The organism is Streptomyces afghaniensis (assembly GCF_044327915.1).
In the GTDB taxonomy this organism is placed as follows: domain Bacteria; phylum Actinomycetota; class Actinomycetes; order Streptomycetales; family Streptomycetaceae; genus Streptomyces; species Streptomyces afghaniensis.
Window position 1 is genome coordinate 1 of the sequence record NZ_JBIRGJ010000008.1, and the last position, 56951, is coordinate 56951.

Genomic DNA, 56951 nt, shown 5'->3' on the forward strand with positions numbered 1-56951 from the left:
GAACGGTCGCTTCCTTTGTACTCACCCTCTCGGGCTTTCCTCCGGGCGCTTCCCTTCGGTCTTGCGTTTCCGACTCTATCAGATCTTTTTCTCGACCCGATTTCCTCGGTGCTTTCCAGGTTCCCGCTTCCGCGTTTCCCTTTCCGGCGGTTCCGACTTTATCAGAAGTTTCGGACCGGACTGACCGGCCGCTCGTTTCCGATTTATCGGGAGGGGCTTCGATGAAATCAGCGTTTCATGAAGCAGACAGATGCTCACTGTCGCCGATCTGGGGTTGAACCCCATGTCCAGGCAACTGTTCGAATCTACCTCCCCGCAAGGGCCGTGTCAACGGCTCCCGTGGGGCGAAGAGGAGACTAGCAGTTGAACGGGCGTGGTCGCACATCAGGCGGTCGCAGGGCCGTTCAGGCAGCCGTCGGGACGGTGGCGCTGCGTTCCGCTGCCTCGACGTCACCGGTGTCACCGGCGCGGGCGGCGCGGCCGCCCAGGACGTAGACGTAGGCGAAGAAGGCCAGTTCGGCGACGACTCCGATGGTGATGCGGGCCCAGGTGGGGAGGCCGGACGGGGTGACGAAGCCTTCGATGGCGCCGGAGACGAAGAGGACCAGCGCCAGGCCGATGGCCATGCCGATGGCGGCGCGGCCCTCTTCCGCGAGAGCTGTGCGTCGTGTGCGGGGGCCTGGGTCGATGAGGGTCCAGCCGAGGCGCAGACCGGTGCCGGCGGCCACGAAAACGGCGGTCAGTTCGAGCAGGCCGTGCGGGAGGACGAGGCCGAGGAACGTGTCGAGGCGGCCGGCCGAGGACATCAGGCCGAAGCCGATGCCCAGGTTGAGCATGTTCTGCAAGAGGATCCAGATGACCGGGAGCCCCAGGAAAACGCCCAGGATCAGGCACAGGGCTGCGGCCCAGGCGTTGTTCGTCCAGACCTGGGCGGCGAAGCTGGCGGCCGGGTGGCTGGAGTAGTACGTCTCGTACTGGCCGCCGGGGCGGGTGAGCTCGCGCAGTTCGCTGGGGGCCGCGATGGAGGCCTGTACCTCGGGGTGGGTGCCGATCCACCAGCCCAGGAGGGCCGCGACTGCCGTGGACAGCAGCGCGGTGGGTACCCACCAGTGGCGTGACTTGTAGACGGCGGCCGGGAAGCCGTGGGCGAGGAAGCGGGTGACGTCGCGCCAGGTGGCGCGTCGGGTGCCTGTCACGGCACTACGCGCGCGTGCCACGAGTTGACTGAGCCTGCCGGTCAGCTGGGGGTCGGGAGCACTGGACTGGATCAGGGAGAGGTGCGTGGCGGCGCGTTGGTAGAGGGTGACGAGTTCGTCGGCTTCGGCACCGCTGAGGCGGCGCTGGCGGCGGAGCAGGGCTTCGAGGCGGTCCCACTCCGCTCGGTGGGCGGAGACGAAGACGTCGAGGTCCATCGGTCTGCCTGCTCCTCGGCTGTTCGTCGGCGGCTCGTCGTGGATCAGCTTGTCGTACTGCGGCGCGATGCGCCCTCAGCTTGGCAGACTGGCCCTGTCGGGGGCAGGGCAGGGGAAGGACGGCGGGCGTGAGTGAGCTGGTGACGGGCGAGGCGGTGGCGTTGGAGCTGCGCCCCGCGAGGTTGCCCAGCAGGGCGCTGGCCGTATTGCTGGATCTTGTGGCGGCCGTGGCCGTCTACGTCGCGGTGACCATCGCGGTCGTGGTCTCCACTGCCTCGCTGGACGATGCTGCGCAGACCGCGCTGTCGATCGCGACGTTCGTTCTCGTACTGGTGGGCGGGCCGATCGCGGTGGAGACGCTCAGCCACGGGCGCTCGCTCGGGAAGATGGCGTGCGGGCTGCGTGTGGTGCGGGACGACGGTGGGCCGATCCGGTTCCGGCATGCCCTGGTGAGGGGCTTGATCGGGGTGATCGAGATCCTCATGACCTTCGGTGTCGTCGCCTGTATCGCCTCGTTCGTGTCTGCGCGTGGGCGGCGACTGGGGGATGTGTTCGCGGGGACCCTCGTCGTTCGGGAGCGGATTCCGGTCGCGCGGACCGGGTTCGTGCCGCCTCCCCCGCCCTGGCTGGCTGGGCGGTTCTCGGAGCTCGACCTGTCCGCGGTGCCCGACGGGCTGTGGCTCGCCGTGCGGCAGTACCTGACGCGGATGCAGCAGTTGGACCCGCAGGTGGGGTGGTCCATGGCTGAGCGGCTGGCGTCGGATCTCGCGGAACGTACGGGGGCTCCGGTGCCGCAGGGTGTCCCGCCGGCGGCGTATCTGGCGGCGGTCGTGCAGGAACGGCAGGCGCGGGAGGCTCGGCGGGCTTTCGGGAGCGGGTCGTCCTCGTCGTCCGGTCCGGTTGCTGGTGCCGATGCGGCGCCGGCTGCTGGGACCGCTTCGGCTGCGGGCGCGGCGTCCGATGCGTACGGACGACCGCCGACTGTGCCGCCCAGTGACCCGTCTCAGCCGTCCGGCGCAGCTGTCGAGTCGTCGGGTGGGGCTCGGCCCGCGGCGCCGCATGAGGTGCCCGCGGGCGAGCGTCCTGGGACCGGGTTCGTGCCGCCGGCGTAGGCCGGCGTAGGGGAGAACGGGCTGCCCGTTCAGCGGGTACCGGCCTCAGGTGAACACCGACGGCGGTGATTCGAGGTCTTCGAGCTCGATGCCGGGGGCCGCGAGCACCACGTCACCGGCGATGTGCACGGAGTGCTGTTCTCCCGTGTCCAGGGCTGTGACCTGGTATTCGTCCACGGTCAGGGGGCCGTTGTCAGTGGCGTGTGCTTCTCTTTTCAGCAAGGTCCACGACTGGTCCACGGTGCGCGGGGCGAGGACCGGATCCGTGAAGGCGACGAGGCGTACGCGGGTGCCTGCTGTGGAGGGGGTGAGGCGCAGGAGACGGGTGGTGGCGATGAGGAACGCCGGGGAGGTGCCGGTGAAGGCGTGGGCGCGCACATTGCCTTCGGTGGCGTCGGTTCCGGTGGGGTCGGTGCGGACCCAGGTGACGCCGTCGAGGGCGGCGCCGCGGACCTGCCAGGCGGCGGCGTGCAGTTCCAGGCGGATGGGGCGGCCGAGTTCGTCGAGGGTGAGGTCGACGGAGCCGTGGTGATCGCCCGAGGGGGTGGTCAGCTGGGATACGTAGCGCCAGCCGGAGGGGCCGGGGGCGCACTGGAAGTGTTCTTCCGCGAGGGGGGTGTGATCGTGCGGATCGTGGAGCGAATAGCGGCCGCGGGGCATGGGGGTCCTGGGTCTTGACGGGCTGGCCAGGTCGCTGGTCCGGCAAACGGGGCAGGCCCCCGGCACGGGGGTGCGGGGGCCTGCCTCGGAGATCTGACCGGCAGCGAACTGACCGGCAGCGGTGCTGCTGGCTCAGTAGCGGTAGTGGTCCGGCTTGTACGGGCCCTCGACCTGCACGCCGATGTACTCGGCCTGCTCGGGGCGGAGCGTGGTCAGCTTCACGCCGAGCGCGTCCAGGTGGAGCCGGGCGACCTTCTCGTCGAGGTGCTTGGGCAGCACGTAGACGCCGGTCGGGTACTCGTCGGGCTTGGTGAACAGCTCGATCTGGGCCAGGGTCTGGTCCGCGAAGGAGTTGGACATCACGAACGACGGGTGACCGGTGGCGTTGCCCAGGTTCAGCAGGCGGCCCTCGGACAGAACGATGATCACCTTGCCGTCGGGGAAGGTCCAGGTGTGGACCTGCGGCTTGATCTCGTCCTTGACGATGCCGGGGATCTTCGCGAGGCCGGCCATGTCGATCTCGTTGTCGAAGTGACCGATGTTGCCCACGATCGCCTGGTGCTTCATCTTGGCCATGTCCGAGGCCATGATGATGTTCTTGTTGCCGGTCGTGGTGATGAAGATGTCGGCCTTGTCGACGACCTCGTCCAGGGTCGTGACCTGGTAGCCGTCCATCGCCGCCTGGAGGGCGCAGATCGGGTCGATCTCGGTGACGATCACGCGGGCGCCCTGTCCGCGCAGGGACTCCGCGCAGCCCTTGCCCACGTCGCCGTAGCCGCAGATGACCGCGGTCTTGCCGCCGATCAGGGTGTCGGTGGCACGGTTGATGCCGTCGACGAGCGAGTGGCGGCAGCCGTACTTGTTGTCGAACTTCGACTTGGTGACGGCGTCGTTGACGTTGATCGCCGGGAACAGCAGGACGCCGTCACGCTGCATCTCGTACAGGCGGTGGACACCGGTCGTGGTCTCCTCGGTCACACCGCGGATCTCGGAGGCCAGCTGGGTCCACTTCTGCGAGCCGTCCGTGATGGTGCGGTGCAGGAGTTCGAGGATGACGCGGTGCTCGTCGGACTCGGCGGTGTCGACGGACGGGACCTTGCCGTCCTTCTCGTACTCGACGCCCTTGTGGACGAGGAGGGTGGCGTCACCGCCGTCGTCGAGGATCATGTTCGGGCCGCCGGTGGGGCTGTCCGGCCAGGTCAGCGCCTGCTCCGTGCACCACCAGTACTCCTCCAGGGTCTCGCCCTTCCAGGCGAAGACCGGGACGCCCTGCGGGTTGTCGGGCGTGCCGTTCGGGCCCACGGCGATGGCCGCGGCAGCGTGGTCCTGGGTGGAGAAGATGTTGCAGGACGCCCAGCGGACCCGCGCGCCGAGGGCGACCAGGGTCTCGATGAGCACTGCGGTCTGAACGGTCATGTGCAGGGAGCCGGTGACGCGGGCGCCGGCCAGGGGCTGCGCTTCGGCGTACTCCTTGCGGATCGCCATCAGGCCGGGCATCTCGTGCTCGGCGAGGGTGATCTCCTTGCGGCCGAACTCGGCCAGGGAGAGGTCGGCGACCTTGAAGTCCTGTCGGTTTTCGACAGTCGTCATTGCGAGCTGCTCCTCGGGGTTGGGTCGAGGTGGGTACGGCTGGTCTGCGCGGCGGCGGACACAGGGGTGCCCGAAAGAGGACACAGGCATGCCCGCGTGTGCGCAGCGCAGTCCGTCGGAGGCCCTCTCTCCCTCGGCCGGTCCGCGGTGGGACCGCCCGACCGCCATCAGCAGCGACGTCTGGCTCCGTCCCAAGCTACACCGGGGGCGCCTGCGATCCCCAGTCCGCAGGCAAACACATCAAGCCGATCCCGTGACGGGCGGGGGGGTGCGGGGGTGGGAAGGCGACGGGGCCCGCCGAGTGGTTCGGCGGGCCCCGTTGCCGGAGGAGTCGTGGGAGGGGGTGTCAGTGGTCGGCGGGGTGCGGGGTCGGGCCGCCGGGGCTTGCCTCGGCGTCAGGGCCCTTGGCGGCTTCGGCCTCGCTGTAGATGTCCGGCTCGAGGTAGATCACGCGGGCGATCGGGACGGCTTCGCGGATGCGGGACTCGGCGGCGTCGATGGCGGCGGCGATCTCGGTGGCCGTCTCCTCGTGGCGGACGGCGATCTTGGCGGCGACGAGGAGTTCCTCGGGGCCGAGGTGGAGCGTGCGCATGTGGATGATGCGGGTGACCGTGTCGCCGTCGACGACGGCGGCCTCGATCTTCTGCGTCTCCTCGACGCCGGCGGACTCGCCGAGCAGCAGCGACTTGGTCTCGGCGGCGAGGACCAGGGCGATCAGGATGAGCAGGACGCCGATGCAGAGGGTGCCGATGCCGTCCCAGACGGCGTCGCCGGTGAGCAGGGCGAGGCCGACGCCGCCGAGGGCGAGGATGAGGCCGACGAGGGCGCCGAGGTCCTCCAGGAGGACGACCGGGAGCTCGGGGGCCTTGGCGTGGCGGACGAACTCCTTCCAGGAGCGCTTGCCGCGCAGGAGGTTGGACTCCTTGATGGCCGTGCGGAAGGAGAAGGTCTCGGCGATGATCGCGAAGACCAGGACGCCGACCGGCCAGTACCAGTGCGTCAGCTCGTGCGGGTGCTTGATCTTCTCGTAGCCCTCGTAGAGGGCGAACATGCCGCCGACCGAGAAGAGGACGATGGACACGAGGAAGGCGTAGATGTAGCGCTCGCGGCCGTAGCCGAAGGGGTGTTGCGGGGTGGCCTCGCGCTTGGCCTTCTTGCCGCCGACCAGGAGCAGTGCCTGGTTGCCGGAGTCGGCGAGCGAGTGGACGGACTCGGCGAGCATCGACGACGAGTTACTGAAGATGAACGCCACGAACTTCGCTACCGCGATCGCGAGGTTGGCGGCCAGTGCCGCCACGATCGCCTTGGTGCCGCCTGACGCGCTCATGTGTTCGCGTTGTCCCTTCGTACGCCGTTCCAGGGCCCGGACGCTCGCCTTGCTGCGCCGCCCGCGACTTTGCCCGTGCTTGACGGTGGGCCATTGTTGCAGCCCGCTCGGGCCGCGGTGCTTCAGGTCACCAGCAAGGGGGTCGTCGAAACGGTCAGGCGATGACGGTGGCCCGGAAGAGCGTGCCCTTTCCGGACACTTCGGCCGTTTCACCGGCCGGGACGAAGACGGATCGGCCCGGGGTCAGGTCGTGCTCGCCCACCCTGACGGTGCCGGCGGTGCAGAGGAGGATCTGCGGGGTGGCGCGGGTGAGGTCATGGGCGCTGCCGGCCTCGGGGAGGACGTAGCGGGAGAGGCGGAACTCGTCGATGGGGGTCTCGTAGAGTTCCTCGCCGTCCGGGGATGCCTCGGGGCGCAGGACGCCGGGGTCGCTGGGCCGGAAGCGGACGATGCGCAGGAGCTCGGGGACGTCGACGTGCTTGGGGGTCAGGCCGCAGCGCAGGACGTTGTCGGAGTTGGCCATGATCTCGACGCCGAGGCCGTTCAGGTAGGCGTGCGGGACGCCGGCGCCGAGGTAGAGGGCCTCGCCGGGCTGGAGCCGGACGTGGTTCAGCAGCATCGCGGCGATGACGCCGGGGTCGCCCGGGTAGTGGTGGGCGATGTCGGCGTAGGGGGCGTAGGCGCCGCCGAGGCGGGTGCACGCGGTGGCGGCCTCCGCGACCGTGCGGGACATCTCCTCGGGGTCGGCGGTGAGGATCGCCGTGAGGACCTCGCGCAGGGCGGCGTCCTCGGGGTGGGCGTGCAGCAGGTCGACGTACGGCTTGAGGGAGTCGATGCCGAGGTCGTCGAGCAGGCCGGCGGCGGCGAGCGGGTCGCGGAAGCCGCACAGGCCGTCGAACTCGGTGAGGGCGCAGATCAGTTCGGGCTTGTGGTTGGCGTCCTTGTAGTTGCGGTGCGGGGCGTCCACGGGGATGCCGCGGCGCTCCTCGTCCGCGTAGCCCTCCTTGGCCTGTTCCAGATCGGGGTGGACCTGGAGGGAGAGCGGGGCGCCGGCGGCGAGGATCTTGAGGAGGAAGGGCAGGCGGGGGCCGAACCTGGCGACCGCGGCCGGTCCGAGTTCCTTCTCCGGGTCGGCGTCGATGACCTCGACGAGCGTGCCCCGGCCGGTGCGTGAGGGGGCGCCCGGGTGGGCGCCCATCCACATCTCCGCCTGCGGCTCGCCGGTGGGTTCGGTGCCGAGCAGGTGCGGGATGGCGGTGGGCGAACCCCAGGCGTAGGGGCGGATGGTGTTGTCGAGGCGGTCCATGGGGGTCTCTCTGCGTGTTCGGGCGTGCGGGCGCGTCAGGGTGTCCCGGGCAAGATCAGGCCCTCGAAGCGAGCGCCAGGTAAACCGCGGCGAAATCCGTGATGGCGATCAGTTCCGCGAGGGTCTCCAGTTCGCCGCCCTCCTCCGGTTCCAGTTCGCTGATCGGTGTGTCGTGGCTGAGGGCCAGGTCGCGGGCGCCGGGGGCGGCGGTGAGGCCGCCGATGGGGCGGTCGCGGAGGAGCACCACGCGCGCGTGCAGGGCGGGTGGTTCCTCGACGCGGTCGCGGAAGAAGTCGTCGGGGTCGGCGCTGGCGGCCAGGGGGCCGGCGAGCAGGGCGCTGTGTGCGGCGAGCGCCTCGGGGAGTTCGGCGACGACCGCGGGGGTGCCGGACAGTTCGGCGAGCGCGGCGGCGAAACGGCGGCCCGCCGGTCCGGCCGAGGTGCCCTCGGTCCAGACGATCGGGAGGGCGTCCGCCAGTTCGGCGGCGAGGGTCTTGGCGGGGTTGCTGTAGGTGGCGATGGCGGGGCCGCAGCGTTCGGCGACGCGGTCGAGGCGGTCGGCGACCTTGCCGAGGGCGTCCGGCGGGGCGACGAGCACTCCCGTACGGTCCAGCAGCGCGAGCAGTGGGGTGAGCAGTGCCCACAGGACGCCGGGTGCGGAGGCGGCGAGGGGCTCCTCCTGGTCGTACGGGGCGGTCGCCATGGGGACGAACAGGCCGTGCGAGCCGTTCACCGCGTCGGCGAGCGGGGAGCGGCTGGGGGCCACGGCGACGACGTTGCAGCCGCGGCGGTAGGCCTGCTCGGCGAGGAGGGACAGGCCCGGTTCGCTGCCGTCCGGGGTGGTGATCAGGAGGAGGTCGACGGAGCCGACCCAGCCGGGCAGTTCCCAGCGCAGGGCGCCCGCGGCGGGGGCGACGCCGCTGGGGGCCAGCCGCGTGACCGGGCTGCCGGCGCCGGCGAGGGTGCCGATGAGGTCCGCGGCGTGCGTGGCGGCGGCGCCCGGGCCGGCGATGAGGACGGCGCGGGGGCGGCCGTCGGGCTTGAGGTCGTTGATACCGGCCTCGGCGGAGTGGCGGGCGGCCGTGCGGACGCGGGCGCCGGCTTCTGCGGCGCCGCGGAGCAGCCCGCGGTGGTCGGCCTGGGAGAGGCCCTCCGGGGAGTCGAGCAGCGATTCGTCGAGCATGGGCGGCAGCCTCCGATGGCCGGGGTCCGTTCCGAGCCCCGTTTTTGGGGTGTCCTACGTCGGTTCCCGTCGTGCCGGGGGGCTATGTGCACCGGGGGTTCACGCGGGTGTGTCTGCCCGGGCGGGGCCTACGCGGGGCGGCGGGCCTCGTCGACCAGGAGGACGGGGATGCCGTCGCGGACGGGGTAGGCCAGGCCGCAGCTCTGGTCGGTGCAGAGCAGTTCAGTGTCCTGCTCCTTGAGGGGGGCGTGGCAGGCCGGGCAGGCGAGGATTTCGAGGAGGCCGGCTTCGAGGGCCATGCGGGGTCCCTTCGGGGATGGGGCGGGGTGGGGCGTTGGTGTTCGGGGTGATGCGGATGTGCCTGGTCAGGGTACCGCCGGTGGGGGTGGGGCGGGGGTGGTAGCACCGGCCCCTTATCCCCTGATGATCGCCAGTGCCTCGTCCCTCACCCTGGCCATCGTCTCCTGGTCCCTCGCCTCCGCGTTCAGGCGGAGCAGTGGCTCGGTGTTGGAGGGGCGGACGTTGAACCACCAGTCGGTGGCGGAGACGGTCAGGCCGTCGAGGTCGTCGAGGGTGACGCCCTCGCGGTTCTCGTACGCGGAGCGGATCGCGGCGAGGCGGGCCGCCTGGTCGGTGACCGTGGAGTTGATCTCGCCGGAGCCGGCGTAGCGGTCGTACTCGGCGACGAGGGCGGAGAGCGGGCCCGACTGGCCGCCGAGGGCGGCCAGGACGTGCAGGGCGGCCAGCATGCCCGTGTCGGCGTTCCAGAAGTCGCGGAAGTAGTAGTGCGCGGAGTGTTCGCCGCCGAAGATCGCGCCCGAACGCGCCATTTCCGCCTTGATGAAGGAGTGGCCGACGCGGGTGCGGACCGGGGTGCCGCCGTTCTCCGCGACCACCTCGGGGACCGACCAGGACGTGATCAGGTTGTGGATGATCGTGCCCTTGCCGCCGTGCCTGGCCAGTTCGCGGGAGGCCACCAGGGCCGTGATCGCCGACGGGGAGACCGGCTCGCCGCGCTCGTCGACGACGAAACAGCGGTCGGCGTCCCCGTCGAAGGCGAGGCCGAGGTCGGCGCCCTCTTCGCGGACCCGTTTCTGGAGGTCGACGAGGTTGGCCGGGTCGAGGGGGTTGGCCTCGTGGTTGGGGAAGGTGCCGTCGAGCTCGAAGTACATCGGGACCAGCGTCAGGGGCAGGCCGGCGAAAACCTCGGGGACCGTGTGGCCGCCCATGCCGTTGCCCGCGTCGACGACGACCTTCAGGGGGCGGATGGAGGTCAGGTCGACCAGGGAGCGCAGGTGCGCCGCGTAGTCCGACAACGTGTCGCGGCCGGTGATGGTTCCCGGCGTCGCGGCGGGCTCGGGGGCGCCCGACTCGCTCCAGCGCTCCACCAGTTCGCGGATCTCGGCGAGGCCGGTGTCCTGGCCGACCGGGGCGGCGCCCATGCGGCACATCTTGATGCCGTTGTACTGGGCCGGGTTGTGGGAGGCGGTGAACATGGCGCCCGGCAGGTTCAGCGCGCCCGAGGCGTAGTACAGCTGGTCCGTCGAGCACAGGCCGATCTCGGTCACGTCGGCGCCCAGGGCCGCCGCCCCGCGCGCGAAGGCCCGCGACAGGCCCGGTGAGGAGGGCCGCATGTCGTGCCCGGTCGCGATGGCGCTCGCGCCGGTGACCTGCACGAAGGCCGCTCCGAAGAGCTCGGCCAGGGACTCGTCCCACTGGTCGGGGACGACCCCGCGTACGTCGTACGCCTTCACGACCTGCGACAGATCAGCAGCCACGGCCAACCTTCCTGAAAAAGTGCTGTCGGTCCGCACAAACTACCCCCGGCCGCTGACAGCGCGCTGGGCGGACGCCAAGAGGACTCCCAGCCGTAACCTCAGGTCAGGGCAGCATCCAGCCCAGCACGGGCGTGCTCTGGCCGACCACGATCAGGCACATCACCAGCAGCAGGCCCAGGCTCCACGGCAGTACCTTGCGCAGCAAGTCGCCCTCACGGCCCGCGAGTCCTACGGCCGCGCAGGCGATGGTGAGGTTCTGCGGGGAGATCATCTTGCCGAGGACGCCGCCGGAGCTGTTGGCGGCGGCCAGGAGGTCGGGCGACAGTCCGGACTCCCGGGCGGCGGTCACCTGGAGGGCGCCGAAGAGGGCGTTGGCCGAGGTGTCCGAGCCGGACACGGCGACTCCGAACCAGCCGAGGACGGGCGAGAGGAAGGCGAGCCCGGCTCCGGCCGCCGCCACGAAGTGGCCGATGGTCGCCGCCTGGCCGGAGAGGTTCATGACGTACGCGAGCGCCAGTACGGACGTCACCGTCAGGATCGCGAAGCGCAGCTCGTGGACGGTCGCGAGCCATTCCCGCACCGCCACGCGCGCGTGGACGCCGATGACGGCGGCCGTGCAGATCCCGGCGAGCAGGACGAGCGTGCCGCCGGTCGACACGATCGGCCAGGTGAAGACGTTGCCGCCGACCGGTTCGCCGTCGGAGCCGAGCACGTTCAGCAAGGGCCAGTCGTAGGTCTGTGTGGCCTGGTCCAGCCGGTCCTTGACGGCCGGGACCTGGGCGACGGAGAAGATCAGGACGATCAGTGCGTAGGGGGCGTAGGCGCGCAGGACCTCGCGGGGCGGGTCCTCTTCGTCCAGTTCCTCGCTGCGCACGCCGGTCAGTACGGAGGCGCGGACGGACTCGGCGGCGGGCACGCGCGCGTGCGGCACGGCGACCAGGGCGCCCGCGCCCGCCAGGGCGGCGCCGATGTCGGCCAGTTGGGCGGAGACGTAGTTGGAGGCGGCGAACTGGGCTACGGCGAAGGCGACTCCGCAGGCGAGGGCGGGCACCCAGGTCTCGCGCAGCCCGCGCCGGCCGTCCACGAGCCAGACCAGTACGAGGGGCACCACGAGGGCCAGCAGCGGCGTCTGACGGCCCACCAGGGACGCCACGGAGTCCAGCGGCAGCCCGGTGACCTGGGCGAGCGTGACGACCGGTGTCCCCATCGCGCCGAAGGCCACGGGCGCGGTGTTGGCGACCAGGGCGACGACGGCGGCGCGCACCGGTTCGAACCCGAGGGCGACCAGCATGACCGCGCTGATCGCGACGGGCGCGCCGAAGCCGGCGAGCGCTTCCAGCAGCGCCCCGAAGCAGAAGGCGATGACGAGCGCCTGGATGCGGGGGTCGTCGGAGAGCCGGCCGAAGGAGCGGCGCAGGATGTCGAAGTGCCGGGTGCGGACGGTCATCCGGTACACCCACAGGGCGTTGACGACGATCCACAGGATGGGGAAGAGGCCGAAGGCGGCACCCTGGGCGGCGCTGGAGAGTGTCTGCCCCAGGGGCATGCCATAGGCGAGCCGGGCGACGAGAACGGCGGCGAGGAGGCCGGTCAGGCCCGCCAGGTGCGCCTTCATGCGGGCGCCGCCGAGCAGGACCAGGACGATCACGAGGGGCAGGGCCGCCACCAGGGCGGACAGGCCCAGTGAGCCGGCGACGGGTTCCAGTTCCTGGACGTACACGGGCGCCTCCCCGGTTTCCGTCATGCGAAAGCGATTTCTCGCGGCCTCAAAACGGAATGGTCATGTCCGCGCCAAGCCCGCGTCAATGGGTCTGCGCGGGGAGGAACCGTGGGGTGCGGTCAGTTGTCGGGCGACCGGAGGACGCGCAGGTGGCCCCGCCGGGCGACCTCCATCGGGTCGGCCGCGCGCCCGCCGCCACCGGCTCCGGCCGCCCGCTCCTGGGGGCGGGCCGCCTCGCGCACGGCGTTCGCAAGCGCTTCCAGGTCGTCGCCGCTGGGGCGCGCCGGGGCCGAGCCGTCGAGGAGCCGGACGACCTCCCAGCCGCGCGGGGCGGTGAGGCGCTCGGAGTGCTCGGCGCACAGGTCGTAGCAGTGGGGTTCGGCGTAGGTGGCGAGCGGGCCGAGGACCGCGGTCGAGTCGGCGTAGACGTACGTCAGCGTCGCGACGGCGGGACGGCCGCAGGCGGTGCGCGAACAGCGACGTACAGGGCTCACGACGTTGGACGGTACCGCACTCTTGAGCGGGCCGCGACGACTCTCCACCAGGTCACTCCCCCGTGTCGTGCTGTGAAACGCCCCACACCCCCCTTTGGGCGCAAGCTGCTGACCTGCCCGGACAGCGTCGTCCGAGGTGTCGAACAGCGCTCCAAGCGGTCAAGAGTCGCCATAAAACCCTCAATTGCCGTGAGGTCGCCGGTCTCGGCGAGATACGGAATCGAGCCCAACCTTGGCTGGAATGGTCATGTAACGACATGCCGTACCGGTCGGCCGGAAGCCGTCCGTACCGCCGTGCGGTGCCGGGCACGGGGACGCGGCGGGGACTACCCTTCAGCAGTGATGGACAAGCCCGTAACGCCCCGAGCCGCCGCCCCCGGGCCCCGCCGCCGTGATCGCCACGGCCGGGGCATGCGCGGCCCCATCGCACCGCCGCAGGTGCCCCTCGCCGCCAGCCGCGCGGAGGCGTTCGCCGATCTGGTGCAGGACTCCGTGGAACGCCTGGAGCGGCGCTGGCCGCAGCTCGCCGACATCGATTTCCTGGTGCTGGAGGTGCCGCGGCTCGACGGGCCCGGCCAGGCCTGGAACGACGAGGCGGTCCCGCTGGGCGGCACGATCAGCGCCCGCGAGGGCCGCCCCGCGCGCGTGGTGGTCTACCGGCGGCCGGTCGAGATCCGCACCAAGGGCCGCGACGAGCGGGCGGCGCTGGTGCACGAGGTCGTCGTCGAGCAGGTCGCCGAGCTGCTGGGGCTGACACCGGAGACGGTGGATCCGCGGTACGGCGAGGACCAGGGCTGAGACGGCCGTCAGCGGTCGGAGCTGCTTCCGCAGCGCCGACCGCAGTGGTCAGGGCTGCTTCCGCAACATCGACCGCAGTGGTCAGGGCCTACTTCTGCAGCACCGACAGGTCCTCGTCCGCCTCCGGCACGGCCACCGTCCCCCGGTCGTCGGGGAGTGTCTGCACGGTGAAGCCGGGGACGCCGCCCTCCGTCGCCGCCAGGGTGCGGGCGCCGTAGACCGGGCCGCCGGACTTCGGCTCGACCGTGAGCGCGTACGTGCCCTTCAGGCCGCTGGGGACCGGGGGCTCGATGTCCTGGGTGGTGCCGGCCTTGATCGTGTACGTCTTCGACACCGGCGTGCCGCCCTCGCTGCCCGCCGAGGCGGTGACCTGGACCGTGGCCGTGCGGCCGGGGGCCGTCAGGGAGAGCGTGCTGCCCTTGGCGCTGTTGTCCGCGGACGTCGCGCGCGTGCCGACGGGGCGGGTGGCCGGGATGAAGGCCGTCTCCTGCTTGTCGCCCTTGCCGCGCACGACCCGCAGGGCCGCCACGAGGGGCACGGACTGGTCCGTCGGCGTCAGCACCAGGGAGCCCGCCTCGCCGCGCGTCACGTCGCCCAGGTCGACGGCCGTGGTCATGCCGCCCTTGACGTGCACCGTCTCGTGTCCGGCCGGGGTGATCAGCCCGGAGGGGGAGGCGAGGCGCACCTTGAGGTCCGCGTCGGCGTCGCCCGGGGTGAAGGCGACCAGGCGCACGGAGGTGGCGTCCTTGGGGATGCCGGGCAGGACCAGGCTGCCCGACGGGTCCGTGGACGCGGCCAGCCAGTCGCCGCCGAGCTTGTCGTCCAGGGCCTGCACGGCGGCGCCGACCCGCCCGCTGCGGACGTTGACGTGCACGGTGAGGTTGGCCTGCTGCTCGTCGGTGAGGGTGGACAGCAGGACCGGGTCGCTGGAGTGCGGCTGGACCGTGATGCCCTCCCCCACCGTGGACTTGAGGGTGCCGTCCTTGCCGTAGAGCTCGATGTCGACGACGGCGGCCGAGTCGTCGGGGTTCGTCAGATGGACGTAGTCGGTGCGGTCGGCCGCGGTGCTGGCGCCGGGGAACCAGAAACTCGTGTCCGGGGCCGTGCAGTTGACGCCCTGAAGGCCCCGTCCGGTCCCCACGGCGACCTCCGTCGTCTCCTGGACCGTCCAGCCGGGCGCGAACCTGCCGTCCGCCGTCCCGACCAGCGCGGGCGATTCGGCGCCCGAGCTGTCCCCGGTGACCGGCTTGCCGGGCTCCTTGGGGGTCAGCACGGGCTTCTCGGTCTTCCGCTCGCCGGACTTCCCGCCGTCCTTGCCCTTGTCGCCACCCGCGTTCGAGTCGTCTTTCGACTCCTGGGCGGCCGCCTGGAGTTCGGCCTTGCCGCCGCTCCCGGTGCCCTTCGTGACGGGCGTGAAGGAGGTGTACGACGTCTCCGCGATGTCGGAGAGGCTGGGCGCGGGGCACAGCAGGCTCGTGCGCTCCACGGGCAGTTGGGCCGCCGCCTTGGCGGTGGTGCCGGCGCCCGGGGTGTCCGGGGCGGACAGCACGGCGAAGCCGGTGACGGCGGCGAGCGCGGTCGCGCCGGCGATCAGGGACAGGGTGGTGCGGTTCACTGCTGGCTCCCGTCGGGACGCTCACTGCCCGTGCCGTGGGGGTGGTGGTGCTGCGCCGGGTCGTACGACGCGCCGTAGCCCTGGGGATAGGCCTGGTCGTAGCCCGTATGGTCGTAGCCCTGTGGGTCGTACGACGGGTTCTGGGGCTGACCGCCGTACGCGTACGGGTCGTACTGGCCGCCCTGGTAGGGATCCGCCGGGTACTGCTGTCCGTAGGCGTCGGCCGGGTACTGGGCGCCCTGGTACTGGTCGCCGTAGTTCGCGTACTCGCCGCTCTGGTGGGCGGCGGGGTCCCACTGGCCATGGTGCTGCTGCGGCACGGGGGCCGGCGGCTGCTCGGGCTGCGGGGGCGGGAACTCCTCGGGCTGCGCCGCCCCTTCGGCCTCGGCCTCCGCCTGGGCGCGCAGGCGGCGGGCCCGTCGGCCCTCGCCCGCGACCGCCTGGGCCGGGACGGCCGGCTCCTCGGGCAGGTCGTCGTCGATGTCGCGGCGCCGGCCGGGCAGGGCGAGCACGACGAGGACGACGGCGAGGAGGCCCTGCGCCCACAGCCACGCGGTGTGGCCGACGGGGTTGTCGTAGGTGACGTCCAGCTTGCCGCCGGTGGCGGGGAGTTCGAAGCCCTGGGCCCAGCCGTCGACCGTGGTGGGGGTCAGTGGCTTGCCGTCGAGCGTGGCGGTCCAGCCGTCGGAGGCGGTGTCGGCCAGGCGCAGCACGCGCCCGTCGGAGCCGGTCGGGATCGTGGTGTGGATGTCGACGGGCCCGGCTGCGACGGTCTGCGGAGTGCCAGAGCCGGAGGCGGGGACGATGGTGGCGCGCGCGACCTCCTGGTCGATCTGCCACAGCGCGCCGCCGTTCTGCTGGCTGAGCCGGGTCAGGCCGGGCGTGGCATCCAGGACGCGGGTGACATCGCGGGGAGCGCCCTGGTGGACGAGGACGTAGCGCACGGCGAAGGCGCCGAGCTGGTCGGACTGGTCGGCGCCGGAGCCGGCGACGAGGTTGGCGACGACCTTGTCGAGCCTGCTGTTCTCGCCGTCGGCCGCGGCGATCTCGCCGTCGCCGAGGCGGGCGCCGGAGCCGCGGACCAGCATGTATCCGACGTGGGAGGCGGAGTCGCTGTCGAGGACGAGGGTGCGGGCCTGGTCGCTGCTGCCGCTCTCCTCGGCGACGAACGCGGGGACCTGTGTCGGGTCGCGCCGCTCCACAGGGCCGTCCGCGCCGCGGATCATCCAGCCCGCGGCGATGAGCAGCGGGCCCGCGGCCGAGGCGAAGGCGATCAGCACGGCGACCGGCTGACGCCAGCCGAAACTCTGCTCGGCCACGCGCGAGCGGGCCCCGTCGGCGCCGAGCGCGGCGGCGGCCAGGAGGGCGATGCCGTAGACGAGGGTCGCGGGGCCCGACCAGGTGGAGCTGTTGGACAGGACCGCGAAGACGAAGCCGGTCAGGGCGGCCGTCCAGGCCGTCCAGATGCCCAGCCGGCGTTCGGAACGGAGCAGGGCGGCGAGCGCTGCCAGCACGATGCCGATCAGCATGAGGCCGCTGACCGTTCCGGGGCCGCCCGGGCTGGCGCCGAGCAGGTCGAGGGGGGAGGCGGCCGACGGGCCGTACTCCAGACCGGCCTCCTGGAAGAAGCCGAACGGCAGCAGCGACAGCGACCAGGGCGCTAGGACCAGCAGGGGCGTGCCGAGCTGGGCGAGGAACCGCAGCCCGTACGCCGTGACGTCGGTCCGGCGCAGGACCAGCAGCCCGGCGCCGAGGAGCAGCGCGATGGGCCACACGATCGGGGTGAACGCGGTGGTGATGGTCAGCAGCAGGGCGTACGCCCAGGTGGCGCGCCAACTGCCACGCGCTCCGGAGGGGTTCGCCAGGCCGCTGGCGGCGATGCCCGCGCGGGCGATGAGCGGCAGCAGCACGGCCAGGACGGCCGTGCCGATCCGGCCTCCGGCGAGGGCGCCGGTGGCGGCGGGCAGGAAGGCGTAGACGACGGCCGCCCACGCGCGCAGCAGCCGGGACTCGACCAGCGGGCGGGAGGCGAAGTAGGCGGTGACACCGGCCAGCGGCACCGAGCAGACGAGCAGCAGCGTGACCGCGAGGCCGGTCGAGCCGAACAGCAGGGACGCCAGCATCGCCACGAGCGCGAGGTACGGCGGCGCGGAGGAGGTGCCGCCGGCGGCGACCGGGTGCCAGGCGTCCAGGTAGCGCGCCCACAGGTCGGAGGAGTCGGCCGGGGCCGGCAGCAGGGCACCGCCCGCTAGTGCGCCGCCGCCGAGGAGTTCGCGGCAGGCGACCAGGGAGACGAGCAGCAGCACGAGGAAGAGCACCGGTCCGGGCTTGCGCGCGATGCGCTTGAGCCGGGCGAACTGCTCGATCTCCAGGAAGTCGGCGTCGTCGCCGCCGGGGCCCGACTCGACGGCACCGCCGTGCCGTCCGGCGCCGGAGGCGACCTCGGGGTCGGAGCTGCCCACGAGGTTGCCCGCGAGTTGCTCGACGGTCATGCGGACGGTCGCGCCGGGCGGCGGGAACAGTGGCCGCAGCTCGTCCTTGTCGATCCGGGGGGCGCCTCTGCCGCGCCGCCCGGCGAGGATCCGCTCGGGCCTGAGCAGCGTGCCCATGAGACCGCGGATCTCGTCGACGGCCTGGCCGGGGACCTTGCCGACGAGGTAGGCGACGGTCCGCAGCAGCGTACCGAGCACGATCCGCAGCAGTACCCAGGGCAGCACGGCCGTACGCGCGTTGACGAGGAGGGTGTAGACGGCGCCGGCCTTGTCGACCTTGTGCGGGGAGGCGGCCGTTCGGCCCACGCAGTCGACCGTGCGGCGCTCGCGGGAGGCCGCCTCGGCGTGCCGGACGACCGCCTCGGGGGCGACCAGGACGCGGTAACCCGCCGCGTGCGCGCGCCAGCACAGGTCGACGTCGTCGCGCATGAGGGGCAGGTGCCGGTCGAAGCCGCCGAGCTGTTCGAAGACGTCGCGGCGGATCAGCATGCCGGCCGTGGACACCGACAGCACGGGCCGGACGTGGTCGTGCTGTCCCTGGTCCTGCTCGCGGCGGTCCAGGCCGGTCCAGCGGCGGCCGGAGTTGGCGATGCTGACGCCGACCTCCAGCAGCTGCCGCCGGTCGTACCAGCCGCGGAGCTTGGGGCCGACGACGGCCACGTCCTCGCGGCCCAGCTCGTATTCGTTGTCCACGACGCGCAGCAGCTGGGCCAGGGCGTCGGGCTCCGGGGCGCAGTCGTCGTGCAGCAGCCACAGCCACTGGACCGGCTCTCCGTGCGGGAGCTCGGGCAGGTCGTAGGCGTCGTCGCGCCAGGAGCGGGTGACCGGGTCCCAGCCGCTGGGCCGCTTCAGGTACGGGAGGTGCTCGGGAGTGAGGACCGGAGCCGTGCGGCCGCACTCCTCGACGGCCTGGCCGAAGCCGGTGCGGCGGGCGAGGTGCAGCACGCGGTCGGCGCCGAGGGCGTCGGTGACCAGCTGGGCGGAGTCGTCCGCGCTGCCGGTGTCGGCGCCCATCGCGTACTGGACGGGTCGCTCCTGGCCGAGCAGCCCGGCGAGCGCGTCCGGCAGCCAGCGGGCGCCGTCGTGGGAGACGAGGACCGCGGTCACCACATGACGCGGGAACTCAGGTGTGGCAGCGCTGTCGTGATGAGCTGCCGGGTGGCTGTGCACGGACATCGAGGTACGGGCCCCGGTTCGGTGGACTGCGGTGGACGCCTGCGACCGGTGGGGGCAGCGGGGCGTCTCGGACGAGCGACCACACTATCGGCTGCGCAACAAGGGGGCCCGCCGCCTGTGGATAACCCACGTGCGACGGGCCGTCAGAGCCGTGCGTACGGATCCGGGATGCCGGTCAGACCGCTGCCTTCTTCAGCCGGCGGCGCTCCCGCTCGGACAGGCCGCCCCAGATGCCGAATCGCTCGTCGTTGGCGAGGGCGTACTCGAGGCACTCGGAGCGGACCTCACAGGCGAGGCAGACCTTCTTGGCCTCCCGGGTCGAGCCGCCCTTCTCGGGAAAGAAGGACTCGGGGTCGGTCTGGGCGCACAGTGCGCGCTCCTGCCAGCCGAGTTCCTCGTCCGCGTCGTCGACCAGCAGTTGCTGCACCGTCTCGGTCATGTGCGCCCCTCGTCTGTCTTTCGCGTCCCCGTGATCTAGCCGTTACCGATTCCGGCTGAACGACACGAGTGAAATTACAAGTGTGCTGCTCCGGGCGAGTCAAGCCGAGATCTGCTATTGAGCCCCTTATTCACTCTGCGGAACCAAGCCCAAGCGGAAAGTGTTCAAATCACCATAAAACCTGACACACCGACGGAGCCCGCAAGGGCTCACGCCGTCCGCCGGACCCCTCGCAGACCTGTACGGAGAAGGACGCCCAGAGGTTCGATCTCGTTCCGACACGCACCTCGAAGCGAAACGGATCACATTCGGATCACGAGTACGCAACGGGGTTTGGTGCGCCCGGTTGGACGCCATGTGTCCCGGGCGGGCAATGAACAAACCTTTCATCTGAGTGAACGACCGGATGAGGTGAACCACGTCGCACACGGCGGGTGCCGAGTTGACAGTGCGGGTGTGAACCGGTGTCCTTGTGGGCATGCTCGCGAACTCGGTCCTCACCTCGACCCGCACCGCCGGGTCCCACGGTGCTGCCCGCGCTCGCTGTCGCTGTTGCTGTTCCAGCTGTTGAGCCACACCTGCTCCAGCTGAAGGCCGAGCCACCCGTCTCTCGGCTTCTGTTCCCTCTGACCTTCTTTCACTGAGGAACCACCGCACCCATGAACAGCGACAGCGACCTCCAGATCGCCGGCGACATCCTCGAAGTCCCGCATCTGCTCCAGACCCCGCGCGAGCACCCGGCCACCGTCGCCGAGTTCGTCGGACTCGCCCGCTCCATCGCCGCCGACCGCTCCCAGTGGGAGCACCTCGTCCGGTACGACGCGACCAGCCGCTGGTACCACCGGCTGCGCACCGGCCCGGGCTACGAGGTGTGGCTGCTGTCCTGGGTGCCCGGGCAGGGCAGCGGGCTGCACGACCACGGCCGCTCCTCCGGTGTGCTGACCGTGCTGGCCGGCACGCTGACCGAGCGCACGGAGCGGGGCTCGCGCGCCTTGCGGGCAGGCGCGCAGCGCGTTTTCGCGCCGGGGTACGCGCACGAAGTCATGAACGACGCCCTGGAGCCGGCGGTCAGCCTGCACGTCTACTACCCGGGCCTGACGGAGATGCCGATGCACACGGCCCAGCACTGCGAGGCCCGGACCCTGCCGGATGCCGTGACCGCCTGACCGGTTGCCGTGCCGTGCCCGACCGGTCGGCGTGACCGCCTGACCGGTTGCCGAAGCCGCCGACCGGTTGTCACAGGCGCCTGCAAGACTGGCTCCCATGCGCATTGTGGTTCTGGCAGGCGGCATCGGTGGTGCCCGGTTCCTGCGTGGTCTGAAGCGGGCCGTTCCGGACGCGGACATCACGGTCATCGGCAACACCGGGGACGACATCCACCTCTTCGGGCTGAAGGTCTGCCCGGACCTCGACACGGTGATGTACACGCTCGGCGGCGGCATCAACGAGGAGCAGGGCTGGGGGCGCGCCGAGGAGACCTTCCACCTCAAGGAGGAGCTCGCGGCGTACGGCGTCGGGCCCGAGTGGTTCGGCCTCGGCGACCGGGACTTCGCCACGCACATCGTGCGGACGCAGATGATCGGCGCCGGGTACCCGCTGAGCGCGGTGACCCAGGCGCTGTGCGACCGCTGGCAGCCGGGCGTGCGGCTGATCCCGATGTCCGACGACCGCGTCGAGACCCACGTGGCCGTCGAGCTCGACGGCGAGCGCAAGGCGATCCACTTCCAGGAGTACTGGGTGCGGCTGCGCGCCTCCGTGCCCGCGGAGGCGATCGTGCCGGTGGGCGCCGACCAGGCGAAGCCCGCGCCGGGTGTGCTGGAGGCGATCGCCGAGGCGGACGTGATCCTCTTCCCGCCGTCCAACCCGGTGGTGTCGATCGGCACGATCCTCGCCGTGCCCGGCATCCGGGAGGCCATCGCCGACGCCGGAGTGCCGGTGGTCGGCCTGTCCCCCATCGTCGGTGACGCGCCCGTGCGGGGCATGGCCGACAAGGTGCTCGCCGCCGTGGGCGTCGAGTCGACCGCGCCGGCGGTGGCCGAGCACTACGGCTCGGGCCTGCTGGACGGCTGGCTCGTCGACACGGTGGACGCCGGCGCGGTGGAGCGGGTCGAAGCGGCCGGGATCCGCTGCCGGGCCGTGCCGCTGATGATGACCGACGCCGACGCGACCGCACGGATGGCGCGGGAGGCCCTGACCCTGGCGGAGGAGGTGCGGGGAGCTTGAGCGCCGAGGTCCCGGAGAACCGGCAGGGTGCCGACGGGTACCGGGTGTGGGCCCTGGGCGGGATGCCCGAGGTCGCGGCCGGGGACGATCTGGCCAAGCTGATCGCGGCCGCCGAGCCCGGTCTGGCCGACGGGGACGTACTGCTGGTCACGTCGAAGATCGTGTCCAAGGCGGAGGGCCGGGCGGTCCAGGCGGCCGACCGGGAGGCCGCCATCGACGCCGAGACGGTACGGGTGGTCGCCCGGCGCGGCAGCCTCCGGATCGTCGAGAACCGTCAGGGCCTTGTCATGGCCGCGGCCGGGGTGGACGCGTCCAACATCCCTTCGGGGACGGTCCTGTTGCTGCCCGAGGACCCGGACGCGTCCGCCCGCGCGATCCGCGACGGACTGCGGGAGGTCCTCGGCGTCGACGTCGGTGTCGTCGTCACCGACACGTTCGGGCGGCCCTGGCGCGCGGGGCTCACGGACGTCGCGATCGGCGCGGCCGGAGTGCGCGTACTGGACGACCTGCGCGGCGGCACGGACGCGCACGGCAACCCGCTCAGCGCCACCGTCGTCGCCACGGCCGACGAACTCGCCGCGGCCGGCGACCTGGTCAAGGGCAAGGCGGCCGGACTCCCCGTCGCCGTGGTGCGCGGCCTGCCGCACGTGCTGGCTCCGGACGACGCAGAGGGAGCGCGGGCCATGGTGCGCGGCGCGCGCGACGACATGTTCCGGCTCGGCACATCGGAGGCGGTACGGCTGGCGGTGACCCAGCGGCGCACGGTCCGGGCCTTCACGGACGAGCCCGTCGACCCCGGCGCGGTACGGCGGGCGGTGGCCGCGGCGGTGACGGCTCCGGCGCCGCACCACACCACCCCCTGGCGCTTCGTGCTGCTGGAGTCCGAGGAGTCGCGGACGCGGCTGCTCGACGCCATGCGTGACGCGTGGATCGCCGATCTGCGGAGGGACGGCAAGACGGAGGAGTCCATCGCCAAGCGGGTGCGGCGCGGGGACGTCCTGCGGAACGCGCCGTACCTCGTCGTCCCCTGTCTGGTCATGGACGGCTCGCACACCTACGGCGACGCGCGGCGCGACGGGGCCGAGCGGGAGATGTTCGTGGTCGCCACCGGCGCCGGCGTGCAGAACTTCCTGGTCGCACTGGCCGGGGAGCGGCTGGGTTCGGCGTGGGTGTCCTCGACGATGTTCTGCCGGGACGTGGTGCGCGAGGTGCTGGGGCTGCCGGCGGACTGGGACCCGATGGGCGCGGTGGCGGTCGGGCATCCGGCGGAGGAACCGCGTCCGCGGCCGGAGCGGGATGCGGGGGCCTTCATCGAGGTGCGGTGACCGGCGCCGGCCGGCGCCTACGCTCGTAGGGCTCCTCTCGCTTCGCATCGTTTCCCAGGGACTTCACTCATGGCAGGACGCTTCGCTCCCCGGCCCACGCGCACCACTGTGCGCGGCGGGCACGTCGGCGTCGCCGGGGGCGTGCCGCGGCAGGCGGCGGGGCCGGGGCGAGTGCGCGACTGGGTGCCGGACGGGCCGTTGGATCTCGGTCTGGTGCTGGGGCCGCTGCGGCGCGGGCCGGGTGATCCGACGTTCCGGGCGACGCCGGACGGGTCCGTGTGGCGGGCCTGTCGTACGCCCGCCGGGCCCGGCACGCTACGGGTCTGCGCGTACGGCGGTGGGGTGCGCGGCCAGGCCTGGGGGCCCGGGGCGGAGTGGCTGCTGGACCGGTTGCCGGAGCTGCTCGGGGCCGCCGACGACCCGTCCGTGTTCGTGCCCCGGCACCGGCTGGTGGCGCTGGCCCGGCATCGGCGGCCCGGGCTCAGGCTGACGCGGAGCGGGCTGGTGATGGAGTCGCTGATTCCGTCGATTCTGGAGCAGAAGGTCACCACCGATGAGGCGTATCGGGCGTGGCGGCTGCTGGTGCGGAAGTTCGGGGAGCCGGCGCCGGGGCCCGCGCCCGGGCGGATGTGTGTGATGCCGGCGCCCCGGGAGTGGGCGTTGATCCCGTCGTGGGAGTGGCATCGGGCCGGGGTGGACAACAAGCGGGCGTCGACGATTCTGCGTGCGGTCCGGGTGGCCGGGCGGTTGGAGGAGGCTGCCGGGATGGAGCCGGGGGCGGCTCGGGCGCGTTTGGAGGTTGTGCCGGGGGTGGGGCCGTGGACGTCGGCGGAGACGGTGCAGCGCAGTCATGGGGCGCCGGACGAGGTGACCGTGGGGGATCTGCATCTGCCCCGGATCGTGGGGTGGGCGCTGGCCGGGGACCGGGATGCCGATGACTCCGTGATGCTGGAGTTGCTGGAGCCGTATGCGGGGCAGCGGCATCGGGCGGCTCGGTTGATCCTGTTGAGTGGGGTGGTGCCGGGGCGGAGGGCACCGAAGATGCCGCGGTGGGATATCGGGGCGTTGTGAGCTGCCCCGGTTTCCAGTGCGGCGGCGTTGTGGCTGAGGCAGGGTGGGTCCGCAGCCCGGCGGAGCGGGGTGCCTCCCCCGAGCTCTCGGCTTCGCTCGAGCAGGGGGGACCCCCATCGCCCTCCCGTGCCGCCCTTGGCGGCACGACTGCCCGCAGCTCAGCCCCGCTCGCGCGTAGGTCTACTGGTCCGACGAGAAGCGGACCGCTCCCGCTGGGATTTGGGCGTCGCACCAGATGCGGGCGCCGTCGCGGAGTTCGTTGTCGGGGCCGATGACCGCGCCGTCGCCTATCACCGTGCCGGTGAGGACGGAGCGTTCGCCGACGCGGGCCCGGGTGCCTATGAGGGAGTCGGTGATGACCGCTCCGGGTTCGATCACGGCGCCCGGGAGGATCGTGCTGCCGAAGACGCGGGCGCCCTCCGCGACGAAGGCGCCCTCGCCGACCACCGTGCCGCCGGACAGCTTCGCGTCGGCCGCGACCGTCGCCGTCGGCAGGACCAGGCGGTCGCCGCAGCGGCCGGGAACCGCCGGGGACGGGGCCCGGCCCAGGACCAGGTCCGCCGAGCCCCGGACGAACGCCGCCGGTGTGCCGAGGTCCAGCCAGTACGTCGAGTCGACCATGCCCTGGAGGTGGGCTCCGGCGGAGAGGAGGTCGGGGAAGGTCTCCCGCTCCACCGACACCGGCCGGCCCTGCGGGATCGTGTCGATGACCGAGCGGCGGAAGACGTACGCCCCCGCGTTGATCTGGTCGGTGACGATCTCCTCGGGCGTCTGCGGTTTTTCCAGGAACGCCAGGACCCTGCCCGTGTCGTCCGTGGGGACGAGACCGTAGGCGCGCGGGTCCGTGACCTTGGTGAGGTGCAGGGAGATGTCCGCACCCGTCGACTCGTGGGTGTCGACCAGGGCCCTGATGTCGAGGCCCGTGAGGATGTCGCCGTTGAAGATCAGCACCGGGTCGTCGGGGCCGGAGTGCAGCCGGGAGGCCACGTTGCGGATGGCGCCGCCCGTGCCCAGGGGCTCCTCCTCCGTCACGTACTCCAGGTGGAGCCCCAGCGCGGAACCGTCACCGAAGTACGGCTCGAAGACCTCGGCCAGATAGGACGTGGCCAGGACGATGTGCTCGACGCCCGCCGCTCTCGCTCTCGCCAGCTGGTGCGTGAGGAAGGGCACCCCGGCCGCCGGCACCATGGGCTTGGGCGTGTGCACCGTGAGCGGGCGCAGCCGGGTGCCCTTGCCGCCGACCAGGAGGATCGCTTCTGTCACGTGTCGTCTCTGCTTCCTGCCGGGACCGGCCGAACTGTCTTTCGGCCGGTCAGTGTATGCAGACCGTTCCGTGGCGCCTTCGCTGGCCGTGCGGCATTCCGCCCCGCTGCCCCCCGACGGCGGTGAACGTGTGTCTCAGCGGCCCTGGTACCGGGCCGCCTTGGAGCGGGCCGAGCCGAGCTTGCCGTAGAGCTTGCGTCCCGGGCAGGACGTCTGGAATCCGTCCCGGTGACCGGAGATCACGTTCAGTCGTACCTTCTTACCTTTTCGGTGGAGATTGCTACCAGCCGACTTCAGGTATGTCTTTCCCCGCGGATTCACCCGGTACAGGCCCAGCTTCCACGCCGTGAGCCGGGCGATGGCCTTGACTGCGGCGGACGACGGCTTCTTGGCGCCGTACGACCCGAGGACGGCGATCCCCATGCTGTTGCTGTTGAAACCAAGGGTGTGGGCGCCGAGGACCGGCCTTGCCACGCCCCCGGCTCGGCCCTCGTAGATCTTTCCGCATTTGTCGATGAGGAAGTTGTAGCCGACGTCCCGCCAGCCCATGCTCCTGACGTGGTAGCGGTAGATACTGCGGATGACTGACGGGGACTGCGAGCAGCGGTAGTTGTTGCCGCTGGCCGTGTGGTGCACGAAGGCCGCTTTGACCTTCTTCGTGTACCGGAAGCCCCGCTCCCGCAGCCCCTCGTTCGCGCCCCAGCCGCGTCGCGTGACGATGCGCGGGCGCGGGCCGACGAACGGCCTCACCCGCTGCTGCTCCGTCAGCTCACCGGCGTTGAGAGTGAAGAACTCCTGCTCGGTCTCCGCCCGGTTCAGTGCCGGGATCTCGGTGGCGCCCAGGGGAACCAGGTCGGTGTTGACCGCGGAGGCTTCGGTGGCGGCGGCTTCGGTGGCGGCGGTGATCTCTTCGGCGACGGAGGTCTCGTCGGCGGCGGCGATCTCCTCGGCGAGACCGGTGGCGCCGGAGTCGTCCTCAGGGGCGTCGGGCGGTGGGGCGTCATCACCCGGGTCGACGAGTTCGAGTCGGAGACCGGAGGGGAGCGGGGGCGCGGCGGGCAGGTTGCGGGCGTGCGTGCCGTGGTGCGCGGAGTCGGCTTGCGCGCTCCCGGGTTCGGAGCGGACGCGGAGTTCCACGCCGTCGGAGTCGCCGACCCACAGCGGCGCCGTGGCGCCGCGGACGCGGCCCGAGGCCCTCTCGGGGGTGTCCGGGTCGGCCGCGTGGTCGCCGTTGTGCGCCTCGACGTCCTGCCAGCCCGACCAGGTGCCGGTGCCGGCGGCCCGGGTGCGGACCTGGACGCGGCCGTGCAGTTCGGCCGCCGGGTTGTCCCAGACAACGCCGACGAGCGAGAAGTGGCGTACGGAGCGGCGGGTCAGGCCCTGTTCGGGGGTGTCGGGACCGGTGGGGGTGGCGCGGTTGCGGGTGAGGGGTTCGAGGGGGAGGGACTGGGTGCTGCCGAGGGCGTACGGCTCGGCCGCGCGCCGGCTGGTCATGGTCGTGTCCGGTGTCCCCGCGTGGGGCGCGGGTCTCGCTGCCGTGGCGGCTTCCGTGGTCGGCACCGGTCTCGCCGTCGCCGCGACGGCGGGCGGAGTGAGCGGGAGGGCCAGAGCGGCCGCACAGGTGACACCGATCGAAGAAGCAAGAAATCCACGCATGCTCCCGATCTTGGACATAGTCCTATAAGTCTGTCCATTTGGGAGTTGACGGGCCGTCGGTCGGGGTTCGGCCGAACCGGTGGCGGATTCACGCCGGGACGGTGGCCGGGCCGTTGGGCGGCGGCTTGGGTGCCGCGTACGCTTGCCCGGGTGAACGCCACCGATCGCACCCCTGCCGACCTGCTGAATTCCGCGCTCGCCGCGGATCCGGGACGCCCCCTGGTGACCTTCTACGACGACGCCACGGGCGAACGTGTCGAACTGTCCGTTGCCACCTTCGCCAATTGGGTGGCAAAGACCGCCAACCTCCTCCAGGACGAGCTGTCCGTCGAGCCCGGGGACCGGGTGGCGCTGTTGCTGCCCGCGCACTGGCAGACGGCGGTGTGGCTGCTGGCGTGTTCGTCGGTGGGAGTCGTCGCGGACGTGTCGGGGGACGCGCGGGCGGCCGATGTCGTGGTGAGCGGTCCGGACGGGCTGGAGGCGGCGCGGGCGTGTTCCGGGGCCCGGATCGCGATGGCGCTGCGGCCGCTCGGGGGGCGGTTTCCGCAGGCGCCCGAGGGGTTTGTCGACTACGCGGTGGAGGTGCCGGGGCAGGGGGACCGGTTCGTGCCGTACGCGCCGGTGGATCCGGACGGGCCTGCGCTGATCGTGGCGGGGCGGGAGTTCAGTGGGGCGGAGGTCGTCGAGCGGGCTCGGGCGGAGGCGTCGGGGCTGGGGCTGACCGGGCCGGGGTCACGGATCCTGTCGGGCTTGCCGTATGACACGTGGGAGGGGTTGAACGCGGGGTTGTACGGGCCGGTGGCCACGGGGGGTTCTGTGGTGCTGTGCCGGCATCTGGAGCGGGCCGGGGAGGGCGTGCTGGACAAGCGGGTCGAGAGTGAGCGGGTCACGGCTATTGCCCGGTAGGGCCTGTCAGCTATCGCCCGGTAGGGCCTGTCAGCTATCGCCCGGTAGGGCCTGTCAGCCGACTGCCTCTCCCCCGTTCAGCCCATCCCCACCCCACCCCCGCCCCCCATCCACGCCACAGTCGTAGGAGCAGTGCGCGCTACGTTCGTACGACGTGAGGGGTGGTCTCTGTCGTGGGCGACACCGGGAGGCTTGGGCCGGGCACGGGGGCGGGGGCCTCCGCCAGTGGGCCTGGGCTGGTGCGACGGCGTCGGCGGCGGTGGGTGCGGATCGGCGCGTTCGGGGTCGCCGGTGTCGTCGTCGCGGCCGCCGGGGCCGGATGGGCCGTGTACGCCAAGCTCAGCGGGAACATCACGCCCGACGAGGCCGCCGCCGCGGAGCTCGCGCGGTACGAGAAGGAGCGGCCCACCTCGCTGGTCAAGGACGCGCGGAACATCCTGCTGATCGGGTCCGACTCGCGCGAGGGTGACGACAACGCACGCTACGGGCGGGACTCCGGGACCGAGCGGTCGGACACCACGATCCTGCTGCACCTGTCCGCGGGCCGGGGCAGCGCCACCGCCGTCTCCCTGCCCCGGGACCTGATGGTGAACCTGCCGGGCTGCCGGCGTCCGGACGGGTCGCGCAGCGCGCCGCGGTTCGCCGCGTTCAACCAGGCCTTCCAGGTGGGCGGTTCGGCCTGCACCATCCGGACCGTCGAGAAGCTCACCGACATCCGCATCGACAACCACGTCGTCGTCGACTTCCACGGCTTCAAGAAGATGGTCGACGCGGTCGACGGCGTTCAGGTGTGCCTGCGGGAGCCGATCGACGACCGGGCTGCCAAGCTGCGGCTGCCGGCCGGACGCGTCACCCTCGACGGCGAGCAGGCGCTCGGCTACGTCCGCGCCCGCAAGACGCTCGGTGACGGCAGTGACACCGAACGGATGGAGCGGCAGCAACGGTTCCTCGGGGCACTCGTCAACAAGGTGCGCAGCAACGACGTCCTGCTGAATCCGGCGAAGCTGTATCCCGTGCTGGACGCCGCCACGTCCTCTCTCACAACCGACCCGGATCTGGCCAGCCTTCGCGGTCTGTACGAACTTGTGCGCGGGCTGCGCGACATCCCCATGGAACGTGTGCAATTCCTGACCGTTCCACGGGAGTCGTACGCGTACGACGCCAATCGCGACCAACTCGTGGAGCCCGAGGCGGAGAGACTGTTCGAGCGGCTGCGTACGGACACACCCGTGGTGGTGGCCGGTGACGTTCCGCGTGGTTCCGCCCCGCTGAGGCCTACCGATTCGCGTGACGGGTCGTACGGGAATTCGTATCCGGGGTCGTTTTCCGAGCCCGCCGTCACCGCTTCTCCTCCACCGACGTTCCGGGGGAACACGGCCGCCGAGGACACCTGTGAGTAAAGCGGGCACCAAGGTCACTCCAAGGCAATGAACTCTTCACCCGGGAAATGGGCGAATTGCCCAGGTGTAGGGACGTGGAATTTGTCACCGTCGTCGTTCGGCACTGAACTGGGCGGTTAGTGTGAGCGATCCGGTGCGCCCGGCTCTGAGGACGGTCCTGAGGTCGCGCACTGTGTGACCGAGACCCGGGTGCCTTGGAGGGGGAGGCGCCGCGTGCCCCGACGGAGGAAACAGACAACCGTGGACGCGCAAGGCCGTGGGCGGGCGGACGATATCGATCCCGCAGACCAGTGGGTGCTCAATCCGAACACCGGTGAATACGAACTGCGACTGCCCACTTCCCCACCGCAGTCGGGCGTCCCCAGCCCTCGCAGGCCACCGGCCTCCGACGGGGTCCCGCCGGCGCGCGGCCGCAGGGATGCCGGCAGCCGCACGGATGCGCCAAGCCGCGCGCGGCCCGAGACGCCCGGCCGTGCGGCCCCGCCGCGCAGGCGCCGCGGGGCGCCGGAGGAGCCGCTGCCGGGACGGCGCGGACGGCGGCCGGCCAAGAAGGCCGCGAAGGGGAAGAAGGTCCTGCTGTGGACCGGCGGCGCGATGGCGTTCGTGCTGGTCGCCGGGGCGGGCGGCGCGTACTTCTACATCGAGCACCTGAACGACAACATCGCGTCGGTCTCCGACGACGGCGCGAGCACCGGTGGCTTCCAGAAGGACAAGGCCATCAACATCCTGCTGATCGGCACCGACAAGCGCACCGGCAAGGGCAACGAGGACTACGGCGACGCGGGCAGTGTCGGGCACGCCGACACCACCATCCTGCTGCACGTCTCCAAGGACCGTTCGAACGCGACCGCGCTCAGCATCCCGCGTGACCTGATCGTCGACGTGCCGGACTGCCCGACCACGCAGGAGGACGGGACGCAGAAGGTCATCCCGGGCACGCAGAAGGTCCGCTTCAACACCAGCCTCGGCCAGGACGGCCGCACCCCCAGCTGCACCATGCGGACCGTGACCGAGCTGACCGGGGTCAAGCCGGACAATTTCATGGTGGCCGACTTCAACGCCGTCAAGACGCTGACCAGCGCGGTCGGCGGGGTCGAGGTCTGTCTGGGCAAGGACATCGACGACCCGGACTCGCACCTGAAGCTGTCGAAGGGCACCCACACCATCGAGGGCGAGCAGGCGCTGGCGTTCGTGCGGACCCGGCACGCCGTCGGCTTCGGCGGCGACCTGAGCCGGATCGGGCTCCAGCAGCAGTTCCTGAGCGCGCTGATGCGCAAGCTGAAGTCCAACGACACGCTCACCAGCCCCTCCAAGATGCTCGACCTGGCCGAGGCGGGCACCAAGGCCCTGACCGTCGACTCGCAGCTGGACAGCATCGGCAAGCTGAAGGACCTCGGCCTGGAGCTGGGCAAGCTCAACACCAAGAACCTGACGTTCACCACGACCCCGGTGATCGACAACCCGACGGAGAAGGTCAAGAGCACGGTCGTGCTGAACGAGTCGACGGCCCCGCAGGTCTTCGACATGATCAAGAACGACGTCTCCTTCACCGCGGTCAAGGAAAAGAAGAAGCAGGAGGCGGCCGCGGTGGCCGCCCGGCTGAAGGGCACCAAGGCCCCGGCCTCCGATGTCCGGGTGCGGATCCTCAACGGCGGTGCCGACCCCGGCAGCGCCCAGGAGACGCTCAGCTGGCTCCAGGTCGAGGAGGGCGTGACCAAGTCGGAGAACGCCGGCAACGCGCCGGCCGAACTGGCGAAGACCACGCTCGAGTACGCCCCCGACCAGGCAGATCAGGCCCGCCGCCTCGCCGACATCATGGGGCTGTCCGGGTCGGCGATGAAGCCGGGCGAGAGCGTGCAGAACGCCCAGGGGCTGCCGACGATGACGCTGACCCTGGGCAAGGACTTCAAGGGTGCGGGCGCTTCCCTCACCGCTCCGTCGAAGGCGCCGGAGGGTGTGCAGAAGTCCACGGCGGACAAGGTCGAGTGCGCCGAGTGACCTGACGGGCCTGGCGTACGTCTCACAGGGCGTACCGCAGGCCTTGTCCGGTGACACGGGGGTGGGGAAGAGCAGATGGCACAGAGCAGCAGTGTGTACGGGGAGGGGACGAAGCCGGGGGCCGTCCCGGGCGATCCGGTCCCGGGCGGCCCCGGCACTCCGGGCAGCCCGGCCGGGCCGGGCGACGGGCACCGCCGGGGCGGCCGTCGGCCCGGCCGTGGTCCCGGCCCCGGTCGCGGTCGCCGCGTCCTGCGCTGGTCGGCGGCGTCCCTCTCCGTGCTGATCCTCGCGACCGCCGGTGCCGGCTACCTCTACTACGAGCACCTCAACGGCAACATCGAGAAGGGCCGGCGCAGCAGCGGCGACTCCAAGGCGAGGAAGGCCGCTCCGAACGCGGCCGGGCAGACACCCCTGAACATCCTGCTGATCGGCTCCGACAGCCGTGCCTCCGACGAGAACGTGAAGCTGGGCGGCGCGCGGAAGGACCGCGGCAATCCGCCGCTGGGCGACGTGCAGATGCTCATCCACCTGGCCGCGGACCGCAAGAGCGCGGCCGTGGTGAGCATTCCGCGCGACACCCGGGTCGACATACCCAAGTGCACCGACCCGAAGACCGGGCGGACGTACCCGCCGGTCAACACGATCATCAACACCTCGCTGGCCCGGGGCGGAGCGGGCTGCACGCTGGCGACCTGGGAGAACCTCACCGGGGTCTACGTCGACCACTGGATGACGATCGACTTCGCGGGCGTGGTGAAGATGGCCGACGCCATCGGCGGGGTCGAGGTGTGCGTGCGGCAGAACGTGTGGGACCGGCCGTTGCCCGGCGTGCCAGGCGGCTCGGGTCTGAAGCTGACGGCCGGCCGGAAGAAGGTCCAGGGCGAGCAGGCCCTCCAGTGGCTGCGCACCCGACACGCCTGGGGCAGCGACCCGCTGCGGGCCAGGGCGCAGCACATGTACATGAACTCGATGATCCGCACGCTCAAGGCGCAGAACGTCTTCACCGACACCGGCCGGCTGACGGACCTGGCCGAGGCGGCCACCAAGTCGCTGCACGTGTCCGAGGAGCTCGGCACGGTGAAGAAGCTGTACGACCTGGGGATGCAGCTGAAGACGGTCCCGACGGACCGGATCACCATGACGACGCTGCCCACGGCCGAGGACCCGCAGGACCGCAACCACCTGGTCCCGGCCGGCGCCGACGCCGACCGGGTGTGGGACATGATCCGCGACGACGTGCCCTTCGACGGCAAAGGCGCGAAGAAGACCTCCGAGGCGTCCAGGACCTCCAAGGCGCCCGAGACGTCCAAGGACCCCGCCGCCGCGGACGACGCGATCGGTGTCCTGGTGCAGAACGCCACGCGCTCGACCACCCTCGGCCCGGTGACCGGCCGCGCGGGCGCCGTCACGCGGGCGCTCGTGGAGAAGGGCTTCACGAAAGCCGCCGCGGACACCTCGGGCGCATTGTCCGAGGAGCGGACCGTGGTGCGCTATCCGAGCGCCGAACTGGCGGGCGACGCGCAGCGGGTAGCCAAGTCACTGGGGATTCCGACGAGTTCGGTGCGGCGTTCCACCGACGTCTCCGGCGTCACGGTCGTCGTGGGCGCCGACTGGCGTACGGGGACGGCCTATCCGAAGCAGCCGGCTCCGAAGGCAGGGGACCTGCCCGGCGACGCGGACGCCCTCAACGGCTCGGACACCGGCAAGTGCATGGACGTGTACGCGCCCTACCGCTGGTAGCGACCGCAGAAGCAACTCGCACACCGGTCGACGACTTCCTTCCGCTCCCTCACATGGAATTGGGCGGAATTGCCCACATGCATGGACCTTGAATTTGTCATTCAGTGCCCATCGACGTTCAACTGGGCGGATAGTGTGAGCGATCCAGTGCTTCTGTGATGACCAGTACCCGTGCGCCTTCCGGGGGGAGAAGGCGCCGCGTGCCCCGACGGAGGAAACAGACAACCGTGGACGCGCAACGCCGTGGGCGGGGGGACCAGATCGACCCCGCAGACCAGTGGGTACTCAATCCGAACACCGGCGAATACGAACTGCGACTGACTCCATCCGGTGCGCAGTCGCCGGTGTCCGGGACACGTGGATCCACTCCCCCGACGCGGGCGGGCGGCGCCCGCACGGACGTTCCGCCCCAGCGCCGGCGGCGCGGTGCGCCCGAGGAGCCGCCGCCCGGGCGGCGCGGTGGCCGCCGGCCGGTGCAGCGGAAGCCGAAGAAGGCGAAGAAGGTGCTGGTGTGGACCGGCGGCACCATGGCGTTCGTGCTGGTCGGGGTCGGCGCGGCCGGCTACTTCTACCTCCGGCACCTGGAGGGCAACGTCACAACCACCGACGTCGGCAGCGCGGGCGCCAGCAACTTCAGCAAGGACGAGGCGTTCAGCATCCTCATCATCGGCACGGACAAACGCACCGGTGAGGGCAACGAGGGCTACGGCGACAAGGGCAGCAGCGGGCACGCCGACACGACGATCCTGCTGCACGTCGCCAAGGACCGCTCCAACGCGACCGCGCTCAGCATCCCCCGGGACCTGATCGTGAACATCCCCGACTGCCCGACGAAGCTGGAGGACGGCTCGGAGAAGGTCGTCCCGGGCCTGCAGGGCGTCCGCTTCAACCGCAGCCTCGGGGAGGGCGGCCGGGACCCGGGCTGCACGATGCGCACGGTGAAGGAGAACACCGGCATCCAGGTCGACCACTTCATGATGGCCGACTTCAACGCGGTGAAGACGCTGACGACGGCGGTGGACGGGGTCGACGTCTGCGTGGAGAAGCCGGTCAACGACAAGGAGTCCAAACTCGTCCTGCCCGCGGGCCCGTCGAAGGTCGAGGGCGAGCAGGCCCTCGCGTTCGTCCGGACCCGCAAGAGCTTCGGCAACAGCGGCGACCTCGACCGCATCAAGGTGCAGCAGCAGTTCCTGGGCTCGCTCATGCGCAAGATGTCCTCCGGTGACACCCTCACCAGCCCCTCGAAGCTGCTGAAGCTGGCCGAGGCCGCCACCAAGGCGCTGACCGTCGACCAGGCCATCGGCAGTGTCGGCACGCTCAAGGACGTCGCCCTGGAGCTGAAGAAGGTGCCGACGAAGAACATCAGCTTCGCGACGGTGCCGGTGGTGGACAACCCGGCGGAGAAGGTGAAGGCGACAGTCGTCCTCGACGAGTCGAAGGCCCCGCAGGTGTTCGACATGATCAAGAACGACGTCTCGTTCACCGAGGTCAAGCAGCAGAAGAAGAAGGAGAAGGACGCCGAGGCCGCGCGGCTGAAGGGCACCAAGGCCCCGGCCTCCGAGGTCCGGGTGCGGATCCTCAACGGCGGTGCCGTCGCCGGCAGTGCGCAGAAGACCCTCCAGTACCTCCAGGTCGAGGAGGGCGTGACCAAGTCCGAGAACGGCGGGAACGCGCCCGCCGAGCTGGCGAGGACCACGCTCGAGTACGCCCCCGACCAGGCCGACCAGGCCCGCCGCCTCGCCGACATCATGGGCCTGTCCGGGTCGGCGCTGAAGCCCGGCGAGAGCGTGACCAACTCCCAGGGCGTGCCCGCCATGACCCTGACCCTCGGCAAGGACTTCAAGGGCGCCGGCGTGAAGCTCGACGCCCCGGTCGAGGCGGCGGATGTGGAGAAGTCCACCGCCGACAAGGTGAAGTGCGCGAGTTGACCCGCTGAGGGCAACTGACAGGCCCGTCAAGCGTCTAACAGGAGGCAGGGCGGGCCTGTCGCGTGCGCGGGGGGCGGGAAGGACCGGGAAGTGACGCAGAGCGGTGTGCGGGAGAACGAATCGCGGCAGGGCGTCCGCCGGGAACCGGGCCCGGGTGAGACCAAGTCGGCACCGGGCGGCCAGGAGCCGCCCCGGCGTCCGCGGCGGCTGCTGAAGTGGTCCGCGGCCGTGCTCGCCCTGCTCATACTCGGGACGGCCGGGGCCGGATACCTCTACTACCGGCACCTCAACGGCAACATCAAGAAGGACGCGCTGAACCTCGGCGACCACAAGGTCGCCGCCCCGACGCCGAACGCCGCGGGGCAGACCCCGCTGAACATCCTGCTGATCGGCTCGGACGCGCGGGACAGCAAGGAGAACCAGAAACTCGGCGGCGCCCGTGAGACGTTCGGCGCCGCGCCCCTGGCGGACGTGCAGATGCTGCTGCACCTGTCCGCCGACCGCACCAACATGTCGGTCGTCAGCATGCCCCGGGACACGCTCGTGAAGATCCCGAAGTGCACCGACCCGGACGACGGGAAGGTGTACCCGGAGACCCAGGGGCGCAGGATGACCAACCAGAGCCTCGGGCACGGCGGTCCGGGCTGCACGGTGGCCACCTGGCAGGAGCTCACCGGCATCCACATCGACCACTTCATCATGGTCGACTTCGCCGGTGTGGTGTCGATGGCCGACGCCGTCGGCGGCGTCCCCGTGTGCGTCGACGCCAACATCCACTCCCGCACCTCCGACGGCAAGGGCTCGGGCCTGAAGCTGGAAAAGGGCACCTCGTACATCCAGGGCGAGCAGGCCCTGCAGTGGCTGCGCACCCGCTACGGCTTCGAGGACGGCAGCGACCTCGCCCGCGCCAAGGCCCAGCACATGTACATGAACGCGATGGTCCGCCAGCTGCGCGAGAACGCCACCCTCAGCAGCCCCAACAAGCTGCGCCGACTGGCCGAGGAGGCCACCCGGGCCCTGACGGTCGACCCCGGTCTCGACACCGTCAAGAAGCTCTACGACCTCAGCGACGAGCTGCGCAAGGTCGAGCCGGCGCGCATCACCATGACCACGATGCCCAACCGGTACGTCGGCGCCCGCGTGGAGCCCACCGAGGACGCCGAGCAGCTGTTCCGCCTGGTGCGGGAGGACATCGCGCTGGACGGCAAGGACAAGGACGGGAAGAAGGCCGCGGAGAAGGACTCCGCCGACCCGGCCGCGGCCGACGACGAGATCGCCGTCCAGGTCCGCAACGGCACCCGCACCGACACCCTGGCCGCGGCACGCGGGCGCGCGAGCACGGTGGCCGGGCTGCTGACCGAGCAGGGGTTCGCCCAGGCCGTCGCCGACACCACCGGCTCGTGGCGCGAGGAGCGGACCGTCGTCCGCTACCCGAGCGCCGACCTGGAGGGCGACGCCCAGCGGGTCGCCAAAGCCCTGGGGATTCCACTGAGCTCGGTGAAGCGGTCGACCGGCGTCTCCGGCGTCACGCTCGTCGTGGGCGCCGACTGGCGGGAGGGCTCGGACTACAAGGCGCCGAAGCGGGACGACAGGACCCCGAAGTCGGCCGACGCGCTCAACGGCGCGGACGACAAGGCCTGCATGCACGTGGACCCGGACTTCACCTGGTGACGCGGACGGGCCCCTCCCGGCGGGGAGGGGCCCGAACGCGTGCGGGGTGTGTCAGCCGGTGGTCGCGTCCGCCCGGACCGCCGGACGCCGGGACGCGATGACCTTCTTCGCCAGCGACCGGGGGCTGGTCAGGAAGCCCCAGCCCCACGACATGTGCATGGTGGCCAGCGCCACGGGGATCTGGAGCCGCGCCTTCAGCGGCAGCCCCCTGCCCGCCGGGACCGAGCCGAGCAGGATCGCCGCGAGATAGCCGCCGGGCACCACGAAACCCCACGGCGTCAGCAGCGCGCCCACCAGGGTCCCGGCCGCGATCGCGCACACGGCGGTCGGCGGGGCGAGGTAGCGCAGGTTGATCGAGCCCTCGTGGAAGCGGGCGACGACATGCCGCCAGCGCCCGTAGTCCTTGTACTGCTTGGCGAGTGCCTTCACGCTCGGCCGCGGCCGGTACGACACCTTCAGCTCGGGCGAGAACCAGATGAGGCCCCCGGCCTCCCTGATCCGGAAGTTCAGCTCCCAGTCCTGGGCGCGGATGAACTCCACGTTGTAGCCGCCCTGCTGCTCCAGCGCCTCGCGCCGGAAGACCCCCAGGTAGACGGTCTCGGCCGGGCCCGCCTGACCGCCCGTGTGGAAGGAGGCGTTGCCCACACCTATCTTCGAGGTCATCGCGGCGGCGACGGCGCGCTCCCAGTCGTTCTCGCCCTCGGCGTGCATGATGCCGCCGACGTTCTGCGCGCCGGTCTCCTCCAGGAGCCGTACGGCGGTGGCGATGTAGTCGGGCGAGAGCATGCCGTGCCCGTCGACGCGGACGACGATCGGGTGGCGGGAGGCGTTGATCGCCGCGTTCAGCGCCGCGGGCGTACGGCCGGTCGGGTTCGGGACGGTATGCACGCGCTTGCTTTTGAGAGACGCAGTTTCGGCCACGAGCTCGGCGGCGATCTCGTCCGTACGGTCCGTGGACGGACCGAGGGCGATCACGACCTCCATCTCGCCGGCGTACTCCTGCGCGAGGATCGCTTGGACTGCTCCCCGCAGATGCCGTTCCTCGTCGAGGACGGGCATGATCACGGAAACGGCGGGGAGCCGCACGTCGGGATTGGCGTTCATAGGGGCCTCACGTTACCGCGAACGGGGGACACCAGTGCGCGCCGCAGGGGCGGTACCGCGGGCCGCAGATCGTATCGGCCTACGGTTTCACGGATCCCACGTACGGCCGTCGTCCGGAGGTGTCCCCTTGCCCACGCCGCCGCGGTCCCCTCGGTCCACCGCCCCGCAGCGCCGCCCGCAGCCCTCGCCCGGGCGCGGCCCGCGCAGGCCCGCGCCGCCCGCACGGCCCCGGAAGCCGCGCTGGGGCGTGCGGGTGGTCACCACCCTGTCCGTGGTGGTCCTCGCGTCCGCGGGCATCGGGCACGCGGTGATGACCAGCCTGGACGCGGACATCGCCCGGGTCGACCCCTTCAAGGACATGAAGAACCGGCCGCAGGCGGGCCACGGCATGAATGTGCTGCTGGTCGGCACCGACGGCCGCGAGGAGATCAGCAAGGAGCAGCGGCGGAAGTACCGGCTGGGCGGGGAGCCCTGCCACTGCACCGACACGATCATGATCGTGCACGTCTCGGAGGACCGGGAACGGGCGAGTGTGGTGAGCCTGCCGCGCGACTCGTACGCCATGACGCCCGCGCACGTCGACCGTACGACGGGCAGGCGGCACGGCTCGCACCCGATCAAGCTGAACGCGGCGTACGCCGAGGGCGGGCCGCAGCTGACCGTGCGGACGGTCGAGAGCATGACGAAGGTGAAGATCGACCACTATCTGGAGGTCGACTTCACCAGCTTCATGAGGACGGTGGACGTGGTCGGCGGCGTGCAGATCTGCACCGCCGCCCCGCTCAGGGACGGCTACACCGGCCTGAACCTGCCGGCCGGGCGGCACACGCTGGCGGGCGGGCAGGCGCTCCAGTACGTACGCGCCCGCCACCTCGACGGGGCCTCGGACCTGGGCCGGATGAAACGCCAGCAGCGCTTCATGGCGGCGCTCGTGGACCGGATCACCTCCTCGGGGATCCTCCTCAACCCGATGAAGTTCCGGGACGTGACGCGGGCGGTGCTCGGCTCGGTGCGGGCGGACAAGGGCTTCGGCACGGACGAGATGCTGGACCTGGGCCGGGCCATGCGGAACTTCTCCCCGTCCTCCTCCGAGTTCACGACCGTCCCGATCGGGCGGATGGAATTCGCCGTGCAGGGCGTCGGCTCGACGCTGAAGTGGGACCCCGTGAAGGCGGAGCGGCTCTTCCACGCCCTGCGCGAGGACCGGCCGCTGTCCGTGCGCCGGCCCCACAGCGAGGCGCGGATCGTCCCGGTCGCCCCGCAGCAGATCCGCGTCCAGGTGGAGAACGGCACGGGCACGCCCGGCCTCGGCCGCCGCGTGGACGCGGCCCTGGCGTCGACGGGCTTCCGCACGACCCGGGCCCCGGTGAACGCCGCCACCCGTGACGTGAAGCGCACGATCGTCGCCTACGACCCCCGCTGGGACCGCTCGGCCAGATCCCTCGCCGCGGCCCTGCCGGGCAGCGAACTCCGCCCGGTCCAGGGCCTGGGCGCGACCCTGAAGGTCATCGCGGGCACGGACTTCGAACGCGTACGCAAGGTACGGGCCGACGGCCCGGGTCAGGGCGAGTCCGGGGTGGTCCGCGGGGATGAGGTGGCCTGCTCGTAGGGGCCGGGCCGCACGCATGGCGGATTACTTCCTTCCGCCCCGTGGCGGTCGGGCCCCGGCAGGCGTAGGACGGAAGGCACGAGGGCCGGGCCCCGGCTCTCGCCGTTCCCCCCGGGAGGAATCATGACCCAGCAGCCCGCCACCATGACCCCGCTGAGCAAGGAGATGCAGGACTGCGTCCAGGCGTGCATGACCTGCCACAGCGTGTGCGAGGAGACCATGAGCTCCTGCCTGCAGATGGGCGGCCAGGCCCAGATGCAGATCATGCGCGCGGTCATGGACTGCGCCGAGATGACGCGCATGTGCGCCGACATGATGATGCGCCGCTCGCCGCTGTCGGCCGAGATGTGCGCGATGTGCGCCCGGGCCTGTGACATGTGCGCCGAGGCGTGTATGTCCATGCCGGACGACGCCCAGATGATGCGCTGCGCCGAGGCGTGTCGCCGTTGTGCCGAGACGTGCCGGTCGATGTCGGCCGCCACGATGTGAGGACCGCCTCACAGCAGTCGGGGGCACCCCCGTGGGTGCCCCCGACGCGTGCCGGTGCTCAGTTGCCCGAGACGGTGACCGTCTCGTCGTTCTTCAGCTGGTTGACCAGCGTCTTCACCTTCGCGGTGTCCCACTGGAGGTTGCCGTTCGCCGAGTTGCCCGCGATCGGCATGTTCATCGACTTGCCCTCGCCGCCGCTGACGCCCTTCATCGCCCAGAACATCGACGCCAGGTCGAACAGGCCCATGTCCTTGTCGACCACGAGCGAGTCGAGGCCCGCGCCCATGGTGGGGTACAGCTTGAACGGGTTGAGGATCGTGCTCGGGGTGGCGACCTGGTTGGCCAGCGCGGAGAGGAACTTCTGCTGGTTCTTCGTGCGGTCCAGGTCGGAGCCGGCGAGCGCGTAGCGGGTACGGACGAAGGCGAGGGCCTGCTCGCCGTTGAGGGTCTGCTTGCCCTTCTTCAGGTCCGCGCCCGACTTGGTGTCCTTGATGTCCTGCGGGATGTCCATCTCGACACCGCCGACCGCGTCCACGATGTTCGCGAAGCCGCCGAAGCCGATCTCCACGTAGTGGTCGATGTGCAGGCCCGTGTTGGCCTCGACGGTACGGACCAGCAGTTCGGGGCCGTCCTCCGCGTACGCCGCGTTCAGCTTCGTCTGCCGTCCGGTGGCCGGGTAGAGCTTGCCGGAGTCGGAGCCCTTGTACGACGGGATCGTGACGTTCGAGTCACGCGGCAGCGAGATCAGCGTCGGGCCGTTGCCGCCGGTGTGCAGGATCATCATCGAGTCCGTGCGCTTGCCCTCGGCGGACCCGGTGTGCAGCTTCTTCTTCTCCTCGGCCGACATGCCCGCGCGGCTGTCGGAGCCGACGATCAGGTAGTTCGTGCCCTCGCCCGCCTCCGGCCGGTCGATGACCTTCGACAGGTCGACGTCTCGGTTGAGCTTGGAGTCGGCCCAGAAGTAGGTGCCGACGCTCGTCACGACCAGCAACGTCACGAGCGTGATGGCCGTCACCTTGATGCGGCGGCGCCAGTTCGGCGCGGGGCGCGGCTCGTACATTCCGTCGCCCGGACCGCCAGGTCCTCTGCCGCCGGGTGAGCCGTAGACCTGGCCGGTGTTGTAGCCGCTGTCGTAGCCGTCGCCGGGGCCGTAGCCGCCGCCGTCGACGTACGACGGCTGCTGCGGCACGCCGCCCTGGTACGGCGGGGCGCCGCCGTAGCCGGCCTGCCCGGGCGATGCCGCCGGACCGCGGCGGACCTGCCGCATGACACGGGCGCTCTCGGGCTGTGCGCTCGAGCTGCCGCGTCCGTAGCGGTTGCCGCGGTTGTCACCGGAGAATCCCTCGGGCCAATCATTCATGCGCCCCAGTGTGCAGGTCCCGGTAGTACGCCATACAAGAGTCGTCGGAAAATCAGAGCACGGCTGTGGCGAAGCTGACACAAAACCCCCTCATACCGCCTCGGCATAAGGTAGGGGCCATGACAGACCAGGCCTCAGCTGCGGATTCCGGCACTGCGGATATCCCGGGCAAGCCGACTTCGGCGTCCCGCACCACCCTCAGCCACATCATGACCCACAACGACACCAACCTTCTGGGGACGGTGCACGGTGGCGTGATCATGAAGCTGGTGGACGACGCGGCGGGTGCCGTGGCCGGGCGGCACTCCGGCGGGCCGGCGGTAACGGCGTCCATGGACGAGATGGCGTTCCTGGAGCCGGTCCGCGTCGGCGACCTGGTCCACGTCAAGGCGCAGGTCAACTGGACCGGCCGCACCTCCATGGAGGTCGGCGTCCGGGTCCTGGCCGAGCGCTGGAACGAGTCCGCCCCGCCCACGCAGGTCGGCTCGGCCTACCTCGTCTTCGCGGCCGTCGACGCCGACGGCAAGCCCCGCCGGGTCCCGCCGGTCCTCCCGGAGACCGAACGCGACAAGCGCCGCTACCAGGAGGCCCAGATCCGCCGCACCCACCGCCTGGCCCGCCGCCGGGCGATCATGGAGCTGCGGGAGAAGCGGGCGGCGGAGGGGTTCGAGGACTGAGTGAGCCTCCCGCGGGACGGGAGGCTCACTCGCTGACCCAGGGCCTGTTACGGCAGGTTGCGCGCCATCACGATGCGCTGGACCTGGTTCGTGCCCTCGTAGATCTGGGTGATCTTGGCGTCGCGCATCATGCGCTCCACCGGGTAGTCGCGGGTGTAGCCGTACCCGCCGAGGAGCTGGACGGCGTCCGTGGTGGCCTCCATCGCCACGTCCGAGGCGAAGCACTTGGCGGCGGCGCCCAGGTAGGTGAGGTCGGCGTCGCCGCGCTCGGAGGCGGCGGCGGCCTGGTAGGTCAGGGCGCGGGCGGCCGAGATCTTCATGGCCATGTCGGCGAGCATGAACTGGATGCCCTGGAAGTCGGCGATCGGCTTGCCGAACTGCTTGCGCTCCTTGACGTAGCCCTTGGCGTAGTCGAGGGCGCCCTGGGCGATGCCGAGGGCCTGGGCGGCGATGGTGATGCGGGTGTGGTCGAGGGTCTTCATCGCCGTGGCGAAGCCGGTGCCCTCCTCGCCGATCATGCGGTCGGCGGGAATGCGGACGTTGTCGAGGTAGACCTCGCGGGTCGGGGAGCCCTTGATGCCGAGCTTCTTCTCCGGGGCGCCGAAGGAGACGCCCTCGTCCGACTTCTCGACGACGAAGGCCGAGATGCCCTTGGAGCGCTTGGTGGGGTCCGTGACCGCCATCACCGTGTAGAACTCGGACTCGCCCGCGTTGGTGATCCAGCGCTTCACGCCGTTGAGGATCCAGTGGTCGCCGTCGCGGACGGCCTTCGTCTTCATGCCGGCGGCGTCGGAGCCGGCGTCCGGCTCGGACAGGCAGTACGAGAACATGCCCTCGCCCTTGGCGAGCGGGGCCATGTACTTCTTCTTCAGCTCCTCGGAGCCGGAGAGGATCACCGGGAGCGAGCCGAGCTTGTTCACCGCGGGGATGAGGGAGGAGGAGGCGCAGACGCGTGCGACTTCCTCGATCACTATGACGGTGGCGAGCGCGTCGGCGCCCGAGCCGCCGTACTCCTCGGGTACGTGCACGGCGTGCAGGTCGTTCGCGACCAGTGCCTCGAGCGCCTCGCGCGGGAAGCGGGCCTCCTCGTCCACCGCGGCGGCGTACGGCGCGATCTTCGCCTCGGCCAGTGAGCGGACGGCGTCGCGGAGCATGTCGTGCTCCTCGGACGGGCGGTACAGGTCGAAGTCAGCCGATCCGGCCAAGGTCTCTCACGCTCCAAAACGCTGCGATGGTGGCGCTAACTACCGTTAAGTAATCAAAAGTTTATGGTGTCGCCCACCGGAGGGATACGTGACCTAGACGACAGCGGGAAAGTTGCCCCGTGAAGCGCCCTCCCATGCCCCGGATATGCTCGGGCGCGCACCTGCCGTAGACCCCTGGAGCACCCATGGCCCTGAAGATCACCGTGATCGGCACCGGTTATCTCGGCGCGACACACGCGGCGGCCATGGCCGAGCTCGGCTTCGAGGTGCTCGCCCTCGACGTCGTGCCCGAGAAGATCGAGAAGCTGGAACGCGGCGAGGCCCCGATGTACGAGCCGGGGCTCGACGAGCTGCTGCGGCGGCACGTCGCGGGGATCGAGGGCGCCAGCGGCCGGCTGCGCTTCACCCAGGACTGGGCCGAGATCGGCGCGTTCGGCGATGTGCACTTCGTCTGTGTGAACACCCCGCAGCGGCACGGCGAGTACGCCTCCGACATGAGTTACGTCGACTCCGCGTTCGCCTCGCTCGCGCCGCATCTGCACGGTCCCGCCCTCGTCGTCGGCAAGTCGACCGTGCCCGTGGGCACCGCCGACCGGCTGGCGGCCTACCTGTCCGCGCACGCGCCGGCCGGTGAGGGCGCCGAGCTGGCGTGGAACCCGGAGTTCCTGCGCGAGGGCTTCGCCGTCAAGGACACGCTGCACCCCGACCGCATCGTGGTCGGCGTGCGCAGCGAGCGCGCCGAGAAGCTGCTGCGCGAGGTGTACGCCACGCCGGTCGCGGAGGGCTCGCCGTTCGTGGTGACCGACTTCCCGACCGCCGAGCTGGTGAAGACCTCCGCGAACTCCTTCCTCGCCACGAAGATCTCGTTCATCAACGCCATGGCGGAGGTGTGCGAGGCCGCGGGCGGTGACGTGGCCAAGCTGGCGGAGGCCATCGGCTACGACGACCGGATCGGCAAGAAGTTCCTGCGGGCCGGGATCGGCTTCGGCGGCGGCTGTCTGCCGAAGGACATCCGGGCCTTCATGGCGCGCGCCGGCGAACTGGGCGCGGACCAGGCGCTGACCTTCCTGCGGGAGATCGACTCCATCAACATGCGCCAGCGCGGGCAGATGGTCGAGCTGACCCGGCAGGCGCTGGGCGGCGGGCCGTTCCTCGGCAAGCGCGTCGCGGTGCTGGGCGCGACCTTCAAGCCCGACTCGGACGACGTCCGGGACTCCCCCGCGCTGAACGTCGCCGGGCAGATCCACCTCCAGGGCGGCCAGGTCACGGTCTACGACCCCAAGGGCATGGACAACGCCCGACGCGTCTTCCCGACGCTCGGCTACGCCGACTCGGCGCTGGACGCCGTACGCGGCGCCGACATCGTGCTGCACCTGACGGAGTGGCGGGAGTTCCGCGAGCTGGACGAGGAGGCGCTCGGCGAGGTCGCCGCGGCCCGGGTCATCCTCGACGGCCGCAACGCCCTCGACCCGGAGCGCTGGCGCAAGGCCGGGTGGACGTACCGGGCGATGGGGCGGCCGACCGCCTGAGCCAATGGCCGGGCTGTGGTCGGCCCCTCGAATTCGGACCGGGTTCCATGAATTCCGGACGGCTTTGCGGGAGATTCGGGAATTCTCGCGGGAACGGTGAAGAACCGAGCGCATCCACGGGGATTTCCTGTGCGCATTCCGGTGTCGCACCCGGCCGCCGAGGCCGTGCTCGGGGCAGGCGTCCCAAGGATCGGCAGCCTCCTTCGGCCTCGACATACGCCGCCGCCCTCGAAATCATCAATATGAGTTCGAATTCTATTCGAGCAGCACTCGGAATCGACCGTTCTCACAGGCTTGCCCACCGGTAGAGAGGGTCAGGCAACAATCGATTAACAGACGCGTAGTTGCACGGAATCCCCCTTCCACTCCACTGGTCGTCATTCGCCACACCTTCCATTGGCTTGACCTGACCATGCCAGGAGTGCCCCATGCCCTTGTTCTCCCGGGCGGAGTGGCCGCGGGATCACCGCGACGAGTTGGTGGCCGGCGCGCTCGTCGGCGCCGTGGTCATCGTGCTGGGCTACGCGTCGGGCATCGGTGCCCCCTCCGCCTCCGGCGGCACGCAGACCGCCGCTCCCCCCGCATCACCGCCCGCGGCCACCGCGCCGGCGAACCCCGCACCGGCCGCGCCGGGCGGCACCGGCGTATCGGATCCGGGCACCGGTGTTGGCCAAGTCCCCATCGGCAACGGCCCGTTGCCCGGGTACGGCGGAATCGGCGCGGGCGCCGGCTACGGCACCGGCGGCGCGGACGGGTCGGGCCACACCGGCCATACGCCCTTCCCGCCCTCGCCGCCCTCCGGCACCGGTTCCCCCTCCCCCAGGCCCACACCCACGCCCACCCCGTCGGGGTCCGCCCCGGCCGACGGCGACACCTGCGAGGACGGCGAGGTCACCCTCGTACAACCGCTCCTCGGCGGGCTCACCCAGCCCGTGTTCGGGCTGCTCGGCAGCGCGGACGAGACGCCCGCGCCGCAGCCCTCCCCCTGTGTCGGCCTGGCCCCTGCCGGCAGCCTCCTCGGCGGCATCGCGTCCCCCGGGCCGGAGGCGACCCCGTGACCACGCCCGTCCGCCGCGCCCTGCTCCTGCTCCTGCTCACCCCGCTCCTCTACGTCCTGGCCGGAGCGCCGCAGGCCGCCTTCGCCCACACGGAGCTGGTCTCGTCCTCGCCGAAGGACGGGGCGGACCTGGCGAAGGCCCCCGGCCACCTCACCCTCACCTTCGACGAGGCCGTCGACCTCGCCGACGTCCGTGTGCTGACGATGGGCGGCGACCGGCTGCCGGTGTCCCGTGCGCCGGGCGGCGGGGCCGATGCCGTGCGGGTCGCGCTCCCCGCCCGGGAGCACGGTGAGCTCGCCGTCATGTGGTCCGTGGTCGACGCGGAGGACGGACACGCATCCTCCGGCCGGATCGCCCTCACCATCGGCGCACCGGCCGCGAAGACCGGCGGCGAGGAGGCCGCCACCTCCCCTCCGGCACCCTCGCCCTCGCTGCGCAAGGCCCTCGTCACCGCCCGCTGGGCCGGCTATCTCGCGCTGGCCCTGTTCGTCGGCGGCCTCGCCTTCGTCGTGCTGCTGTGGCCGCACGGCGCGGCCGAGCCGCGGTCCCGGGCGCTGCTCGTTCTCGCCTGGACGGTCGGTCTGCTGGCCACCGTCGCGAGCATCGGCCTCCAGGGGGCCTACGGCACGCTCGGCGGACTGCGGGACGCGCTGCGCCCGACGCCGTACGCCGATCTGCTGGCCACCGAGCCCGGGGTCGTGCTCGCCGCCCGCGCTCTGCTGTGGGTGCTGGCGGCCGTGGTGCTCGGCGCCCTGCTCCAGGGCGGGGCCCGCACCTCCCGCTCCCCGGGCTGGCGGGTGGGCGCCCTCGCGGTGACGTTCGGGCTGCTGCGGACGACCGGCATGACGGGACACAGCTCCGAGGGCCCCGAGCCCACGTGGGGTGCCGTCGCCGACTTCGTCCATCTGCTCGGCGCCTCGCTGTGGATCGGCGGGCTGGCCGTGCTCGCGCTGGCCGTGCTGCCGCGTCGCCGGGCCCGGGAGCTGGCGGTGGTGGTGCCGGGCTACTCGCGGCTCGCGGCGGCGAGTGTCACCGGGATCGTCGGCGCCGGGCTGGTGCTCGCCTGGCAGGTGGTGGGGTCGTACGACGCCCTGCTGCACACCTCGTACGGGCAGCTGCTCCTGCTGAAGACGGGCGTGCTCGGGGCCGTCCTGCTCGCCGCGTTCGCGAGCCGCCAGTGGGTGCGCACCCGCCTCGATCTCGCCGTGCTGCTGCGCGGCGACGCCGCCACCGTGCGGCCCTTCGGTTACTCGGTCGCGGTCGAGACGGGGCTCGTCCTCGTCGTGCTCGCCGTGACGAGTCTGCTGGTCACGGCCGACCCCGGCCGCTGAACTCCCCCAAGCACAAGGAGCAGAAGTGAAACGAAAGAACGAGAGCGACGAGACCGGTCAGGGGCAGCGCAGGCCGCCCGCCGGGAACCGGGGTCTGCTGGTCGCCGGGCTCGGTGCGGCGCTGGCCGCCGTGCTCAGCCTCGGGCTGTTGAGCGCGGTCTCCGGTTCCACGCCGGCCGGCTCGGAGCAGGACACGGGCGCGGCTCAGGCGCCCGTGGCCGCCGCCGAGGCACGGCCCGCCGCCGCCAAGGCCGACTACCAGGTCGACATCATGGGCAACAAGTTCGGCGACGGGAAGCAACTCGTCGTCGAGGTCGGCCAGACCGTCCAGTGGACCAACCACGACAGCGTGCCGCACACGGTCACCACCACCAAGGCCCCGGTGAAGTTCGACTCGGGGACGCTGGAGCAGGGCGACTCCTGGTCGTACACCTTCACCAAGGCGGGGACGTACGAGTACTACTGCGCCGTGCACCCGGACATGGTGGCATCGGTGAAGGTCGTCGAGGGCTCCGGCGGCGGTGGCGGCGGATCGACGCCCGCCCCCACGCCCACGCCCACCCCGACGGCCCCGCCGACGACCGGCCCCACGCCCACTCCCCCCTCGTCACCGGCCCCCACGCCGACTCCCACGGGCGGTACCGGTGGTGGCGGCTCCGGTGACGACGAGCAGTGCACCAGCGTCCAGAACGTGCTGCTGCCGATCCTCCAGCACCTCTACGTGGCACACCTGGAGCGGTCCCCGGGCGAGCAGGTGCAGGACGCACTCGCGCTCGACTCGTACATCAAGATGCACACGGTGTGGGTCGAGAGCATCCTCAAGCCCGCCGTCGAAGGCGGCGGCACGGTGCTCGACGACACCCTCAGCGTGCTGCTGAACCACGTCAACAAGGCACATCTGGAGGAATCGCTCGGACAGCAGGTCACGGACCTGCTCAACCCCGACAGCTACGTGAAGATGCACACCGTCTGGGCCGGGCAGATGCTCACGCCCACCACGGACTTCCTCACGAACAACTGCTGACGGGACAGAGGTGGGCGCCGCTCCGGCCGGGGCTCAGCCGGCCGGAGCGGCGCCCGCTCCATTCTCCACACCATCGCCATGCTTCGGGAACCGCCTTCCAAGGAGACCGGGATGACGACCGTCACCCTGCCCACCGTCCCTCCCCCGCCCCAGTCGCCCGACGGCGCCGGCCGCCGGCTGCCGCTGCCCGGCCGGTACACCGTGGCCCCCGGCCGCTCGCTCACCGAACTCACCGCCTGGTACGGGCCGGTGCCGGTCCTGCGCCGTCGCATCACGCTCGGCGAGGCGTCCCTCACCGTGCCGGAGGACAGCGAACACCCTTCGTTCCGCTTCGACTTCGACGGCCGTCTGCTTTCCGCCGTGCTCACCTCGGAGGAGGTCGACGAGGTGCACGGCCGACTGCAGGTCACCGGCGACCTCGACCTGAACGGCTTGACCTTCCCCGTCCTGCTGCGGCTGCGGGTGGTCGAGCGGGCCGACGACCGGCTGCTGGTCGTGGGGCACGCCCGGCTGCCGTACCGGCTGCTGCGCCGCGCCACCGGGTTCCGGCTGCCGTGGCGCCGGCCGGCCACCCGGCTGCGGCTGCTGGTCGCGGCGGAGTTCGCGTGAGGGCGGCCCGGCGGACGGCCCGGGGTGCCGCCGTGTCCGCCGTCCTGACGCTCCTCGCCCTGCCGCTGCTGCCTGCCGGGCAGGCGTCGGCGGCCTCGTACAGCGTGACGATGAAGGGGTACGCCTTCTCGCCCGCGAGCCTGAGCGTCCCGGTGGGGTCCACGGTGACCTGGACCAACCAGGACACGGCACCGCACGACGTGAAGACCACCTCGGGCCCGGTCCCGATCCACTCCCCGATGCTCGACAAGGGAGAGAGCTGGAGCTTCACGTTCACCACGGCCGGGTCGTACGGCTACGTCTGCACCGTCCACCCGAACATGACGGCCGGGATCACGGTCCGCGCGGCGGCCCCGGCGACGACGGCGGCACCGACGGCGCACGAGCACCACACCGGCTCCTCCTCGGGACACCGGGCGACCGCGCCGAGCCGGACCACGCCGAGCAGCAGGCCGCCGACGATGCGCATGCCGTCCTCGTCGCCGTCCTCCGCCGCGTCGGGCGCCCCGGCGGCCGCGGGCCAGTCACCGCAGGCGTCCCCGCCGCCCCCGGCCGCACAGCCCGCGCAGCAGCCGCAGACGCAGACGACCGCCTCCGCCACCCGCCCCCTCGACCCGCTGCTCGTACTGACCGGCATCGTCGCCGGTGTCGCGGTGCTGTGCCTGCTCCTGGTCGGCTCCCGGGCGTCGGCTGCCCAGGCGCCCCGCGAGGAGGAAGCGTAGGTCAGCCCTTCGCCCGGTACCGGCGCATCTTCGCCCGGGCCCCGCACACCTGCATCGAGCACCAGCGGCCCCGGCCGGCCGGGCTGCGGTCGTAGTACGCCCAGAGGCAGTCGGTCGCCTCGCAGGCCTTGAGCCGGGTCCAGGTGCCGGCGACCAGGGCCTCGGCGACGGCGGCGGCGACACGGGAGAGCAGGGGGCCCTCGTCGGCCGGGGCGAGGGCCGCCGAGCCGTCCTGCCGGTCGACCGCCACCAGCAGCGGCGCCCCGGCCAGCAGGTCGCCCAACGGGGTCACCTCACGGTGCGGCGGGTGGCCCGCGTGGGCGAGCAGGACCACGCGCAGGGACTCACGCAGCGCGCGGGTGTCCTCGACCTCGTCCCGCGTGATCCCGAAGCGTGCCCGGCCCTCCGCCGTGTCCAGCGAGTCGGCGCCCGACTCGATGTCCAGCGTGTTCACCAGGGCCTCGACCAGGGCCAGGCCGCCGGGCGCGGGCGCTCTCTCCGTCATGGCTGGACCGTACCTCTCGCGTTTTCCCTTGCGAGGTTACCGCCAATGCGGGAGCATGCAGTAACGGTTACTGGTTACTCGACTCATAAGGTAACCCGCGAAGGTAACAGCCGCTTCAAGGAGGAAGCCATGGCTCTCGCCAAGCTGGATGTCGTCGTCCTGGACTGTCCCGACCCGCGCGCACTGGCCGGTTTCTACGCCGAGGTGCTCGGCGGCACTCCCACGGTGGAGGCCGACGACTCGGGCGAGTGGGTCGACCTGAAGGTGCCCGGCGGAGCGGCGCTGGCCTTCCAGCAGTCCCCGGGGTACGTGCCGCCGAAGTGGCCGTCGCCCGACGGCTCGCAGCAGTTCCATCTCGACCTGGTAGTGGAGGACCTGGACGCGGCCGAGAAGGGCGTGCTGGCGCTCGGCGCGAAGCCGCTGGACGCCGAGGACCGGACGCGGACGTTCCGGGTTTACGCCGATCCGGCCGGGCACCCGTTCTGCCTCTGCGCCTGCTGACACCGGGAGGCCCCATGCCTGCTGTGGCACGTTTCCGTTCCGTCGTCGTCGACTGCCCCGACCCGCGCGAGCTGGCCCGTTTCTACGCGCAGGTCGGGGGCGGCACGCCCGAGGACGACGACCCCGACTGGGTGGTGCTGCGGATTCCCGACGGGCCGCGGCTCGCCTTCCAGCGCTCACCCGGACACACCCCGCCGGAGTGGCCCCGGGCCGACCGCAACGCCCAGCAGTTCCACCTGGACTTCGACGGCGGGTCGACCTGGGAGGAGATCGACGCGGCCGAGGAGCGGGTGCTGGCGCTCGGGGCGCGGGTGCTGGACCGGGAGGACTACGAGAAGAAGGACTTCCGGGTGTACGCCGACCCGGCGGGGCATCCGTTCTGCCTGTGCCGGATCGAACACACCGCCTGAGTCACCTGCCGGTCACCCGTCCAGCTCGGAGATGGTCGCCGTCGACGGCTCGCGTCGCTGTCGGGCGGCGCGGGCGGTGAAGTCGGCGCCGCACAGCACCCGCTGGACGTTGCCCCAGGTCAGCAGGGCCACATCGGCCTCGTCCCAGCCGCGTCGCAGCAGCTCGGCGATCAGTCGCGGATAGCAGGAGGTGTCGCCGAGTTCCTGCGGGTGGGCCGAACCCGAGTCGTACGTGCCGGACAGTCCGACGCACCGCGCACCGGCCACGTCCCGGATGTGGTCGAGGTGATCGGCGACGTCGCGGACGGTCGGGCCGGTCTGCTCCGCGGCCAGCGGCACCAGGCACAGCCCCTTGGCCGCGCCCAGCTCCGCCAGCAGATCGTCGGGGAGGTTGACCGGGTGGGGGCGCAGCGCCCGGGCGGCGGAGCGGCTGAACAGCACGGGCGCCCGGGACAGGCTCAGCACCCGGCGGACGGTCGGCACGGAGGCACCGGAGAGGTCCGCGATCACGCCGATCCGGTTCATCTCGCGCACGACCTCCTCGCCGAACCGCGTCAGTCCCGCCTCACTCGCCCAGGACACTCCGGTCAGCGTCAGCACGCGCAGGCCGAGGAAGTGCAGCTGGCGCAGGATGCCCAGCGAATCACCCACGGCCGGGGCCCCGGCGGGACCGAGGAGCACGGCGACGCGGCCGCAGTTGCGGGCGTCCGCGACCTGCCCCGCCGTGGAGGCCGGGCGCAGCCCCTCGTCGCAGGTCCGGGCGATGGTCTTGGCCAGGTCCAGCTGCTCCAGGGTCGCGCCGACGGCCCGGTCGCCGTCCAGGCCCTCGGGCAGGTGCAGCGACCAGAACAGCGCGCCCACATGCCCGCGGCGCAGGCGGGGCACGTCCGTGTCGACGGTGCTCTCGCCCTCCTCCAGGTCGTAACAGGACAGGCGCTTGAGCGCCCAGGGCAGTCCGTTGTAGCCGTCGGCGACGGGGTGGACGGCGAGGATCGCGTGAGCCCGGGCCATCGGTGCGTCGTCCGGATCGGAGACGGGCTCATAGGGCTCCGCCGGCTCCGCCGCCATGGCGGCCTCGTCGGGGTACGACTGGGACAGCTTGTCGAACTCACCGGCCGCGGCGGTGGGGCGCAGGTCGTCCTGGAGGTCTGCCATGGCGGCTCCGTACGGTCGTTCGCAAGGTACGGTCACCGTCGCACGGAGCGCTGAGGGGTTCCTGGTGGGCGGCGCGTTCGGAGTACGGCCCGGACCTCGTGCGGCGGCGCTCTCAGGGCACCCGGGCCGCCTCGATCACCTCGTCCAGGGTGTCCCGGGAGCGGATCAGGTCGGCGATCATCCGGTCGATGCGGGCACGCTCGGCCGTGAGCTCGGCGACCAGGTTGGGCGTGGCGCGGACCGAGGGCCCGCCGTCCGTGTCCCGCATGCACGGCAGCAGCTGGACGATCTTCTCGCTGCACAGCCCCGCGGCGAACAGTTCCTGGATCCGGATGACCCGGTCCACGGCCGCCTCCGGGTACTCCCGGTGTCCGCCGGGCGTCCGCTCGGCGGTGAGCATCCCCTGCTTCTCGTAGTAGCGCAGCGACCGCTCGCTCACGTTGGTGCGCCGGGCCAGTTCACCGATCCGCACGTCCCACTCCCGGGCTTGATTCTGACATCCGTGTCAGGTTCTAGCGTACGGGCATGACGCAGCACACGACAGCACTCTTCGAACCGGCTCGTCTCCCCGGGCTGGACCTGCCCAACCGTCTGGTGATGGCGCCCCTGACCCGCAACCGGGCCGAGGCCGACGGCACCCCGACCGCGCTGATGGCCACGTACTACGCCCAGCGCGCCTCCGCCGGGCTGATCATCGCCGAGGCCGCGACGCCGAACGCGGTCGGGCAGACGTACCCGAACATCACCGCCGTCCACAGCCCGGCGCACGTGGCCGGCTGGCGGCGGGTCACGGACGCCGTGCGGGAGGCGGGCGGACGGATGTTCCTCCAGCTCCAGCACGGCGGCCGGGTCGGCCACCCGGCGACCAGCGGGCTGACGCCCCTCGCCCCCTCGCCCGTCCCGCTCCCCGAGACGATCTTCACGCCGGAGGGTCACCAGCCGGCCCCGGTACCGCGCGAGATGACCGCCGAGGACATTCGCACCACCGTCGCGGACTTCGCGAAGGCCGCCCGCAACGCGCTGGACGCGGGGTTCGAAGGCGTGGAGGTGCACTCCGCCAACGGCCATCTGCTCCACCAGTTCCTGGCCCGCAACACCAACCTCCGCACCGACGGCTACGGCGGACCGGTCGCCGCCCGGATCCGGTTCACCGCCGAGGTGACCGAGGCCGTGGCCGCCGAGGTCGGCCCGGAGCGAGTGGGTCTGAGGGTCTCCCCCGGCAACACCGTCAACGGCATCGAGGAGGGCGAGACGGAGGAGATCTACCCGGCGCTCGTCGAGCGGCTCGGCGGGCTGGGGCTCGCGTATCTGCACCTGGGGTACGCCGACCCGGACACGCCGGTGTTCCGCAAGGTGCGCGCCGGCTGGCCCGGTGTGATCGTCGCCAACCCGGTCCTGAAGGAGATCTCCACGGACGGTGTGCTCCGGGCGTCCGATGAGCTGCTGGCCGCCGGCGCCGACCTGATCGCGCTCGGCCGGCCCTTCCTCGCCAACCCGGACCTGGTGACGCGGCTGCGGCTCGGGGCGCCGTTGAACGAGATGCGCGACCGGTACTTCATGTACGTGGGCGGGGCGACCGGCTACACCGACTACCCCGCCCTCGGCACTCAGCCGTCGAGCGACTCGATCGTCGCGTTGGACGGCGACCGCGTGGCCTGAAGCCCGCGTGCCACGTCCTCGGCCGCGTCCAGCACCCGCACCGCGTTCTTCCAGGTCAGCTTCGCCAGGTCGGCCTTCGACCAGCCGCGGTCCAGCAACTCCGCGAGCAGGTTCGGGTAGCCGGAGACGTCGTCCAGGCCGTCGGGGGTGAACGCGGTGCCGTCGTAGTCGCCGCCGATGCCGAGGTGGTCGATGCCGGTGACCTCGCGCATGTGGTCCAGGTGATCGGCGACCGTCGCCGCCGTCGCGACCGGGCGCGGGTGCCGCTCCTCGAAGGCGCGGTGGACCTTCATGGCCTCCGCGGTGGTGTCAAGGTGGTGGAAGCCGTGGGCGCGCATGTTCTCGTCGGCCTCGGCCGTCCAGTCAACGGCGGCCTGGAGCAAGAACTTCGGCACGAACGTCACCATCGCCATGCCGCCGTTGCCGGGCAGCCGCTCCAGGACGTCGTCCGGGACGTTGCGCGGGTGGTCGCACACGGCCCGTGCCGAGGAGTGCGAGAAGATCACCGGGGCGGAGCTCGCGTCGAGGGCGTCGCGCATGGTCGTCGCCGCCACGTGGGAGAGGTCGACGAGCATGCCGAGCCGGTTCATCTCCCGCACGACCTCCCGGCCGAACGCGGTGAGACCGCCGGCCCGCGGCTCGTCGGTAGCGGAGTCCGCCCAGTCCACGTTGTCGTTGTGGGTGAGCGTGAGGTAGCGCACGCCCAGCCCGTACAGACCCCGGAGCGTGCCCAGGGAGTTGGCGATGGAGTGACCGCCCTCCGCGCCCATGAGGGAGGCGATCCGGCCCTCCCGGCGTGCGGCCTCCATGTCGGCGGCCGTCAGCGCGGGCCGCAGGTCCTCCGGGTGGCGGTCGAGCAACTGCCGTACGCAGTCGATCTGTTCGAGCGTGGCCGCGACCGGGTCGGGCAGGTCCGTGCGGACGTACACCGACCAGTACTGCGCGCCGACCCCGCCGGCGCGCAGCCGCGGGATGTCGGTGTGCAGGTGGGCGCTCTGGTCGGCCGCGAGATCGCGGGCGTCGAGGTCGTAGCGGACCTGCTCGCGCAGCGCCCAGGGCAGGTCGTTGTGCCCGTCGACGACCGGGAACTCGCTCAGGAGTTCCCGGACGGCCTCCACCGAGGTCATCGTCGTCACTTCCCCGCGCCGAACCCGAAGCTGCCCGAGCCCTCGACCTTGGAGCGCAGGCGCTTGCCCTTCTCGGTGGCCTGGTCGTTCAGCTCCTGCTGGAACTCGCGCATGCGGGCGCGCAGTTCGTCGTCGTGCGCCGCGAGGATGCGGGCCGCGAGCAGACCGGCGTTGCGGGCACCGGCGACGGAGACCGTGGCGACCGGGACACCGGCCGGCATCTGCACGATCGACAACAGGCTGTCCATACCGTCGAGGTACTTCAGCGGCACGGGCACGCCGATGACCGGCAGCGGTGTCACGGAGGCGAGCATGCCGGGCAGGTGGGCGGCGCCGCCGGCCCCGGCGATGATCACCTTGAGCCCGCGCTCGTCGGCCTGCTCGCCGTACGCGACCATCTCGCGCGGCATGCGGTGCGCGGAGACGACGTCGACCTCGTAGGCGATCTCGAACTCGTCGAGGGCCTTGGCGGCGGCCTCCATGACGGGCCAGTCGCTGTCCGACCCCATGACGATGCCAACAACAGGGCTCATTCGGTGATGGTGCCTCTCAGGTAGCCGGCTGCGTGACGGGCGCGCTCCAGCACGTCGTCCAGGTCGTCGCCGTAGGTGTTGACGTGACCGACCTTGCGGCCGGGCTTCACGTCCTTGCCGTACATGTGGATCTTGAGCTGCGGGTCGCGGGCCATGCAGTGCAGGTACGCGGAGTACATGTCCGGGTAGTCGCCGCCGAGGACGTTGACCATGACCGTCCACGTCGCGCGCGGGCGCGGGTCGCCGAGGGGCAGGTCCAGGACCGCCCGGACGTGGTTGGCGAACTGGCTGGTGACGGCGCCGTCCATCGACCAGTGGCCGGAGTTGTGCGGGCGCATCGCCAGTTCGTTGACGAGGATGCGGCCGTCGCGGGTCTGGAACAGCTCGACGGCGAGGTGCCCGACGACGCCGAGCTCCTTGGCGATGTTCAGCGCCATCTCCTCGGCCCGCAGGGCGAGGGCCTCGTCGAGGCCGGGGGCCGGGGCGATCACCGTGTCGCAGACGCCGTTGACCTGGCGGGACTCGACGACCGGGTAGGCGACGGCCTGGCCGTGCGGGGAGCGTACGACGTTGGCGGCGAGCTCGCGGAGGAAGTCGACCTTCTCCTCGGCGAGCACGGGGACGCCGGCCTTGAACGGGTCGGCGGCCTCCTCGACGGAGTCGACGACCCACACGCCCTTGCCGTCGTAGCCGCCGCGGACGGTCTTGAGGACGACAGGGAAGCCGTCGCCCTCCGCCGCGAAGGCGGCCACGTCCTGCGGATCGGAAACGATTCTGTGTCTGGGGCAGGGCACGCCGATCGCGTCGAGCTTCGCGCGCATCACGCCCTTGTCCTGGGCGTGCACGAGCGCGTCGGGGCCGGGACGCACGGGGATGCCGTCCGCCTCCAGGGCCCTGAGATGCTCGGTGGGTACGTGCTCGTGATCGAAGGTGATCACATCGCACCCGCGTGCGAAGGCGCGCAGCGTCTCCAGGTCGCGATAGTCGCCGACGACGACATCGCTCACGACCTGCGCAGCTGAGTCCTGCGGGGTGTCACTGAGGAGCTTGAACCTGATGCCCAGCGGGATGCCTGCCTCGTGTGTCATACGAGCGAGCTGGCCCCCGCCGACCATGCCGACTACCGGGAACGTCACGCCCCCAGGGTATCGGCCGCGCCAGGGTGGCCGGTTTCCTGTCCCACCCCGGCCCTGCCCGGACCATCTCCGGCCGTCCGCCGCCGCCCGCAGGAAGATCGCGCTGGAGGGTGGTTAGCATGGCTGGGTTGACGCCGACCACGGACGGGGGCCTGCACGACCATGGGACATGGTGCCTCGCGGCTCCGACGGCTGGTCCACGAAGTCGCCAAGTTCGGCGCGGTGGGCGGTGCCGGGGTGCTCGTCAACCTCCTCGTGTTCAACCTGGTACGGCATGTCACCGACCTCCAGGTGGTGCGCGCGAGCGTCATCGCGACCGTCGTGGCGATCATCTTCAACTACGTCGGTTTCCGCTACTTCACCTACCGCGACCGCGACAAGAGCCGCCGAACGCGGGAAATGAGCCTGTTCCTGCTGTTCAGCGCGATCGGGCTGGTCATCGAGAACGGCATCCTGTACGCGGCCACGTACGGCTTCGGCTGGGACACCCCGCTGCAGAACAACATCTTCAAGTTCCTCGGCATCGGGGTCGCCACGCTGTTCCGCTTCTGGTCGTACCGCAGCTGGGTGTTCCGCGCCCTTCCGGCCCGTGAGGCGGTGGCGGACGCGGAATCGATCCTGAAGAGCGAGCGGGCCAAGCGGTCGCGGGCGGCCCGGCAGCGGGTGCCGTAGGCCCGTTCCCCGCCGCGCTTCAGCGGATCATCGGCCGATCCGCGTCAGCGGATCATCGGCCCGTCCGCGTCAGCGGATCATCGGTTCGTCCTCGCCGCCGAGGGACTTCCGGACGGGCGTGCGGGACAGGAACAGGCCGAACACCGGAGGCTTGGTCTGGAGCATCTCCAGACGGCCGCCGTCCGCTTCCGCGAGGTCCCGGGCCACGGCCAGGCCGATGCCCGTGGAGTTGCGGCCGCTGATGGCCCGCTCG

Annotated in this window: 50 protein-coding genes (1 of these 50 running past the window's edge); 25 read left to right on the forward strand and 25 right to left on the reverse strand. The window is 71.5% G+C overall.

Annotation, left to right across the window (positions count from 1 at the left end; genetic code table 11):
- Nucleotides 1-404: 404 nt before the first annotated feature.
- Nucleotides 405-1412 (reverse strand): stage II sporulation protein M, encoded by a 1008-nt coding sequence (locus tag ACH4G3_RS28815; RefSeq protein WP_397627249.1) that lies wholly within the window; start codon nt 1410-1412, stop codon nt 405-407.
- Nucleotides 1413-1540: 128 nt separating this feature from the next.
- On the opposite strand from ACH4G3_RS28815, the gene ACH4G3_RS28820 reads away from it, so the two are divergent.
- Nucleotides 1541-2524, forward strand: a complete 984-nt coding sequence (locus tag ACH4G3_RS28820) for an RDD family protein (RefSeq protein WP_397627250.1) — start codon at nt 1541-1543, stop codon at nt 2522-2524.
- Nucleotides 2525-2569: 45 nt separating this feature from the next.
- On the opposite strand, the gene ACH4G3_RS28825 is transcribed toward ACH4G3_RS28820, so the two are convergent.
- The 9 genes from ACH4G3_RS28825 to ACH4G3_RS28865 form a co-directional block, all read right to left on the reverse strand.
- Nucleotides 2570-3184 carry a hypothetical protein gene (locus ACH4G3_RS28825; protein WP_397627251.1) on the reverse strand — a complete coding sequence of 205 codons (615 nt, stop codon included), beginning with the start codon at nt 3182-3184 and terminating at the stop codon, nt 2570-2572.
- Between the two features lie 132 nt (nt 3185-3316).
- Nucleotides 3317-4774 carry an adenosylhomocysteinase gene (gene ahcY / locus ACH4G3_RS28830; protein ID WP_397627252.1) on the reverse strand — a complete coding sequence of 486 codons (1458 nt, stop codon included), beginning with the start codon at nt 4772-4774 and terminating at the stop codon, nt 3317-3319.
- Between the two features lie 346 nt (nt 4775-5120).
- Entirely contained in the window at nt 5121-6101 is a 981-nt protein-coding gene (locus ACH4G3_RS28835) for a cation diffusion facilitator family transporter (protein WP_397627253.1), read from the reverse strand.
- Nucleotides 6102-6255: 154 nt separating this feature from the next.
- A complete protein-coding gene (gene manA / locus ACH4G3_RS28840; protein ID WP_397627254.1) occupies nt 6256-7407 on the reverse strand; it encodes a mannose-6-phosphate isomerase, class I in 1152 nt (383 codons plus the stop codon).
- 55 nt (nt 7408-7462) lie between these two features.
- Nucleotides 7463-8590 carry an SIS domain-containing protein gene (locus ACH4G3_RS28845; protein ID WP_397627255.1) on the reverse strand — a complete coding sequence of 376 codons (1128 nt, stop codon included), beginning with the start codon at nt 8588-8590 and terminating at the stop codon, nt 7463-7465.
- A gap of 128 nt (nt 8591-8718) precedes the next feature.
- A complete protein-coding gene (locus tag ACH4G3_RS28850) occupies nt 8719-8889 on the reverse strand; it encodes a Trm112 family protein (RefSeq protein WP_020269428.1) in 171 nt (56 codons plus the stop codon).
- A gap of 114 nt (nt 8890-9003) precedes the next feature.
- Nucleotides 9004-10368: a phosphomannomutase/phosphoglucomutase gene (locus ACH4G3_RS28855; protein ID WP_397627256.1), complete on the reverse strand. Its 1365-nt coding sequence runs from the start codon at nt 10366-10368 to the stop codon at nt 9004-9006.
- Between the two features lie 103 nt (nt 10369-10471).
- Nucleotides 10472-12088 (reverse strand): L-lactate permease, encoded by a 1617-nt coding sequence (locus ACH4G3_RS28860; protein ID WP_397627762.1) that lies wholly within the window; start codon nt 12086-12088, stop codon nt 10472-10474.
- Nucleotides 12089-12207: 119 nt separating this feature from the next.
- Entirely contained in the window at nt 12208-12630 is a 423-nt protein-coding gene (locus ACH4G3_RS28865) for a DUF3499 domain-containing protein (protein WP_010034669.1), read from the reverse strand.
- A gap of 294 nt (nt 12631-12924) precedes the next feature.
- Between ACH4G3_RS28865 and ACH4G3_RS28870 the strand changes: the two genes are divergently transcribed.
- The gene (locus ACH4G3_RS28870; protein WP_078885356.1) at nt 12925-13380 is read left to right on the forward strand and encodes a metallopeptidase family protein; all 456 of its coding nucleotides are present in this window, start codon (nt 12925-12927) and stop codon (nt 13378-13380) included.
- Between the two features lie 88 nt (nt 13381-13468).
- Here the strand turns inward: ACH4G3_RS28870 and ACH4G3_RS28875 are convergent, their stop codons facing one another.
- From ACH4G3_RS28875 to ACH4G3_RS28885, 3 genes are all read right to left on the reverse strand, one after another.
- Nucleotides 13469-14995: a DUF5719 family protein gene (locus ACH4G3_RS28875; RefSeq protein ID WP_397627257.1), complete on the reverse strand. Its 1527-nt coding sequence runs from the start codon at nt 14993-14995 to the stop codon at nt 13469-13471.
- Entirely contained in the window at nt 14992-18663 is a 3672-nt protein-coding gene (locus tag ACH4G3_RS28880) for a glycosyltransferase family 2 protein (RefSeq protein WP_397627258.1), read from the reverse strand. Before ACH4G3_RS28880 ends, ACH4G3_RS28875 begins: the two co-directional genes overlap by 4 nt.
- Nucleotides 18664-18838: 175 nt before the next feature.
- Complete coding sequence (locus tag ACH4G3_RS28885) at nt 18839-19102, reverse strand: WhiB family transcriptional regulator (RefSeq protein WP_010034659.1); 264 nt, start codon at nt 19100-19102, stop codon at nt 18839-18841.
- A 659-nt stretch (nt 19103-19761) separates the two neighbouring features.
- Here ACH4G3_RS28885 and ACH4G3_RS28890 point away from each other — a divergent pair.
- The 4 genes from ACH4G3_RS28890 to ACH4G3_RS28905 all read left to right on the forward strand — a co-directional run bounded on the left by ACH4G3_RS28890 (nt 19762) and on the right by ACH4G3_RS28905 (nt 23721).
- Nucleotides 19762-20268, forward strand: coding sequence for a cysteine dioxygenase (locus tag ACH4G3_RS28890; protein ID WP_397627259.1), 507 nt, complete (start codon nt 19762-19764; stop codon nt 20266-20268).
- Nucleotides 20269-20365: 97 nt separating this feature from the next.
- A complete protein-coding gene (cofD, locus tag ACH4G3_RS28895; protein WP_397627260.1) occupies nt 20366-21325 on the forward strand; it encodes a 2-phospho-L-lactate transferase in 960 nt (319 codons plus the stop codon).
- Nucleotides 21322-22650: a coenzyme F420-0:L-glutamate ligase gene (locus tag ACH4G3_RS28900; RefSeq protein ID WP_397627261.1), complete on the forward strand. Its 1329-nt coding sequence runs from the start codon at nt 21322-21324 to the stop codon at nt 22648-22650. The genes cofD and ACH4G3_RS28900 overlap by 4 nt, the downstream gene beginning before the upstream one ends.
- A gap of 69 nt (nt 22651-22719) precedes the next feature.
- Nucleotides 22720-23721 carry a DNA-3-methyladenine glycosylase family protein gene (locus ACH4G3_RS28905; protein ID WP_397627262.1) on the forward strand — a complete coding sequence of 334 codons (1002 nt, stop codon included), beginning with the start codon at nt 22720-22722 and terminating at the stop codon, nt 23719-23721.
- 180 nt (nt 23722-23901) lie between these two features.
- Here ACH4G3_RS28905 and ACH4G3_RS28910 read toward each other — a convergent pair whose 3' ends face one another.
- Both ACH4G3_RS28910 and ACH4G3_RS28915 read right to left on the reverse strand, forming a co-directional pair.
- Nucleotides 23902-24984: a mannose-1-phosphate guanylyltransferase gene (locus ACH4G3_RS28910; RefSeq protein WP_397627263.1), complete on the reverse strand. Its 1083-nt coding sequence runs from the start codon at nt 24982-24984 to the stop codon at nt 23902-23904.
- 135 nt (nt 24985-25119) lie between these two features.
- A complete protein-coding gene (locus tag ACH4G3_RS28915) occupies nt 25120-26658 on the reverse strand; it encodes a peptidoglycan recognition protein family protein (RefSeq protein ID WP_397627264.1) in 1539 nt (512 codons plus the stop codon).
- A gap of 132 nt (nt 26659-26790) precedes the next feature.
- On the opposite strand from ACH4G3_RS28915, the gene ACH4G3_RS28920 reads away from it, so the two are divergent.
- The 6 genes from ACH4G3_RS28920 (at nt 26791) to ACH4G3_RS28945 (ending at nt 36283) form a co-directional block, all read left to right on the forward strand.
- Entirely contained in the window at nt 26791-27546 is a 756-nt protein-coding gene (locus tag ACH4G3_RS28920; RefSeq protein ID WP_397627265.1) for a TIGR03089 family protein, read from the forward strand.
- Nucleotides 27547-27719: 173 nt separating this feature from the next.
- The gene (locus ACH4G3_RS28925; protein ID WP_397627763.1) at nt 27720-28946 is read left to right on the forward strand and encodes an LCP family protein; all 1227 of its coding nucleotides are present in this window, start codon (nt 27720-27722) and stop codon (nt 28944-28946) included.
- Nucleotides 28947-29186: 240 nt separating this feature from the next.
- On the forward strand, nt 29187-30944 hold the full coding sequence (locus tag ACH4G3_RS28930) for an LCP family protein (RefSeq protein ID WP_397627266.1): 1758 nt from the start codon (nt 29187-29189) through the stop codon (nt 30942-30944).
- Nucleotides 30945-31019: 75 nt separating this feature from the next.
- Nucleotides 31020-32684, forward strand: a complete 1665-nt coding sequence (locus ACH4G3_RS28935; protein WP_397627267.1) for an LCP family protein — start codon at nt 31020-31022, stop codon at nt 32682-32684.
- A gap of 227 nt (nt 32685-32911) precedes the next feature.
- Nucleotides 32912-34612, forward strand: a complete 1701-nt coding sequence (locus ACH4G3_RS28940; RefSeq protein WP_397627268.1) for an LCP family protein — start codon at nt 32912-32914, stop codon at nt 34610-34612.
- A gap of 90 nt (nt 34613-34702) precedes the next feature.
- Nucleotides 34703-36283 (forward strand): LCP family protein, encoded by a 1581-nt coding sequence (locus ACH4G3_RS28945; protein ID WP_397627269.1) that lies wholly within the window; start codon nt 34703-34705, stop codon nt 36281-36283.
- A 51-nt stretch (nt 36284-36334) separates the two neighbouring features.
- On the opposite strand, the gene ACH4G3_RS28950 is transcribed toward ACH4G3_RS28945, so the two are convergent.
- Complete coding sequence (locus tag ACH4G3_RS28950) at nt 36335-37387, reverse strand: glycosyltransferase family 2 protein (protein WP_397627270.1); 1053 nt, start codon at nt 37385-37387, stop codon at nt 36335-36337.
- A gap of 127 nt (nt 37388-37514) precedes the next feature.
- On the opposite strand from ACH4G3_RS28950, the gene ACH4G3_RS28960 reads away from it, so the two are divergent.
- The gene (locus ACH4G3_RS28960; protein WP_449657605.1) at nt 37515-38996 is read left to right on the forward strand and encodes an LCP family protein; all 1482 of its coding nucleotides are present in this window, start codon (nt 37515-37517) and stop codon (nt 38994-38996) included.
- A 123-nt stretch (nt 38997-39119) separates the two neighbouring features.
- Nucleotides 39120-39485: a four-helix bundle copper-binding protein gene (locus ACH4G3_RS28965; RefSeq protein WP_020274505.1), complete on the forward strand. Its 366-nt coding sequence runs from the start codon at nt 39120-39122 to the stop codon at nt 39483-39485.
- A gap of 58 nt (nt 39486-39543) precedes the next feature.
- Here ACH4G3_RS28965 and ACH4G3_RS28970 read toward each other — a convergent pair whose 3' ends face one another.
- Nucleotides 39544-40845 carry an LCP family protein gene (locus ACH4G3_RS28970; RefSeq protein ID WP_082319969.1) on the reverse strand — a complete coding sequence of 434 codons (1302 nt, stop codon included), beginning with the start codon at nt 40843-40845 and terminating at the stop codon, nt 39544-39546.
- Between the two features lie 119 nt (nt 40846-40964).
- On the opposite strand from ACH4G3_RS28970, the gene ACH4G3_RS28975 reads away from it, so the two are divergent.
- Nucleotides 40965-41522 (forward strand): acyl-CoA thioesterase, encoded by a 558-nt coding sequence (locus ACH4G3_RS28975; protein WP_356927609.1) that lies wholly within the window; start codon nt 40965-40967, stop codon nt 41520-41522.
- 47 nt (nt 41523-41569) lie between these two features.
- Here ACH4G3_RS28975 and ACH4G3_RS28980 read toward each other — a convergent pair whose 3' ends face one another.
- A complete protein-coding gene (locus tag ACH4G3_RS28980) occupies nt 41570-42727 on the reverse strand; it encodes an acyl-CoA dehydrogenase (RefSeq protein WP_397627271.1) in 1158 nt (385 codons plus the stop codon).
- A 185-nt stretch (nt 42728-42912) separates the two neighbouring features.
- Here ACH4G3_RS28980 and ACH4G3_RS28985 point away from each other — a divergent pair, with 185 nt between their 5' ends.
- From ACH4G3_RS28985 to ACH4G3_RS29010, 6 genes are all read left to right on the forward strand, one after another.
- Nucleotides 42913-44256 (forward strand): UDP-glucose dehydrogenase family protein, encoded by a 1344-nt coding sequence (locus ACH4G3_RS28985; RefSeq protein WP_397627272.1) that lies wholly within the window; start codon nt 42913-42915, stop codon nt 44254-44256.
- 428 nt (nt 44257-44684) lie between these two features.
- A complete protein-coding gene (locus tag ACH4G3_RS28990; RefSeq protein ID WP_397627273.1) occupies nt 44685-45314 on the forward strand; it encodes a hypothetical protein in 630 nt (209 codons plus the stop codon).
- A complete protein-coding gene (locus tag ACH4G3_RS28995) occupies nt 45311-46645 on the forward strand; it encodes a copper resistance CopC/CopD family protein (RefSeq protein ID WP_397627274.1) in 1335 nt (444 codons plus the stop codon). Before ACH4G3_RS28990 ends, ACH4G3_RS28995 begins: the two co-directional genes overlap by 4 nt.
- 25 nt (nt 46646-46670) lie before the next feature.
- Complete coding sequence (locus ACH4G3_RS29000) at nt 46671-47669, forward strand: cupredoxin domain-containing protein (RefSeq protein ID WP_397627275.1); 999 nt, start codon at nt 46671-46673, stop codon at nt 47667-47669.
- Nucleotides 47670-47780: 111 nt separating this feature from the next.
- A complete protein-coding gene (locus ACH4G3_RS29005) occupies nt 47781-48278 on the forward strand; it encodes a hypothetical protein (RefSeq protein ID WP_397627276.1) in 498 nt (165 codons plus the stop codon).
- Between the two features lie 32 nt (nt 48279-48310).
- Nucleotides 48311-49000, forward strand: a complete 690-nt coding sequence (locus ACH4G3_RS29010) for a cupredoxin domain-containing protein (RefSeq protein ID WP_397627277.1) — start codon at nt 48311-48313, stop codon at nt 48998-49000.
- A 1-nt stretch (nt 49001) separates the two neighbouring features.
- Here ACH4G3_RS29010 and ACH4G3_RS29015 read toward each other — a convergent pair whose 3' ends face one another.
- Nucleotides 49002-49505, reverse strand: a complete 504-nt coding sequence (locus tag ACH4G3_RS29015; protein WP_397627278.1) for a CGNR zinc finger domain-containing protein — start codon at nt 49503-49505, stop codon at nt 49002-49004.
- A gap of 129 nt (nt 49506-49634) precedes the next feature.
- On the opposite strand from ACH4G3_RS29015, the gene ACH4G3_RS29020 reads away from it, so the two are divergent.
- Nucleotides 49635-50006, forward strand: coding sequence for a VOC family protein (locus ACH4G3_RS29020; RefSeq protein ID WP_397627279.1), 372 nt, complete (start codon nt 49635-49637; stop codon nt 50004-50006).
- A gap of 14 nt (nt 50007-50020) precedes the next feature.
- Nucleotides 50021-50416 (forward strand): VOC family protein, encoded by a 396-nt coding sequence (locus ACH4G3_RS29025; RefSeq protein ID WP_397627280.1) that lies wholly within the window; start codon nt 50021-50023, stop codon nt 50414-50416.
- 12 nt (nt 50417-50428) lie between these two features.
- Here the strand turns inward: ACH4G3_RS29025 and ACH4G3_RS29030 are convergent, their stop codons facing one another.
- Entirely contained in the window at nt 50429-51571 is a 1143-nt protein-coding gene (locus tag ACH4G3_RS29030) for a dipeptidase (RefSeq protein ID WP_397627281.1), read from the reverse strand.
- 112 nt (nt 51572-51683) lie between these two features.
- A complete protein-coding gene (locus ACH4G3_RS29035) occupies nt 51684-52043 on the reverse strand; it encodes a MerR family transcriptional regulator (protein ID WP_020274489.1) in 360 nt (119 codons plus the stop codon).
- A 53-nt stretch (nt 52044-52096) separates the two neighbouring features.
- Here ACH4G3_RS29035 and ACH4G3_RS29040 point away from each other — a divergent pair, with 53 nt between their 5' ends.
- The gene (locus ACH4G3_RS29040; RefSeq protein WP_397627282.1) at nt 52097-53230 is read left to right on the forward strand and encodes an alkene reductase; all 1134 of its coding nucleotides are present in this window, start codon (nt 52097-52099) and stop codon (nt 53228-53230) included.
- On the opposite strand, the gene ACH4G3_RS29045 is transcribed toward ACH4G3_RS29040, so the two are convergent.
- Genes ACH4G3_RS29045 through ACH4G3_RS29055 form a run of 3 tightly spaced genes read right to left on the reverse strand, consistent with a single transcriptional unit; the run spans nt 53179 to nt 56026 of the window.
- On the reverse strand, nt 53179-54357 hold the full coding sequence (locus tag ACH4G3_RS29045; RefSeq protein WP_397627283.1) for a dipeptidase: 1179 nt from the start codon (nt 54355-54357) through the stop codon (nt 53179-53181). The two genes, ACH4G3_RS29040 and ACH4G3_RS29045, sit on opposite strands and share 52 nt — an antisense overlap.
- Nucleotides 54358-54362: 5 nt before the next feature.
- Nucleotides 54363-54890 carry a 5-(carboxyamino)imidazole ribonucleotide mutase gene (purE, locus tag ACH4G3_RS29050; protein WP_397627284.1) on the reverse strand — a complete coding sequence of 176 codons (528 nt, stop codon included), beginning with the start codon at nt 54888-54890 and terminating at the stop codon, nt 54363-54365.
- Nucleotides 54887-56026: a 5-(carboxyamino)imidazole ribonucleotide synthase gene (locus ACH4G3_RS29055; protein ID WP_354744350.1), complete on the reverse strand. Its 1140-nt coding sequence runs from the start codon at nt 56024-56026 to the stop codon at nt 54887-54889. Before ACH4G3_RS29055 ends, purE begins: the two co-directional genes overlap by 4 nt.
- 162 nt (nt 56027-56188) lie before the next feature.
- Here ACH4G3_RS29055 and ACH4G3_RS29060 point away from each other — a divergent pair, with 162 nt between their 5' ends.
- Nucleotides 56189-56698 carry a GtrA family protein gene (locus tag ACH4G3_RS29060; RefSeq protein ID WP_397627285.1) on the forward strand — a complete coding sequence of 170 codons (510 nt, stop codon included), beginning with the start codon at nt 56189-56191 and terminating at the stop codon, nt 56696-56698.
- Between the two features lie 69 nt (nt 56699-56767).
- Here the strand turns inward: ACH4G3_RS29060 and ACH4G3_RS29065 are convergent, their stop codons facing one another.
- A protein-coding gene (locus tag ACH4G3_RS29065) for an ATP-binding protein (RefSeq protein WP_020274208.1) crosses the window boundary here: on the reverse strand, nt 56768-56951 show its end. 1094 nt of this gene lie beyond the right edge of the window; 184 of the gene's 1278 nt are visible here — the last part of the coding sequence; the start codon falls outside the window, past its right edge; it ends in the stop codon at nt 56768-56770.

Bases quoted from the DNA above. Each gene is read 5' to 3' on its own strand.
- ACH4G3_RS28815 (WP_397627249.1), bottom strand. From the start codon at position 1,412: ATGGACCTCGACGTCTTCGTCTCCGCCCACCGAGCGGAGTGGGACCGC.
- ACH4G3_RS28825 (WP_397627251.1), bottom strand. From the start codon at position 3,184: ATGCCCCGCGGCCGCTATTCGCTCCACGATCCGCACGATCACACCCCC.
- ahcY (WP_397627252.1), bottom strand. From the start codon at position 4,774: ATGACGACTGTCGAAAACCGACAGGACTTCAAGGTCGCCGACCTCTCC.
- ACH4G3_RS28835 (WP_397627253.1), bottom strand. From the start codon at position 6,101: ATGAGCGCGTCAGGCGGCACCAAGGCGATCGTGGCGGCACTGGCCGCC.
- manA (WP_397627254.1), bottom strand. From the start codon at position 7,407: ATGGACCGCCTCGACAACACCATCCGCCCCTACGCCTGGGGTTCGCCC.
- ACH4G3_RS28845 (WP_397627255.1), bottom strand. From the start codon at position 8,590: ATGCTCGACGAATCGCTGCTCGACTCCCCGGAGGGCCTCTCCCAGGCC.
- ACH4G3_RS28850 (WP_020269428.1), bottom strand. From the start codon at position 8,889: ATGGCCCTCGAAGCCGGCCTCCTCGAAATCCTCGCCTGCCCGGCCTGC.
- ACH4G3_RS28870 (WP_078885356.1), top strand. From the start codon at position 12,925: ATGGACAAGCCCGTAACGCCCCGAGCCGCCGCCCCCGGGCCCCGCCGC.
- ACH4G3_RS28880 (WP_397627258.1), bottom strand. From the start codon at position 18,663: ATGTCCGTGCACAGCCACCCGGCAGCTCATCACGACAGCGCTGCCACA.
- ACH4G3_RS28885 (WP_010034659.1), bottom strand. From the start codon at position 19,102: ATGACCGAGACGGTGCAGCAACTGCTGGTCGACGACGCGGACGAGGAA.
- ACH4G3_RS28890 (WP_397627259.1), top strand. From the start codon at position 19,762: ATGAACAGCGACAGCGACCTCCAGATCGCCGGCGACATCCTCGAAGTC.
- cofD (WP_397627260.1), top strand. From the start codon at position 20,366: ATGCGCATTGTGGTTCTGGCAGGCGGCATCGGTGGTGCCCGGTTCCTG.
- ACH4G3_RS28905 (WP_397627262.1), top strand. From the start codon at position 22,720: ATGGCAGGACGCTTCGCTCCCCGGCCCACGCGCACCACTGTGCGCGGC.
- ACH4G3_RS28915 (WP_397627264.1), bottom strand. From the start codon at position 26,658: ATGTCCAAGATCGGGAGCATGCGTGGATTTCTTGCTTCTTCGATCGGT.
- ACH4G3_RS28935 (WP_397627267.1), top strand. From the start codon at position 31,020: ATGGCACAGAGCAGCAGTGTGTACGGGGAGGGGACGAAGCCGGGGGCC.
- ACH4G3_RS28950 (WP_397627270.1), bottom strand. From the start codon at position 37,387: ATGAACGCCAATCCCGACGTGCGGCTCCCCGCCGTTTCCGTGATCATG.
- ACH4G3_RS28965 (WP_020274505.1), top strand. From the start codon at position 39,120: ATGACCCAGCAGCCCGCCACCATGACCCCGCTGAGCAAGGAGATGCAG.
- ACH4G3_RS28970 (WP_082319969.1), bottom strand. From the start codon at position 40,845: ATGAATGATTGGCCCGAGGGATTCTCCGGTGACAACCGCGGCAACCGC.
- ACH4G3_RS28975 (WP_356927609.1), top strand. From the start codon at position 40,965: ATGACAGACCAGGCCTCAGCTGCGGATTCCGGCACTGCGGATATCCCG.
- ACH4G3_RS28985 (WP_397627272.1), top strand. From the start codon at position 42,913: ATGGCCCTGAAGATCACCGTGATCGGCACCGGTTATCTCGGCGCGACA.
- ACH4G3_RS28990 (WP_397627273.1), top strand. From the start codon at position 44,685: ATGCCCTTGTTCTCCCGGGCGGAGTGGCCGCGGGATCACCGCGACGAG.
- ACH4G3_RS29005 (WP_397627276.1), top strand. From the start codon at position 47,781: ATGACGACCGTCACCCTGCCCACCGTCCCTCCCCCGCCCCAGTCGCCC.
- ACH4G3_RS29015 (WP_397627278.1), bottom strand. From the start codon at position 49,505: ATGACGGAGAGAGCGCCCGCGCCCGGCGGCCTGGCCCTGGTCGAGGCC.
- ACH4G3_RS29020 (WP_397627279.1), top strand. From the start codon at position 49,635: ATGGCTCTCGCCAAGCTGGATGTCGTCGTCCTGGACTGTCCCGACCCG.
- ACH4G3_RS29025 (WP_397627280.1), top strand. From the start codon at position 50,021: ATGCCTGCTGTGGCACGTTTCCGTTCCGTCGTCGTCGACTGCCCCGAC.
- ACH4G3_RS29030 (WP_397627281.1), bottom strand. From the start codon at position 51,571: ATGGCAGACCTCCAGGACGACCTGCGCCCCACCGCCGCGGCCGGTGAG.
- ACH4G3_RS29040 (WP_397627282.1), top strand. From the start codon at position 52,097: ATGACGCAGCACACGACAGCACTCTTCGAACCGGCTCGTCTCCCCGGG.
- ACH4G3_RS29045 (WP_397627283.1), bottom strand. From the start codon at position 54,357: ATGACCTCGGTGGAGGCCGTCCGGGAACTCCTGAGCGAGTTCCCGGTC.
- purE (WP_397627284.1), bottom strand. From the start codon at position 54,890: ATGAGCCCTGTTGTTGGCATCGTCATGGGGTCGGACAGCGACTGGCCC.
- ACH4G3_RS29060 (WP_397627285.1), top strand. From the start codon at position 56,189: ATGGGACATGGTGCCTCGCGGCTCCGACGGCTGGTCCACGAAGTCGCC.